Here is a 57479-nt window from a genome sequence, read left to right as displayed (position 1 = left end):
CAGCACGCCGCCGAGCGCCTTCAGCAGGCCAGCGCGCTGCGGCGACTTGCCGCGGTTCACTTCCGCCGCGAGCTCGAACAGCACCGCCACGGCCTCGGGTGTTCCGAAATCGTTGTCCATGGCCGCGCGGAAGCGCGCTGCCGCCGGGTCGGCCCAGTCGATGGCGACGGCCTCCGGCGCGACCTGGTCCAGCGCCGTGTAAAGCCGCCGCAAGGCCCCCCGCGCGTCGTCGAGATGCACGTCGCTGTAGTTCAGGGGGCTGCGGTAGTGCGCGCGAACGATGAAGAAGCGGATCGTCTCGGCGTCGAACTGCTCCAGCACCTCGCGGATGGTGAAGAAGTTGCCGAGCGACTTCGACATCTTCTCGTTGTCGATGTTGACGAAGCCGTTGTGCATCCACACCCTGGCGAGCGGCACGCCGTTGGCGCCTTCGCTCTGGGCGATCTCGTTCTCGTGATGCGGGAACTGCAGGTCGGCACCACCGCCGTGGATGTCGAAGGTGTCGCCAAGCAGCGAGCAGGCCATCGCCGAGCATTCGATGTGCCAGCCGGGCCGCCCGCGCCCATAGTCGCTGTCCCATTGCGCGTCGGCGGGCTCGTCCGGCTTCGCCGCTTTCCACAGGACGAAGTCGAGCGGGTCCTCCTTGCCTTCGAGCACGGCGACGCGCTCGCCCGCATGCAGTTCGTCGAGCGTCTTGCCGGACAGCTTGCCGTACCCCGGGAAACGCCGCACGGCGTAATTCACGTCCCCACCCGCCCGGTAGGCCAGCCCCTTGCCTTCGAGCTTGCGCACGATGTCCAGCATCTGTGGCACGTAGTCCGTGGCGCGCGGTTCGTGCGTGGGTCGCTCGATGCCCAGGGCATCGAAGTCGCGGTGCATCTCGGCGATCATGCGGTCGGTGAGGGAGCGCACAGTCTCGCCGTTTTCGACCGAGCGGCGGATGATCTTGTCCTCGATGTCCGTGATGTTCCGCACGAAGGTCACCGCGAGCCCGTTCGCCTGGAGCCAGCGCTGCACGACGTCGAAGGAGACGTACGCGCGCGCGTGACCGATGTGGCACAAGTCGTAAACGGTGACGCCGCACATGTAAACCCGCGCGTGGCCGGGTTGGAGGGGCGAAAATTCCTCCGTCGCACGCGTGAGCGTGTTGTAGATGCGCAGGCTCATTGGATCTTCGGGAGGCGGCCGCGCGGACTCGCCGCCGCGGCAAAGAAAACTGTCGTGAAGTTGTCGCTATCGTGCGCTTGCCGGCGCCGCCGCCCAGCGGCCCCCGGCTACAATCGGCACGCAGTATATAGCCCCGTCGCGGGGCTTGTCACACGCGTTCGAACAGAGACAGAGGCCTTATGACGCTAGCGCGGAACCGACTTCCGAAAACCCTGGGCCTGGCCGTGCTGGCCGCAGCCCTGCTCGCATCGCCGCTCGTGCGCGCCGACGAATATGGCGACGTGAGCCAGCTGCTGCGATCGGGCAAGCTGCCGGAAGCGCTGGCGAAGGCCGACCAGTACCTCGCCGGCAAGCCCAAGGATCCGCAGATGCGCTTCCTGAAGGGCGTGATCCAGACCGAGTCCGGGCGCACGCCGGACGCCATCGCCACGTTCACGAAGCTGACCGAGGACTACCCCGAACTGCCCGAGCCCTACAACAACCTCGCCGTGCTGCACGCGGGGGCGGGCCAGTTCGACAAGGCGCGGGCCGCGCTCGAAATGGCCATCCGCACCAACCCGAGCTACGCCACCGCCCACGAGAACCTGGGCGACGTCTATGCCAAGCTGGCCAGCCAGGCCTACAGCCGCGCGCTGCAACTGGACTCGGGCAACACGGCGGTGCAGCCCAAGCTGGCACTGATCCGCGAACTCTTCTCGACCACGGCGAAGTCCGGCGTCGCGGCCGCCCGGCCCGCCGGCACGGCGGTTGCCGCCGCTCCCGCGGCAGCCAGGCCACCGGCCACTGCGCCCGCAACCGCCGCGCCGGCGCCGGCCGTTGCCGCGGCGCCGTCGGCGGCGCCTGCCGCAACGCCGTCCGCGGCGGCTGCGCCTTCGGCACCCGCGGCAACTGCCGCCGGCGGTGGCTCCAAAGACGTCGAAGCCGCCGTCCTGGCCTGGGCCGCCGCCTGGTCATCCAAGGACATGGGTGGCTACCTGGGTGCCTACGGCAAGGAATTCGATCCCCCGGGCTCCCAGTCCCGCCGCGACTGGGAGGAAGAACGCCGGGCCCGCATCGTCGGCAAGAACCGCATCGCCGTTCGCGTGAGCGACTTGCAGGTCTCGGTCAACGGCAACCGGGCGGTCGCGCGTTTCAAGCAGGCGTACAGCGCCGACGCGCTGAACGTTTCCAGCCGCAAGACGCTCGAACTCGTGAAGTCGGGCGAGCGCTGGATGATCGTGCGCGAGAGCACCGGCGCCTGAGGGCGCCCCCGCGGGGGCGCGGCAGGCCGCAGTTGAACCTGACCGAGGCAATGTATCCATGTTGAAGGCCGTGCTCGTCCTGGGCTTTGCCGTCGCCGTGCTGGCGGCCGGCCCGGCCCTGGCCGCACCGCGCAAGCACAAGCCGATGCAAGCCGCGCCGAAGCCGGCGCGCGACGGGGAAGCCGAGGCGCGCCTGATCGAGATCTACAAGCTCATCGGGCAGGCCCAGGCCCGGCAGGCGCTCGCCAAGGCCGAAGCGCTGGTGGCCGACCACCCGAACTTCCAGCTCGCCCAGCTGGTCTATGGCGACCTGCTCACGGCCCAGCTGCGGCCGGTGCGCACCTTCGGCGACGTGCCGGATACCGCCGCGCGCAGCAGCGCGCAGCTGCTGAGCGAGCTGCGCGAGGAATCGCTCCTGCGCATGCGCGCGCTGCGCGAGCGGCCGCCCGAAGGCGCCATCCCGGCGCAGTTCGTTCAGCTTTCCGCCAAAAACCGCCATGCCATCGCCATCGACACGTCCCGCGCCCGGCTTTACCTGTTCGAGAACGGGCCGAACGGGCTGAAGCTGCTGGCCGACTACTACATCTCGGTGGGCAAGTCGGGCATCGAGAAGGCGAGCGAGGGCGACCTGCGCACGCCGCTGGGCGTGTATTTCGTCACCAGCAACCTCGACCCGAAATCGCTGCGCGACTTCTATGGCGCGGGCGCGCTGCCCATCAACTACCCGAACCCCTACGACGCTCGGCGCGGCCGCACCGGCAGCGGCATCTGGCTGCACGGCACGCCGCCCAACCAGTTCGCCCGGTCACCCAAGGCCACCGACGGCTGCGTGGTGCTGGCCAACCCTGACCTGCAGCGCATCATCCGCACGGTCGAGGTGCGGACCACGCCGGTGGTCATCGCGCCGTCCCTGCGCTGGGTCACGCCGGACAGCGTGGCGCCCGACAGCCGCCGGTTCGCGGATGTGCTGCAGGCCTGGCGGGCCGCCAAGGCCAGCGGCGACATCAATCGCGTGCTGGGCTTCTACACGCCGGACTTCTCGGTCAACGGCAAGAGCCTCGCCGAATGGACGCCGCTGCTGCAGGTCGAACTGACGCGCGCGCGGGGCCGCGACATCGAACTCAAGGACGTTTCCTACCTGCGCTGGACCGACAGCACGGACACCATGGTGGTAACCTTTGGCGAGGTCACGAATGGCGCCCGCTCGGGCCCCATCAAGCGCCAGTACTGGGTGCGCCAGGGCGCGCAATGGAAGATCTTTTTTGAAGGAGTGATCGGTTGATTCATGCAATGACGCGCCGCGTGGCAATGACGATGACGCTGGCTGCCACGCTGGTGGCCGGCCCCGCACTGGCCCAGGATGCCCCCAAGGTCAAATTCACCACCACCGCCGGCGACATCGTGGTCGAGGTCTACCCCGACAAGGCACCCAAGACGGTCGAGAACTTCCTGCAGTACGTCAAGGACAAGCACTACGACGGCACGGTGTTCCACCGCGTCATCGACAACTTCATGATCCAGGGCGGCGGCTATGAACCGAACTTCAACGAGAAGAAGACCCGCCCGCCCGTGATGCACGAAGGCGCCGCGGCTTTCGGCAAGGGCCTGAAGAACGAAGCGGGCATGCTGGCCATGGCCCGCACCAACAACCCCAACTCGGCCACCGCCCAGTTCTTCATCAACGTGAAGGACAACGCCTTCCTCGACCCCACGCTGCGCCAGGATGGCTACACCGTGTTCGGCAAGGTGGTCGGCGGCATGGACGTCGTCAACAAGATCAAGGCCATGCCCACCGGCGCGGGCGGCCCTTTCCCCAGCGACGTGCCGAAGACGGCCGTGGTGATCACGTCCGCCACGCTGGTGAAGTAACCCTCGCGAAAGAACATTCCATGGCCAACCCCAAAGTCGAACTGCACATCGCCAACTACGGCGTCATCACCCTCGAACTCGACGAGGAGAAGGCGCCGAAGACGGTGGCCAACTTCCTCAGCTACGTGAAGAAGGGCCACTACGACCGCACCATCTTCCACCGCGTCATCCCCGACTTCATGGTCCAGGGCGGCGGCTTCGAGCCCGGCATGAACCAGAAGCCCACCGATGCCCAGATCGAGAACGAAGCCAACAACGGCCTGAAGAACGACAAGTACACCGTCGCCATGGCGCGGACCAGCGCGCCGCACTCCGCGTCTGCGCAGTTCTTCATCAACGTCAAGGACAACGGCTTCCTGAACCACACGTCGCCCACGCCGCAGGGCTGGGGCTACGCGGTGTTCGGCAAGGTCGTCGCCGGCACCGACGTCGTCGATCGCATCAAGGCCGTGCGCACCGGCAACCGCGGCGGCCATGGCGACGTGCCGACCGAAGACGTCATCCTCGAGAAGGCCGTGGTGGTCTGAGGCTCCCCGTGGCGGCGCCCGAAGCGCAGGAATTGCGCGCGCCGCCGGGGTGGCGCCAGGTGGACTTCATTTCCGACCTGCACCTGCAGGCGAGCGAACCCTCGACCTTCGAAGCGTGGTGCCGGTTCATGGCCACCACGCCGGCCGATGCCCTGTTCATCCTGGGCGACCTGTTCGAAGTGTGGGTGGGCGACGATGAATTGCTCGAGCCCGGCTTCGCGGCCGGTTGCGCGGACGTGCTGCGCGCCACGGCCGCGCGCATCCCGGTTTATTTCCTGCACGGCAACCGGGACTTCCTGGTCGGCACCGGCTGGGCGGAAGCCACCGGCGTCACCGTGCTGGAAGACCCGGCGGTGCTCGCATTCGCCGGCGGCCGCTGGCTGCTGACGCATGGCGACGCGCTGTGCCTGGGCGACGTCGACTACCTGCGCTTTCGGGCCGAAGTGCGGCAGCCTGCGTGGCAACGTGCGTTTCTCGCGCTGCCGCTGGGCGAGCGGCGCGTCATCGCGCGCGGCATGCGGGGCCACAGCGAGGAACGCAAGAAGGCCGGCGCCGCCTATGCGGATGTCGATGCCCCGTCCGCGCTCGAATGGATGGACGCGGCAGGCGCCAGCGCCATGGTCCACGGCCATACGCATCGCCCTGGCGAGCACCAGCTCGACGCCAGCCGGCGTCGCATCGTCCTGAGCGACTGGGAGGCCGAGGCGAGTCCGCCACGGCTGGAAGCCTTGCGCGTGCAAAGCGACGGCGCCGTGCGGCGCGTGGCACTCGCCTGATGCGCGGCTGGCTGCGGGCGCGCCGGCCGCCGCGCGAGATTCCCGGTGCCCTCTGGGCGGGCACGCTCGCGGCCTATCCTTTCCTGGCTGCGCGCCCGGCGCACGAACTGCAGGAACTGCGCAGCCTGGCCGCGCGCTTCCTCGCGGACAAGGAATTCCATGGTGCCGACGGCCTCGTCATCACCGACGCCATCGCACTCGCCATCGCGGCGCAGGCGGTGCTGCCGGTGCTGCACCTGGGCCTGGACTGGTATGACGATTTCGTGGGCATCGTCGTCCACCCGGCGGAGGTGGTCGCGCGGCGCACCGACACCGACGACGACGGCGTGGTGCACGACTACGAGGAGGTGCTGGCCGGCGAAGCCATGCACCACGGCCCGATCATGCTGAGCTGGCAGGACGTCGCCGCGGCAGGGGCCTCCGCCGATGCCGGCTACAACGTCGTCATCCACGAATTCGCGCACAAGATCGACATGCGCGACGGCGCGTCCGATGGCTGCCCGCCGCTGCCGTCGCGCGCCGCGCGCGACGCCTGGCTGGCGACGATGGAGGCGCAGTACCAGGCGTTTCGCGAGCAGGTGATCATCGCCGAGCGCTTCAGCGGCCCGGCGCCCTGGCTCGATCCATACGGCGCCACGGCCATCGACGAATTCTTCGCGGTGGCGTGCGAGGCGTATTTCGTCAATCGCGAACGCTTCGGCAAGGAGTTCGCTGTGCTGGTCCCGCTGTTCGACGGTTTCTTCGCACCGGGCCGCTAGGGCCAGCCGGAACGTCTACTTTCTGCTGCAGAATCGGCAGGGTTGCGCAAGGGGGCTTGGCGCAGGGGGGACAAAGTCTTGAAACGAATCGCGATCGCGGTCACGCTGCGCAGCGGCACGCCCGAACGGCGCTGCACGGTCGAACTGGTGGAACTGGATGCGCCGCCGGCCGAGGGTCCGCCGCCGGCGCGCTTCCTCGTCACGGTGCGGCAGAACATGCCAGCCGCCAAGGCGGCCGCAGGCGAGGAAGCGCCGCCTGAACGATGGCATGAGTCTTCCCTCACGGCCGCACCCGTCACGTTCGAACAGGCGGAGCGCCGCGCCCTGGACTTCCTGCGCCGGCGCCTCGCGGCCGGGGAGCGGCTGGCGCAACGCGAAGGCTTCGCCGCCCTGGCCTCCTTCGAGGGCGGCACGCCCGCGGCCGCGGCGCCGCCGCCGCCGGCGGCGGCCGCCGTGCCCGCCGCGGTCCTGCAACTGGTGGCGCGCTTCGAAGCCGCCCGCTGGCGCCTGCTGGATGCCGGGCGGCGTGCCCGCAGCGCCTGGCGGGTTGGCGAATATGCCGACGCCGGGGCGCAGTCGCCCACGCAGCGGCTGCTGCGTGGGCTGGCGCCGCGCCTGGTGGAGCTGCTGGGCACCGGCGACGACCTGCTCGATCACTGCCTGGCCGTCGCGCTGGGCCATCTCGGGGACCCTGGGGCCGCGGAGGCGATGCGCGAGCTCGGAACGCGCGGCCGCACCGCCGCCACGCGCCGGGCCGCAGGCCAGGCCTGGCTGCTGCTGGCGCCGGCGGCCGAGCGCGACGCGCACGTCGCGGTGCTCCGCGCGCGCTGGCCCTCCCATTTCGATGTGGCGATCCTCCCCGGCCAGCCGTTGGACCAGCTCCACGCCTTGCTCAGCGAGCGCGCTGTTCCCTGCGCCGATTTCTTCCTGGATTGGCTCGCAGTCAGCATCGACAGCCCCGCCAGCCGCGCGGCGCTGCTGGCCACCGCGCGCGCCTTGCCGCTGATCCCCGGCAATTTCCAGGCCGTGCGGGCGCTCTACAAGGCGGCCGAGATCCGGCGCGACGCGGAACTGCTGGGCGTCCTTCACGAGCGCTTCGAATCGACCCCGCCTTATTTCTGCAACAGCGGCGACGCTGGCGCGCACGGATTCCTGGATGCGGTGACGCAGAAATGGGTGCGCAGGCCGGTCAAGGACGAACTCGCCCGCCCCACGCCCCGCCTCGCCTATGGCAGCCGCACCCGCGACTACCTGCGCCTGCGCGCCTGGCGCACCGTGCGCCGGCATGCGGCGACCGGGCACCCGTACGCGGCGCGTCTCGCCACCCAGCTGCTGCTCGGGCTCGACGATGCGCGCCTGCCGCCGGCCCACCAGGAGACGCGCTGGCAGATGGTCGATGGCCGGCATCAGGCTGTCCAGCGCCACTACCAGCCGGCCTCCGGTTGGCGGATCGGCGCGAAGCTGCTGCTCGCGCGCCACCCGGCCCTGGGCCAGAGCGAACGCGCCGCCCGCTGGTGGACCACCGCGCCACTCGACACCAGGCACGCCATGGCCAACCGCTGCGACGGCCTGCCGGCGATGTGGGACGCGCACCCCGAGGCACTGCTCACACTCGCCTTGCACAGCCACTGCGCGCTGGTCCACGCCACGCTGGGCCGGGCGCTGCTGGATCACCTGCCCTTCCTGGAACGCCAGGAGCCGGCCGCCTGGACACCGCTGCTGCTCTCGCCCTACGACGCGTCGGCCGCCGTGGGCTACCAATTGGCGCGCTCGCAGGTGGAACAGGCGGCCGATCTCGCGGGGCGCGTTCCCTGGCTGGTGTTGCTCGGGGGCAGCGTCCACGGCCCCGCGCAGGACTACGCCTTCCAGCGGATCGCCAGCGATCCGCTGGGCCACGCGCAGCATGCCGAACTGGTGGTGGCGCTGCTTCTCTCGCCCCACGCGCCGGCCCGGCTGCAGGGCCAGGGCCTGCTGCCGCTCGCGCCGCCCGCCCCCTTGCTCGCCGAACTGCAAGCGGCGCTGGCCGCGGCGGATCCGGAGGCACCCTGGCTGGCCGCGGCCTGTGCCCAGCTCGAAGCGCAGCTGCAAGGGCCACTGGCGACAGCGGCGGGCAGCGTCCCGGTGGAACCGCTGGTGAACCTGCTGGGCCACCCGTCGGTGGCCGTGCTGCGCCTCGCCGTCACCTGGCTGCTGCTGCATCCCCATGGCCTCGCGCTGGTGCCCGCCGCCGATTTCCAGCGGTTGCTGGGCGACGAAGATCCCGAGCGGCGGGCCTCGGGCGTCCGCCTGCTCGCCGCCTTGCCCGACGAAGTCCTGCTGCAGCAGCAGGCGCTGCTGGCCGACCTCGCGGTGCATCCGCATGCGGCCATCCGCGCCGCCGTGGCGCCGGCCTTGCGGCGCATCGCGCAACGGGACGCCGCCTTCGGCCACGCGTTGGCCCAGCGCCTGCACGCGAGCCTGTTCGCCACCGAAAGCGGCGAAGGCCAGCATGACGATGCCCTCGCCTGGCTCTCGCAGGACCTGGCGGATTTCGCACCCCGCGGCGACGCGGCCGCGACCTGGCGCGCGCTGCAGGCGCAAAGCAAAGCCGCCCAGCGCTTCGGCGCCTGGGCGCTCGCGAAGCATGTGCCCGCCGATTTCAGCCTGCGGCAATTGGCCCATCTCGCGCGGCATCCGCAGCTGTCGGTGCGCGAATGGGGCATGGCCGCGATCGACATGCAGCTGGATCCGGCGAGAGTCACGCCCGAACAGGCGGAGCAACTGCTGCCGCTGGCGGACGCGCGTTTCGAAGACGCGCGGGACTACGCCACGCTATGGTTCGCCGAGCGGCTGCGCGACGAGACGCTGACGCCGGAACTGTTGATCGCCTGGGTCGACCACCCGGCCGAATGGGTGCAGGCCATCGGCCGCACGCGGCTCGTGCGCCGCATGCATGCGCCCGAGGCCAGCCTGTGCCTCACGCGGCTCGCGCAGCACCCCGGCACCCAGGTGCAGCTGTTCGTCACGCAATGGCTGCTGGAATTGCCGGCGGAAGAGCCCGCCGCACGCGCCGAACGGCTGCGCGTCCTGCAACCCTATTTCCTGACCGTGCTGAGCCAGGTGCACCGCGGCCGCACGGCCAAGACCCGGATCACCGACTTCCTGCGGTCGCAGACCGGCGCGCCGGAGACGGCCGCCGTCGTCGCCGACATCTTCGCGCGCCAGGTCGTCACCTCGAGCCTGACGGACAAGCCGCAGTACATCGCCGGCCTGCGCGACATCGCGGCGCGGCACCCGCAGATCAGCCTCCCCTTCGTCGAGTGGAAGGTCCCGGAACTGCGCGCGGCCGCCGCCGCGGGCTGACCGGAACACGAGCCAGACATGGAATTCCGCTACAAGTACTACGGCGCGACCACGGTCGATGACAGCGCGCGGGACCAGTCCTTCCGGTTCGCGCCGGACACGCTGCGTCCGCCGACCTATTTCGAAGGCACCTTGCGCAGCGACACCGTCGCCAGCCTGCGCTTTCGCGAAGCGCTTTCCGCGTTGCACGAAGTGGTGGTCAGCGATGCACGCTACCGCGGCCGCGACCCCGAGGCCTACAAGACCTGGCTGGCGGCGAATGAATCCGCGCTGCTCGCCGCCTACATGGCCGGCGTCGGCAAGCTGAAGGCCCAGGCGCAGCAGCTGGCGGACGAACTGAAGGCGCTGCGCGCGAAGAAAAGCGAACTGCTGCAGCCCTTCTACAAGGCCCAGCGCAAGTACTTCGACTGGCTCTACATGGCCAACCGCGACGCCTGGTTCGTGCTGGACCCGGTGATCACCGTGCACCCGCAGCGCCTGCTGTTCGAGGCGTTCAGCCAGGACGAATCGAGCTATTGCGCGGTGAGCGTCGGCCACGAGGTTTTCGAGCGCACCGGCGAGATGGCCTGCGGCACGACCAACATCGACTATTCCGCCAGCCTCCACGAGGAATTCCAGAAGATCCGCGACTACAAGGCCACGCGGTTCACCGTGGATCCCGCGGGGTTCACCGTCGCCACCGGTAACGACCCGGCGTTCCACGAAGAGAAGATCGAGCTGCCCGACAGCTGGGTGCGTGGCTTCCTGCAGGTGTCCAGCGCCATGACGCTGCCCGCCACGGTGGTCGAACTGCATCCCATGGACCTGCACGGCATCTGCGCCACGCTGCGCCAGCACCGCGAACGCGCGGGCCCGCGCTCGCTGCGCTTCGATCTCATACCGGGTCAGCCGGCACGGCTGGTGTTCGAGCCCTGGAACATCGTGCTTGACGCGCGCCGCAGCCGCATCGAGGGCGAACCGCTCACGCAGCCGCTGTCGGTCCGGGTGTGGGGCCGGCGGCGCCTGCTCACCCTGGAACGGCTGATCGCGCTCGCCACGCGGGTGCGCGTGCACCTGCTCGGCTCCGGCATGCCCAGCTTCTGGGTGGTGGAGATGGGCGAGATCAGCGTCACGCTGGGGCTTTCGGGCTGGACGGCCAACGACTGGTCGGGCGCCGGGCGCTTCCATCTGCTGCAGCCGCGCCACGAGGTGAGCGACCCGGTCAAGCAGGCCGTCGCCACCGCGCTGCAGGCGCAGTGGCTGGCAACGCCGCAGGAGCTGGCCGCGCGCACCGGGCTGCCGCCCGCAGACGTGCGCGCCGCGCTCGGCCTGTGGGTGCAGGCGGGCCGCGCGGTGTTCGACCTGCCGGCGCAGCGCTTCGCCTGGCGCGAACTGGCGCGCGAGCCCTTGCCCCTGGCCCAACTGCGTTTCGCCAGCCCCGAGGAGGAGCGCGCCTTGCCGCTCGCCCAGGCCAAGGGCACACGCATCGGGAACCTCGAGCGCGCGGACGGCCGCATCCTGATCACCGGCACGGTACGCGAAGCGAAGGCCGAATACGCGCCGCGCCTCGCGCTGGACGCGGACGAACAACTGCGCGAAGGCGAATGCGGCTGCAACTTCTACCAGCAGAACAAGCTGCGCCTGGGTCCCTGCGCCCACATGCTGGCGTTGCGCATGGTCGCGCAGCCGCGGCTGGATGCCGAACGCCTGCAGGCGCCTGCACAGGAGGCGGCATGATCGTCCGAAGCTCATCCGCAGCGGGTACACTGCGCGCGAGTGCGGTGCGCAGGCTCTTGCAACCCGGGCGATGTTTCGTCGCCCATGCAGCTTGCCTTTCCATGCATCACGGGTGCCGTCTTCACTGTGGCGCACACCCTCCGGTGCGCAATGCCGGTGTGGCTTCCGAAAAGCACATTGGCGCACCGGAGAGCGTGCGCCGTCGAGTGGACAGCCCCCGTGCCACAAGCCCTGCGGGCTCTTCGACGAGAAGCGCACCGCACTCACCTTTCCCTCCCGACCGCCGCCTGGGAGGCGCGCGATGAGCGCCCCGCAACCCACCCGCGCCGAACTGCTCGAGCGCCTGCGCAAGTCCAGCAAGGACGCCGTCATTCTCGAGGAGATGCAGCGCCTGGGCTTCTGGCCCGCGGGCAGCGGCGCCCCCACGGTCGAAGAGGCGATGATCCAGCGCGAAGTCGAACTCGCGAAGGCACTGGAGCAGGTCCGCTCGCAGCTCGGCACGCGCACCGACCCGGAAAGCGCGCTGAAGCAGATGCGCAAGGAGCGCATGGCCGAGGCCCGAGCGCGACGCGAAGCGAACGCGCAGGCGCGCGAGCAGCGCCGCCTCGACAACGCGCTGCGCTGGCACGAGCGCTCGGGGCAGGAGATCGCGTACCTCGGCGACCAGGTGTCCGCCGGGCTTTATCCGGGCCATGCCGCCGTCCGGCCCGAACGCCTCGCCCGCCACGGGCTCCCGCTGTTCGAGACACCGCTGCAGCTGGCCACCGCCATGGGCGTCCCGCTCGCCGAACTGAAGTTCCTCGGCTTCCATCGCGAAGTCGCGCGCACCAGCCACTACCGCCGCTTCCGCCTGCCCAAGAAGACCGGTGGCGAACGGACCATCTCCGCGCCGATGCCCCGCCTGAAGCGCGCGCAGTACTGGGTGCTGGACAACATCCTGGCGCGCGTGCCGGTCCATGCCGCGGCGCACGGCTTCGTGCCCGGCCGCTCCATCACCAGCAACGCGGCGCCGCACTGCGGCCAGGCCGTCGTGATCAACCTGGACCTCAAGGACTTCTTCCCCGGCGTTGCGTTCCCGCGCATCCGCGGCGTCTTCCGCGGGCTGGGTTACGGCGAAGACGTCGCCACCGTGCTGGCCCTCCTGTGCAGCGAGAACCCCGCGGACGAACTGGTGGTGGACGGCGAACTCTTCTTCGTCGGCCGCAAGGGCCGGGACAGGACACTGCCGCAGGGCGCGCCGACCAGCCCGATGCTGACCAATGTTCTTTGCCGCAAGCTGGACCGCCGCCTGCAGGGATTGGCCGGGCGCTTCGGCTTCGCCTACACACGCTACGCGGACGACCTGACCTTCTCGGCGCCCCCCGAGGGCTCGGCATCGGTGGGGCGGTTGCTGCGCCAGGTGCACCACATCCTGCACGACGAGGGCTTCACGCCCCACCCGGACAAGCAGCGGGTGATGCGCTCGGGCGCCCGGCAGGAGGTGACCGGCGTGGTGGTGAACCGGGAGCCCTCGGTCGCGCGGAGCTCGCGGCGCAGGTTGCGCGCGGCATTGCACCGTGCGCAGAAATCAGGGGTGGCCCAGGCCCATTGGGAAGGTGCGCCGGCCAATGCCGGCCAGTTGCAGGGCCATGCGCAGTTCGTGCGCAGCGTGAACGCGCGGCAGGGCGCGCCCCTGGTGGCGCAGGCACGCATGCTGGTACGGTCACCCCACACGCTGGCTGCCGCCGGAAGTGGCGCGGCTTTCCGCCAAAGGGCAGCGGCGGGCCAGGCGCCCATGCGCCCCGGCGACCGGGCCTGGTGGTCGCCTGCCGCCAAGGCGGCGCCTCAGTTGCAACTGACGCAGGAACAGAAGAAGGCGGAACGGGCCGAGCGCCGGGCACGCCGGCGCGACGAGGCGCGGGCCGCTGCGCAGCCGGCACGCGGAGAACGCGCCGCCGGCGCCGGGCCGGGCCCGTTCACGACACCACCGGAGATCCCGATCTCCTGGTGGCGCTTCGGCTTCCAGCTGTTCTTCGTGCTCTGGTTCGCCTCCGCCACCCGCAGCAGCCTCGTCTTCATGGGCGGCGCGGCGTGGTTCGGCTGGTCGCTGGCGCAGCGGCGCCAGGGCTGGCCGCGGTTCCTGCTGGGGATGCTGATCGTGTTCCTGGCGTCCGTCGTCATCCAGGGCTTCTGGCGCCATCGCTATTGACGTAGCAGGGCCTTCACCGCGTTCTGCAGCCGGCGGGCCACGCCGGCGTCGTAGGCCGTCGCGAGGACCTTGCCGACATCCGCGCCCCAGGTTTCGTGCGGCGCCGGATCGTTGCGGCGCGTCAGCAGCTGGAGCTGCAATGCGCGACGCGCGGTGATGTGTTCGGCGGGCGTCGGCACGTCGGCGGCGATTTCCAGCCGCAACAGCGTCTGCGCGGCGTCGCCGGCCGGCGGCTTGGCCAGCGCCTGCAGCCAGCCCGTGCGAACGGCGGGCGTCACGGCCCGGCCCAGTTCCTGCACGCCAGGCACTTCTTCGGCGTTGCGGTGCTCCCAGGCGGCCATCAATTGCGTCAGCGCCTCGCCGTGCGCCTGCGCGGCCAGCTTGCGCAGCGCCAGTTGCGCGTGCTCCAGCGCGTCGCGCTGCGCCCGGAAAGCCGCGTCACCCAGGCGCGGGCCGCGGTCCTCGAAGTCACGCGGCGGCCGGCGGTCGTCCGGTCGGCCGCGGGCATCACCCCGGCCAGGCGGTCCGCGGCGCGGATCGAACTTGCCGGGCCGGGCCGCCGCGGCCGCGTCGGGCCGGCGCGCGCCCGGGCGGTCGTCGCCTGCGCGCATGGCCACGACGGGCTTCGGTGGGGCCTTGGGCGGTGCGGCCGGCGCGGGGGCCGGGCTGGCTTCGCCGGCATCGGCGGCCGCAGCCGGCTCACCCGCTTCGGCTGTTTCAGCACCGGCAACGGCTTCCGCGGGCGCGCCGCCTTCCGCCGCCGGCGCCTTGGCCGGCGCGGCGGACGCGGCGGGGGCCGCCGCCGCCTTGCCGTCGTCGCGCAGCGCCTTGTCCAGCGCCGTCATCGCGGCCCGGATCTTGGCCGAGTCGCCGCTGCGCGTGGCTTCATCCAGCGCGCGCGAGGCATCCAGCACGGTGCGGTCGCGGTCGCTCATCGCCGACGCAGCCTTTTCGCGCTCCTCGGTCTTGCGGTTGAACGCATCGTCGATCGGCTTGCGGAAGCTGTCCCACAGCTTCTGTTCGAACTTGCGGTCCAGCGGTACGGATTGCGCTTCGTGCTGCCAGCGCTGCTGCAGGCTCTTCACGGCATCGATGCGCAGCATGGGCGCCTCGCCCAGCAGGCGGGCCTCTTCGATCATGGCGTGGCGGCGCTCGACGCTCTGCTTCTGCGCGGCATCCAGCGGCGCGGCGGCGAGGCCGATGGCCTCTTTCCACTGCGCCTGCATCTCGGCGAAGGCCTTCTCGCTCAGGTGCCCCGCTTCGCGCCAGCGGTCGCCGAACTGGTGCAGCGCGCGGCTGAAGCCCTTCCAGTCGCCGCCCTGGGGCGCGGGATTCGCTTCGGCCCAGGCCCGCACTTCGGCCAGCAGCGCCAGGCGCGTCGCCTTGTGCTCGGCGGCCTCGCTCTTGACCTTGTCCAGCCATTCCTGCACCACCTTGTAGGCCTCGTTGCAGGCTTCGTCGAAGCGCTTCCACAAGGCGTGGTTGGGCGGACCACCCTGGTCGACCTGCTTCCACTGCTCGCGCAGGTTGCGCAGGGTCTCCTGCATCTTGCGGCCGCCGAAGCGGGGTTTGCGCGGGCCGGCCGCGGCCGCCGGCGCGGCGGGTGCCTGGGCTTCAGCCACGGGCGATTCCGATGCGGATGCTTCCGGCGTGGCGGCCATTCCCGCTTCTTCGGCCGCAGGCGCGGCGGCTTCGGCGACTGGGGCCGGAGCGGCGGCGTCTCCCGCCGTGACCGTTCCGGCGGTGGTTGCCGTCGAGGCCGCATCGCCGTCCGGAGCGGCAACCTCGGCTGTCCCAGCGGCAGTCGCTTCCGCCGCCGGCACGGTGCCGGGCGCGACGCGCGGCTTGCGCGCAGGGCGCGGCGGCTTCGGCGCGGCAGGCTGCTCGAACAGCGCCTCCGCCTGGGCGACCAGCTCCTGGCGCAACTGGTCGGCGCGCCAGCGCTGCCAGCCTTCGAGTTCGGTGGCGGCGCCCAGCGCCGCATGGGCCTGGGCTTCCAGCTTGTCGTCCACCAGGCGCCCGTGGTCCTTCAACGCTCCGCGCAAGGCCGCGGCCGCGCCCGCGCTGGCCTTGCCGTGGCCCTCGCCCACCTCTTGCTCCAGCCGGGCGAGAGCGGCGCGCACCGCTTCGTTGGCGCGGGAACGCAGCTCGGGATCGACCTTGGGCTTGGGCGGCCGCGCAGGTGCGGCATCGGCCGGCCCGCCACGCGCCTGGCGCAGTTCCTCGGCCCACACCGGAACGGGCGGCAGGGCTGCCGCAGGATTTTCGGCGGCGCTCACGGCTTGGGCCAGGGCGCTGCCGAAGGCCTCCCAAACCGCCTGCAACTGGGCGCGCGAAGCCTCCAGCAGCGGCGGGAATTTCGGGTCCACGCTCGCCCAATTGGGGTCGCCCAGGAGTTCCTGCGCCTGGCGCTGCCATTCCGGCACGTCGTTGCCCAGCGACTCGGCGGCCGCCTGCGCATCGCGCCAGGATTTGGTGGACAGGATCTCGATGCGCTGCGCGAGCAGCACGGCGGCTTCGCGCTGGACCTGCACCCGGTGCTGCAGGTCTTCGATGCCCTTGATGCGTTCGGCCAGCTGCGCCTTCACCGAGGCCAGGGGCTCCCGGCTCAGCGGCGCCCCGGCCTTGGCCGCGTCACGCTGCCAGGCCATCGCGTCGGCGATGTTCACCCGCGGCTGCGCCAACAGCGCCGCGGCCTTCTCGGCCCATTCGGCGGCAATCACCTCCTGGCCCTTGGCCCGCTTGATCTCGTCGAGCTTCTCGCGCAGGGCGCGCGCCGCGCCCTTGTCGCGGGTGCTCAGTTCGCGGAACACCTCCAGCATCTGTTCATGGCTCGGATCGGTGGCCAGCCAGTCACGCACGCGCGCGGCGCGCTCGCCGGAGGTCGGCGCGGAAAAGGCGCCGCCGGTCAGGGTGTCCAGCGACTGGGTATCTTGGGTTTTCACGGTGCTCACGGGCAGGAATTCTTCGGATGAACGAAAGCCCCCCAGGCGGGGAGGAATGGAAAGCCCCCTGACGGGGGCAAGGGCGATATTCTCGCCGCGAAAAGTCGCGCGGGTGGAAACAGGGATGCGGGCGGCACAAATGAGAAAGCCCGGACAGGGGGCAAAGCCTCCTGCCGGGCTGACGGCCGACCCCGTGGTCGCTGCCGTCTGGGTTCGCACCACGGAGGTCGATGTCCGCGGTGCGCCGGAAGCAAAGATTGCTTCCAAGTGGGGCCGGGGCTACCACCGAAGTGGCCCTACCGGCTGGCGCCCGGAAACTCCGGGCATGGAGAAGTTAGGTGAGGCCGGCGCCCATTTCAAATCCGACTTTTCAATGATTGGCGCTGACGCGATTGGCGCGGTTGCATTGACACAGGGCGCCAGGAGGCGCTAAAGCCTGACGGCGCCTCCGGTTAGGCAGGCTCGTCCAATCGGCCGGCCGGCGAGCCGACAAACGGCAGAGGCGCGACGGCCCGGCGCGACTCCGCTGGCGCTTGTTGCCGCGCTGGACAGACCCCTTTTTCCGTATCTGGCCCAATGCTGTTCTCGCTTCGACGCTACATCAATGAGAGCAGATGCAACGCTTGTCAGGCTTTTGACTACAAGCGGCAGAGGCCCATTCCGACGGACCAATCGCACACCGGCGTCGTAAATTATCTCCGCCTTATGTAATTTTGGATTCATTTGGTCTGGTTGTTATTCTTGACCTGGTATGAGACGGGCTCCTAGAATCCGCCCGTCTCTGGCAATTGCACTAGGGACAACCCGAACCCGCTGCCGAACCCGGCGAAGTCGAAACGTGGTGATGGTCCCCGCAGGGACCCATGCGGATCGATGGCGTACCAATCCAAACGAGGAGCCCGGAAGTGCCGATGCCGCCAAACGCGGCACGCATGAACGGGCTCCCGCGTAGAAAGGAAGTGCTATGACAGCGCTAGGACAATTGGCCAAGGGCGTGCAGACGTTCGTCTCCGACGTCGCCCAAGGATTCTTCGAAGTCACGCACAACGGCTTCGCCCTCGTGGGGCTGGCCACCGTGTTTGCCGTGCTCACCCTCTTCGCCCGCCCGGACCTGCGCCAGGCCGGCGAGGCGCAGCTCATGGGCTGGCTGCGCGAGCGCCACGTGCAGAACCTGGGCGGTCTGGTGCCGGAACCCGACGCCATCGAGCGCGCGACCGCGCTGAACCCGAAAGACCTGCCCAAGCAGCAGGCCGCCGTCGCTTACTGGCTCAGCAAGAAGTACCGCGTCGCGCCCGAACCCCTGGGCGCGCTGGTGGCGGAGGCCTACGAGATCGGCGCCAAGACCAAGCTCGACCCCACGCTGATCCTGGCGGTGATGGCCGTCGAGTCCGGCTTCAACCCGTTCGCCCAGAGCCCGGTCGGGGCCCAGGGCCTGATGCAGGTCATGACCGGCATCCACAGCGACAAGTATGAGAACTTCGGCGGCAAGCTCGCGGCCTTCGACCCCGTGACCAACCTCCGGGTGGGCGTGAAGGTGCTGCAGGAATGCATCCAGCGCGCCGGCTCGGTGAATGCCGGGCTCCGCTGGTACGTGGGCGCCGCCAACCTGCCGGAGGACGGCGGCTATGCGGACAAGGTCCTGGCCGAACACGCCAGGCTGCAGGCCGTGGCCGCCGGGCGTGCCGTGCCCCTCACATCCCCGGCGCCTTTGCGCACCGTCGTGCCGCCGGCCCCCGCCGCCCCCGCCCTGCCGGCGGAAGAGGCGGCCCCGATGCCGGTGGCTGTCGTTTCCTGAGCTAAACTCCACTTCGTACGCGACTGGCGATAGGTGTCTCCCGCCCCCTGGCGGCCCGGGCACTGACGTGGAACCAAAGCGGAAGCCGCGCGCTTCCGCCCAACCACTGGGAAGCGTACCGCCGCAGCCATCCAGCCGGGGGCCGCAGCGTTCAGCCGTTCGCCTGGGCAGCCTTGCGTGGAACCGTCCCCGGAACCTCTCGCAAGGACCTTTCGTCAAAGGACTGCCGCCATGTACCAACGCAACATCCTCGTCGAGCAAGCCGATCCCGAGCTCTTTGCCGCCATCCAGTCGGAGAACCGCCGCCAGGAAGAGCACATCGAGCTGATCGCGAGCGAGAACTACGCCTCCCCGGCCGTCATGGCCGCCCAGGGCACCCAACTCACCAACAAATATGCCGAGGGCTACCCCGGCAAGCGCTATTACGGCGGCTGCGAATTCGTGGACATCGCCGAAACGCTGGCGCTGGAACGCATCAAGAAGCTGTTCGGCGCGGAAGCCGCCAACGTGCAGGCGCATTCGGGCGCGCAGGCCAACGAAGCCGTGTTCCTGGCCTTCCTGAAGCCCGGCGACACCATCATGGGCATGAGCCTGGCCGAAGGCGGCCACCTGACCCACGGCATGCCGCTGAACATGAGCGGCAAGTGGTTCAACGTGGTGAGCTACGGCCTGGACAAGGACGAAGCCATCGACTACGAGGCCATGGAGCGCAAGGCCCACGAGCACAAGCCCAAGCTGATCATCGCCGGCGCCTCGGCCTATTCCCTGCGAATCGACTTCGAGCGCTTCGCCAAGGTCGCCAAGGACGTCGGCGCCATCTTCATGGTCGACATGGCCCATTACGCCGGGCTGATCGCCGCCGGCGTCTACCCCAACCCGGTGCCGCATGCCGACGTGGTGACATCCACCACCCACAAGAGCCTGCGCGGCCCGCGCGGCGGCTTCATCCTGATGAAGCCCGAGCACGAGAAGGCGATCAACAGCGCCATCTTCCCCGGCCTGCAGGGCGGCCCGCTGATGCACGTGATCGCCGCCAAGGCCGTCGCCTTCAAGGAAGCCCTGGCGCCGGAGTTCAAGATCTACCAGCAGCAGGTGGTGAAGAACGCCCAGGTGGTGGCCGAGACGCTGGTGCAGCGGGGCCTGCGCATCGTGAGCGGCCGCACCGAGAGCCACGTGATGCTGGTCGACCTGCGCGCCAAGGGCATCACCGGCAAGGAAGCCGAGGCCGTGCTGGGCGACGCCCACATGACCATCAACAAGAACGCGATCCCGAACGACCCCGAGAAGCCGATGGTCACCAGCGGCGTTCGCATCGGCACGCCGGCCCTGACCACGCGCGGCTTCAAGGAAGAAGAAGCGCGCATGACCGCGAACCTGGTGGCCGACGTGCTCGACAAGCCGCGCGATGCGGCGAACATCGCCGCGGTGCGCGAGCAGGTCAACGCCCTCACCCGCCGCTTCCCGGTCTACAAGTAATCCATGCGGTGCCCCTTCTGCAGCCACGCCGAGACCCAGGTGGTCGAGACACGCGTGGCGGAGGACGGGGACTTCATCCGCCGCCGCCGCCAGTGCGGCGGCTGCGAGAAGCGCTTCACCACCTACGAGCGCCCGGACGTCAACTTCCCGACCATCGTCAAGAAGGATGGCCGGCGCATCGAGTACGAACGCGCCAAGCTGCTGGCCTCGATGAACCTGGCGCTGCGCAAGCGCCCGGTGAGCACCGAGCAGATCGACGGCGCCGTCGAACGCATCGAGGAGAAGCTGCTGATGCTGGGCGTGCGCGAACTCCCCAGCTCGCGCATCGGGGAGCTCGTCATGCGCGAGCTGAAGAAGCTGGACAAGGTCGCTTATGTGCGCTTCGCCAGCGTCTACCGCAGCTTCGAGGACGTCGACGAGTTCAAGACCGTGGTGGACGAGATCCGGCGCTAGGAGATGCAGTTGGCGAGCGGCTGCACCCGCGCGCGGCCACCGCTCGAGATGACGATCCGCCGGCCGGGCCCGCCGGCATCCCGCTTGTTGCACAGCGTCAGCGTCCCGGCCTGCATGCCGCCCGCCATCGTGCGGTTGCGGCCGTTGCCCATGAAGGTGATGGCCCGCGCGACGCTCGGCGTCCCGGTGAGGACCACGCCGGGGTCCGGCGCCTCGATGCGCTGGATCAGGCGTTCCTCCGGATCGACCACGCTGTTGCCGTTCGGATCGTGGAAGATGATCCAGCCCTGTTCCCAGCCGCCGGCGTCGGCACAGTGGACGCCGTCGGAAGATTTGCACATCGCCACGCGCCCGCCGCGCCGGATCGCCTCGCTGCGCGCCAGGCGCAGGCCGGCCAGGAAGGTGTTGGAGGTCGACGCGAGTTTCGACGAGTTCATGATGGCGGCCATGGAGGGTGCGGCCATGCCCATCATCAATGCGGCGATGGCCAGCGTCACCAGCAGTTCGACCAGGGAGAGCCCGCGGTCGCGGGGGCGCAGGGGGGTGGGGTTGGGTGTGTTCATGCGTGGAAAATTTAGTCCTGCGCACGCCTCTTGAAGAGCCAAATAGAACCGGCGGTTCCGGTGAGAAAGTGATGGAGCGCAACGTGAGCGAGAACACCACCGACGCTTTCATGGGCCGCGCGCTTGGCCTGGCGCGCTTGGCCGTCGGCCTGTCGGAGCCGAACCCGCGCGTGGGCTGCGTGCTGGTCGCGGCGGACGGCGTGACGATCCTCGGGGAGGGCCACACGCAGGTGCGTGGCGGTCCCCATGCTGAAGTGATGGCGCTGCGCGACGCCGCGGCGGCCGGCCGGGCGGTGGCCGGCGCCACGGCGTACGTGACGCTGGAGCCGTGCTCGCACCAGGGCCGCACCGGCCCCTGCTGCGACGCGCTCGCCGCCGCCGGCATCGGCCGGGTGGTGGCGGCGCTGGAAGATCCGAACCCGCTGGTGGCGGGTGCCGGGTTCGCCCGGTTGCGCGCGGCCGGCATTGAAGTCGTCACCGGCCCCGGCGCGGCGGAGTCGCGAGAATTGAACATCGGCTTCTTCAGCCGCATGCAGCGCGGGCGGCCCTGGGTGCGATTGAAGGTCGCCGCCTCCCTCGACGGAACCACCGCGCTGGAGAACGGCGCCAGCAAGTGGATCACCTCGCCGGCCGCCCGGGCCGACGGCCATGCCTGGCGCGCCCGCGCGGGCGCCGTCCTCACCGGCATCGGGACTGTCCTGGAGGACGATCCGCGCCTCGACGTGCGCGAAGTCGCGGCCACCAGGCAGCCGATGCTGGTGGTCGTCGACAGCCGCCTGCAGCTGCCGGTCTCCGCGACGCTGCTACGCGTGCCTGACCGGGCGGTGCTGGTGTACGGCGCGCATGAAGACGCCGGGCGGGCCGGGCCGCTGCGCGACCGGGGCGCCGAGGTCGTCCTGATGCCGGGTCCCAACGGCAAGGTCGATCTGGCCGCATTGCTGCGCGACCTGGCCGCCAGGGAGATCAACGAGCTGCATGTGGAAGCCGGGCACAAGCTGAACGCCTCGCTGCTGCGGGAAGGACTCGTGGACGAAATGCTGCTGTATGTGGCGCCGCTGCTCCTGGGGCCCGGGCGTCCGCTGGCGGACCTGGCGCCGCTGGCCGACCTGCGGCAAGCCCAGGCCTTCGACTTCCAGGAGGCCACGCGCGTGGGCCCGGACTTGCGGCTGCGTGCCAGGCGGCGCCCGGCGCCCGCCTGAGGGCCCGCCGCCGGTCGGCAGAAGTCCGCCATCCGTCCGTTGGGAATTGGCCGGCCCCGACCGGGCACAGATACTCCGCCCATGAAAAGACAGCGTGGTATCACTCTCGTCGAACTGCTCATGACGCTGGCCATCGCCGCGATCCTCCTGTCGCTGGCGGCGCCATCGTTCCGGCGGATGATCCTGGCGAACTCGATGTCGACCGGCGTCAACACCTTCACTTCGGACATGCGGTATGCCCGCAGCGAGGCGGTCCGCCTGGGCGGGCGGGTGATCTTGTGCCGCAGCGACGACCCCGAGAACGCCACGCCCACCTGCGCGGCCAACGCCAGCACCAGCGGCGGCAAGGGTTGGGCGACCGGATGGGTGATCTTCCATGACCGGGACGCATCGAACACCTGGACGGCGGGAGACCCCGTGCTGCGGGTGCAGGCCCCGCTCTCCGGCGTCGACGCCGTGCTCGAGAACGCGGACGCCAACAACTCCACCATGTTCCGCTTCGCGGCCACCGGCCGCCTCATGGAAAGCGCCAACGCGCGCCTGAATTTCGGCGGCAGCAATTACGACGACAAGCTGAAGCGCGTGATCTGCGTGAGCGCCGGTGGGCGCTCCAGGATCGCCGGTGACGGCACCACCAGCTGTGGGACGAACAACGAATGAAAACACCATTCCTTTCGCGCCGCCAGTCCGGCGCCACGCTGCTCGAGGTGCTGGTCACCGTCCTGATCCTGTCCTTCGGCATGCTCGCGCTCGGCGGCATGATGGCGTACGCGATCCAGCTGCCCAAGATGTCGGGCAACCGGGCCACGGCCATGATGCTCGCGGCGAGCCATGTCGAACGCATGCGGGCCAATGTGGCGGGCTTCCGGGCCGGCAACTATTCGCAAGCGGAGAACTACGAGGCGACCGTGGCCCCCGTCGCCGAATGCGCTTTCCCGAATTGCACGGCCTCCGGCCTCGCCAATTACGACAAGTACCAGACCACCGCCGAACTCCGGCGGACCCTGGCGGGCAGCGATTCGCTGGAAAGCGCGGGCTTCCAGGTGACCTGCCCCGGTGGGCCGACGATATGCACGGCCGCTGAGGGTGATCTCTGGGTGCTCTGGCAGGAACCATCGACGTTCGCCGGGCTGGATGGCGCCGCGAACGATGAGTGTCCCACCGGGCTCAGTGCAGTCGTGCAGCCACGGTGCATCCACATCAAGTTCCGCCTGTGAGCCGCCCCATGCAACCTTCCTTCATGAAGCGCCAGCGGGGCCTCTCGCTGATCGAACTCCTGGTGTCCCTCACCATCGGCCTGGTGCTGATGGTCGCGGTGATGTCGGCCTATCTCGGGGCGTCCAGCGCAAGCCGGGTGGCGGAAGCGCAGGGCCGGATGAACGAGGACGCCCAGGCCGCCCTGAACATGCTGACGCAGCAGCTGCGGATGGCCGGCGCCAACCCCCGGCAGCCGAACTACGCGACCGACACGCCGCGCAACCCCGTGTTCGGGCCGGTGGGAGCCGCCACCCCGACGGGCTACGCGATTCGCGGCTGCGACTCGACCTTCACCGACCCCGCGGTGGCGATGACGGCGCTTGCCTGCTCGGGCACCGGCTCGGACGCAGTGGCGGTGGCGTACGAAGCCGATGCGTTCAACACGGTGAGGAGCACCGGGGGCAACCCGACCGATTGCCTCGGCAACGAGGTGCCGACGACCAACGCCGTGGGCGTGAAAATGTGGACCGGCGCGTCCGTGGTTCTCGCGGCCCCCCAGCCGGCGTTCCGCGTCGCCGAAAACAAGTTCTACATCGCCGATTCCGCGGGCGTCCCCTCCCTCTTCTGCAAGGGCAACGCGACCGGCTCGACCGCCCAGGCGCTGGTCGAGAACGTCGAGGAGATGCACATCCGCTACGGCACGCTGAATGACCCGGCCGTCGTGACCGATCTGCGGCTGGGCGGGTACATGACGGCGACCGAGCTGAACAACTGGAGCATGCCCGTGACGACCCCGGCGACGGACGGTCCCACGAAGTGGGCCAAGGTGGTGACGGTGCGCATCTGCATCATCGTGCGCAGCGCCGAGCCCATCGTCTCCGACACCACGTCGCAGCGCTACCACGACTGCAGCGGCAGCAGCACCCCCAACGCCACCAAGACCGATCTTCGCCTGCGGCGCGCGTATTCCACCACCGTGGTCTTGCGCAACCGCGTCAGCTGACGCCGGACCCCACCATGAACCAAAGTCCACCCCGCCCCCCGGCACGACGCCCCACGCCCGCGCGTCAGCGCGGGATTGTCCTGATCGTCGCGATGATCATGCTGGTCGTGATCTCGCTGCTCGCGGCGATGAGCGTGCGCAACGCGACGTCCAGCGAGAAGGTCACGGGCAACGTCCGCTTCACCGAACTCGCCAACCAGTCGGCGGAAATCGCATTGCGCGTCTGCGAGCAGGCGGTCCTCGCCAATGTGCAGTCGGCGACCCCGCTGCCGACGAATGCGGACGGCGTGGCCATGACGATCCAGGGGGTGAGCACCCCACCGCTGTACACGAATACGGCGGTCGTCTGGGACGCCAGTCCCAAACACGCCGCCCTCTACCCGGTGGACTCGACCGATGTGAATTTTTCGGCGACCCTGAAGACGTTCGAACGGCGGCCGGAGTGCCTCGTCGAACGCATGCAGGTCACCAACCTGGCCAATACCGCGGTCAGCTCCACCCGCAGCTACATCATCACCGCGCGCGGCTTCGGCCCCGACGTCCGCAGCGCCACCCCGGGCCGGCCTTCCGGCACCGAAGTGTTCCTCCAATCCATCCTCGAACTCGACTGAGGCACCCTATCATGTGGCAACACAAGCTCAAGCTCTCTCTCGCCGTGGCGGCGATGACCGGGGCGACCTTCGGTCTCCACGCCCAGATGGCGCAGGACCCGCTGCTGTCCCGTTCCGGCACCGTGGAGCCCAACATCCTGTTCATCCTGGACGATTCGGGCTCCATGGCCTCGACGATGATGTACCAGTATGGCTCCGGCACCACCGTGGGTTACCAGGGCGTGCGCGGCCCGAACAACGATGCGGAGTGCAACGACCCGACTGATGCCGGATGCGTCTGGACCCAGCCGCAGACCACGCTCTGGGGCCAGTCCCCCGACGTCAACCTGATGTACTACGATCCCCGCGTGAGATACGCGCTCCAGGTGAACGCCGATGGCTCGCCGAAGGCCGCGGGTGCGTTGAATGCGAGCAACACGTCCTTCAAGGTCTACTTCCACACGGCCAGGCTCACGGCAGGAACCACCGGCATCTTCGGTGTTTTCGACAGAAGCGCCAATACGTTTCCTGGAAGCTCCACTTGCACCGCCACGGTGCAGGCTGGCACGGCGGGCGGCGGTACCGGCGCCACGTTCACTGCCGCGCGGATTGCCGGCGACACATCCAGGGTCCGGATCACGGTCGTCAACCCCGGCAGCAACTATCCCAGCTCGGTCCGGGTCCAGGCCACGTGCGGTACGACGACCAATACCGGCTACACGACCACTGCCGGCCGCGTCAACGGCCGGTGGGACAAGACCTTCACGGCCCTGGAAAGGACCGACTACTTCGAGCCTGGCTTCAGGCCGGACCCAGCCGCCCTGGCCGCCGGCGCCAACCTGGCCCTCCTCTACCCCAACACGGCCAGTGCCACGTCGGTCAGCAATCCGCTCACACCGGCCGTTCAAGGCACATTCCCCAAGTTCGCGGCCCGCACGGACTGCGTACTCTCCACGCAGCACTGCACCTGGACAGAGGAGCGGCAGAACTACGCGAACTGGCAGCTGTACCACTCGAACCGGATCAAGCTGGCCAGGACCGGCATCGGGCTGGCCTTCCAGCCCCTCACCGACAGCTTCCGGCTTGGCTGGGCCAAGCTCAACACGCTGGATGCCGGAGACCTGGACGCCGGCGTGCGCAAGTACACCAGCGGCACCGGCTCGGTCAAGGAACAGTTCTTCACCTGGCTGTATGGCGTGAACTCGGGTTCGAACAATGGCACGCAAAACCGGCTGGCCGTCAACCGGGCCGGCATGTATTTCCAGCGGAAGGACAACGACGGTCCCTGGGGCAACACCCCCGCCGGCACCACCACCAACGCCAGGTCGGTGGCCCAGACCGGCACGACGAACAGCACGACCGGCGCGGCCAACAGTCACGCCTCCTGCCGCCGTGCGTACACCTTCCTGATGACGGACGGCTACTACAACGCGGACAGCTCGCTCAGCATTGGCGACTGGGATTCCACCGCCCTCAACCCGGTCCCGGGTTCAAGCCCCGCCCGCACGTACACACCGGCTCCGCCCTACGCGGACACCAAGAGCGGCGCGGCACGCGCGAACACGTTCGCCGACGTCGCCATGAAATACTGGCTGTCCGACCTCCGGAACGATCTGCCGAACACTGTCCGTGCCACGACGACGGATCCGGATGCGAACTGGCAGCACATGAACTTCTTCGCCATCGGCCTCGGCGTCGAAGGCACGATCCCCGTGACTGATGCGAACCTGCAGAAACTGTCGACCGCCAGCGATCCGCTGGTCTGGCCGAACGCGCCGGCGATGAACTCCGTGACGTCCATCGACGACATGTGGCACGCCACGGTCAACGGCCGGGGCAAGCTGCTGAATGCGAAGACCACGGAGGAACTGGAGCGGGCCGTCACGCAGATCATGACCGAGATCGGTGGGCAGGAAGGCACGCAGGCTGGCGTGGCCATCTCGTCCATCTCCATTTCGCAAGGCACCCGGAAGTACGAGCCCGAATACAACACCGGCAAGTGGACCGGCAACATCACCGCCCACAGCCTGAACAACCTCGGCGCGACGGTCGGCTTGCCGGCCTGGCAAGTGGAGACGTACGACGCAGGCACCAAGACCTGGAGCTCCAAGATTCCCGCGCATGGCAGCCGCAACATCGCCGTCGGCAACAACGTCACGACCGTCGGCGCCGCCCGGGCGGTGGAATTCAAGTACACGCCCATGGGCTCGACCCTGCGCGACCAGATCGGCCTTGCGGCCGACGTGACGCCTCAGCTGATCGATTACCTGCGCGGCGACGCCACGTACGAAGACCGGCCGACGACGCCCACGGCGAACGCGCTGTACAGGGCGCGCGATACCAAGCTCGGCGACATCATCAACTCGACGCCGGTGCTGGTGAAAGATGCTGTGGACCTCAACTACGAGAAGCTGCCCGCCACGGTGACGGGCTACGACAGCTATCGCACCCACGTCACCCTCAAGAAGGCTCGCCCGGAGGGCGTGCTGTTCGTCGGTGCCAACGACGGCATGCTGCACGCGTTCCGGGACGGCACCTATAACGCCGCCGGTACGCAGCTGACGCCGGGCGGCGCGGAAGTGTTCGCGTTCGTGCCCTACGCCGTGCTGCCGAAGCTGATGAACCTGTCCAGCAAGACCTACGTGCACCAATACTACGTGGACGGTCCGATCGCCGAAACCGATGCGTACCTCCCCAGTCGCGGAGGCTGGCGCAACCTGGTGCTGGGCTCCACGGGCGCCGGCGCCGGCGCGGCTTCGGTGCCCGGTGTCGCCCCGGGCGTGGGCACCAGCCCGCGCACGAGTGTTTTCGCCATCGACGTGACGACGATCAACTCGTCCGTCACGAGCCTGGGCACCTCCAGCGTCGCCTGGGAGGTCAGTTCCACCCAGGGCACCGCCTTCGAGAACCTGGGTTACATGCTGCACGACGTCGTCGCCGGCGTCACGGTGAGCGGCGACTGGGTCGCCATCTTCGGCAACGGCTACGAGAGCAAGTCCTGCCGCGCCAGCCTGTTCATCGTGAACCTGGCGACTGGCGCGAAGATGGCGGAACTCACGCCCCCCAACCAGGCCGGCGGATCGCAGGCTTCATGCGCGGCCGGGCAACGCAACGGCTTGGGCGGGGTTCGCATTGTCCGCAATGCCCAACGCCAGATCATCGGTGTCTACGCCGGCGACCTGCTGGGCAACATGTGGAAGTTCAACCTCAGCACGGCCACCAGTGCAGGCTGGGCCGTTGACCTGGGTGGGGCGCCGCTGTTCAAGGCCGGCGCCACGCAGCCGATCACCGCGCCGCCTTCGGTGTATGCGCTGCCCATGCTGGGTTCGACGGAGCCCTCGACCGGCTACATGGTCACTTTCGGCACCGGCAAGTTCTACGAAGTCAGCGACATCACCAACACGGACGCGCAATACATCTACGGCGTCTGGGACAAGCTGCCCTTCAATGCCCCGACGATTCCGGCCGGCTCGGTCCTGACCGACAGCAGCCTGCTGGTCACCCAGACGATCACGAGCACCACATCGGGAGGCAAGACGTTCTTCACGCTGTCGACCAACCCGGTCGCCTACAGCGGCGCCAGCGCCAAGCGGGGCTGGCGGATCCACCTGAACACGGCGGGTCAACGGGTCGTGTACCCGATGGAAAACCTGCTGGGCCGCTTCCTGGTTGCCGACGCCATCTCACCGGCCAACGTGTCGCTGGACCCGTGCGCCAATGCCACCGGCGGAACGGGGTATACCTACCTCATCGACGCGCTCGATGGCGCCGGCCCGGCCGCCCCGGTCCTGGACACCAACCAGGACGGCACCGTGGACGCATCCGATTCGCTCGCGAGCGGGGTGCAGACATCGGCGGATGGCCGCAACATCACCCGGGTGCTGAGCAACGCCAGCGGCAGCGGCGGCAGCGTCAGCAATGAGGGCGCGACCGGCGGCAAGACCTATGGCGACGAAGGCGTGGTCCATGGCGGCGACAGCAGCATCGTCGGCGGCGGCGGCGGCCAGAATGCCGGGGTCGATGTCTCCATCCAGTCGACCACCGACGACGAGAAGCTGGACGTGCGTTGCAGGGCCATCCGGGGTGCCGTCTGCGATCCGCCGACCGTCACTCCCTCCAACCCGGTCCGCCGCCAGTGGCGCCAGCTGTTCCTCCGCTAGGATGCGTTCCGATGCTCCATAGAATGCCCAACACCATGCTTCACACCAGACACGCGCGCTCGGCCGCCGGGGGCTTCACGTTGATCGAGCTGATGATCGTGGTTGCGATCGTCGCGATGCTCGCCGCGGTGGCCCTGCCCTCCTACACCAGCTACGTCGCGCGCGGCCATCGCGCCGAGGCCCGCACGCAGCTGATGCAGGTCGCGCAGTTCATGCAACGTTTTTATTCGGCGAATGACAACTATGCGACGGACCGGGGCGGCAACCCGGTTGCCGGCGCCATCCCGAGCAACCTGAAACAGTCGCCGCCCGACACCACCGCGCTTTACCAGTTGAGCGAGGACACCACGCTTTTCACGGCGACGGGCTACACGCTGAAGATGGTGCCGGTCGCCGGCCGGAAGATGGCGACCGACCCCTGCGGCACCTACACCATCACCTCCGCCGGCATCCGAGGCGTCGAAAACGCCACCAAGAGCCGCGACGATTGCTGGAAGTGAAGCGCCACGGCGCTTGCTGACGACAAGAAGGGTCCTGCGGGACCCTTCTTCCCTTTCCTGCGAAAATGCCGGCATGTTCACCGGCATCATCACGGGCGTGGGGCGCATCGCCGCCATCGACGACCTCGGCAGCTCCTCGCAGCACGGCAAGCGCCTGCGCATCGAGGCGCCCGCCGGCTACCTCGACGACGTCGGCCTGGGCGACAGCATCGCGCTCAACGGAGCCTGCATGACGGTCACCTCATCCGACAGCGGGGCCGGCGTGTTCACCATCGACATTTCCGCCGAATCCCTGGACAAGACGGCCGGACTGGCCGAGCCCGGCCCGGTCAACCTCGAGAAAGCGCTGCGTCCGCAGGACCGGCTGGGCGGCCACCTGGTTTCGGGCCACGTCGACGGGGTCGGCCGCGTGCTCCGGTTGGCCCCGGTCGGCGAGAGCTGGGAACTCGCGATCCTTGCGCCGGCGTCACTCGCCCGGTACCTGGCCTACAAGGGCTCGGTCACCGTCAACGGCGTGAGCCTCACCGTCAACCGAGTGACCGACACCGCCGAAGGCGCGGAGCTCAGCATCAACCTCATTCCCCATACCGTGCAGAACACCGCCTTGCACGCGCTCGCCGCCGGCAGCCGCGTCAACCTGGAGATCGACCTGATCGCCCGCTACGTGGAGCGCATGCTCACGGCCGGCGTGGCGGTCCCCCAGATGGCCGCCGCCGCATGAACGCGCGTCAGCCCACACCCGTGGCCGTGTCTCCGGTGCAGGACATCGTGGCCGACATGCGCTCGGGCCGCATGGTGATCCTGGTGGACGAGGAAGACCGCGAGAATGAAGGCGACCTGGTGCTCGCGGCCGAGCATGTGACGCCGGAAGCCATCAACTTCATGGCGCGCTTCGGCCGCGGCCTGATCTGCCTGACCCTGACGCGCGAGCGTTGCGAGCGCCTGCAGCTGCCGCCCATGGTGGCGCGCAACGGCACGAAGATGGGCACGGCGTTCACGGTGTCCATCGAAGCCGCCGAAGGCGTCACCACGGGCATCTCCGCGGCCGACCGGGCACGCACGGTGCAGGCGGCGGTGGCGCGCGACGCGCGCCCGCAGGACCTGGTGCAGCCCGGCCACATCTTCCCGCTGCAGGCGGTGGACGGCGGCGTGCTGATGCGCGCGGGCCATACCGAAGCGGGCTGCGATCTCGCCGCCATGGCGGGCTGCACGCCCGCCGCCGTGATCTGCGAGATCATGAAGGACGACGGCACCATGGCGCGCCTGCCCGACCTCCAGCTCTTCGCCGCCGAACACGGCCTGAAGATCGGCACCATCGCCGACCTGATCGGCTACCGCAGCCGCAACGAGAGCCTGGTCGAGAAACTCGGCCAGCGTCCCCTGGTCACGGCCTACGGCGAATTCGCGGTGCACGCCTGGCGTGACAAGCCGAGCGCGGGGCTGCATCTCGCGCTGGTCAAGGGCCAGTGGCAGCCACACGAGGTCGTGCCGGTGCGCGTGCACGAACCGCTTTCGGTGCTGGATGCCCTCGAGCTCGCGCGGCCCATGCACTCGTGGAGCCTCGATGCCAGCCTCAAGCACATCGCCGCCGCCGGCCGCGGCGTCGCGGTGCTCCTGAACTGCGGCGAAAGCGCGCAGCAGCTGTTGGAGCAGTTCGAAGGCACGGCCCGCGCGGCCCAGGCGCCTGAGCGCGGCCGCATGGACCTTCGCACCTACGGCATCGGCGCGCAGATCCTGCGCGACTGCGGCGTGCAGCGCATGAATCTCATGGGCACGCCGCGGCGCATGCCCAGCATGACGGGCTACGGCCTGGAGGTCGTGGGCCACATCGGGCCCGGGGCCGAGACCGAATCCCACCCATCCTGAGGAACCCATGTTCGGAGCAGAAAAAGGCAAGGCCGATCGGCTGGACGGCAGCGAGCTGGTCATCGGCATCGTCCAGGCGCGCTTCAACGAAAGCATCACCAACACCCTGGCCGAGTCGTGCAAGGCGGAGCTGGTGGCGCTGGGCGTCGACGCCAAGGAAATCGACCACGTGCTGGTCCCCGGCGCGCTGGAGGTGCCCGTGGCGCTGCAGGCCATGGCCGAAAAAGGCGGCTACGACGCCCTGATCGCCCTGGGCTGCATCATCCGCGGCGAGACCTACCACTTCGAGCTGGTCGCCAACGAGTCGGCCTCCGGCGTGACGCGCGTGTCGCTCGACTACCAGCTGCCCATCGCCAACGCCATCATCACCACGGAAAACATGGAACAGGCCGTCGCCCGCCAGACCGAGAAGGGGCGCGACGCCGCCCGGGTGGCGGTCGAGATGGCCAACCTGCTGGACGAACTTGGATGAAAGCCCACCCCCGACGCGCCTTCGGCGCCTCCCCCTCAAGGGGGCGCACCCAGCGGCCCGGCAAAGCCGGTTCCGCGGGTACCCTGGAATGGCTGCTCGCGCCTCATGGACAACAGAAATGAGTGCCGAAAAGGCCCCCGTCACACGCAAGTCGTCCGCCAAGCCGGCGCGCAGCCGCGCCCGTGAATTCGCGCTGCAGGCCCTCTACCAGCACCTGGTGGGCGGGCAGGACCCGGAGTCCATCGACCAGTTCACGCGCGGCCTCTCCGGCTTCCACAAGGCGGATTCGGTGCACTACGACGCGCTGCTGCATGGCTGCATCAAGGAGGCGGCCGAACTCGACGCGCTGATCGTGCCGCTGCTCGACCGCAAGCTGCAGGAGATCTCCCCGATCGAGCGCGCCGTGATGTGGATCGGTGCCTACGAATTGCGGCACGTGGCTGAAGTGCCCTGGCGCGTGGTGCTCAACGAATGCATCGAGCTCGCCAAGGATTTCGGGGGCACCGACGGCCACAAGTACGTGAACGCGGTGCTCAACGGCATCGCCCCGCAATTGCGCGCGGCCGAGGTCGAAGCCGACCGCGCCAGCGGCAAGGCCCGCGCCTGAGGCCGGCGATGCGGATCGCCCGCCGCGCCGAGCGCATCGAGCCGTTCTACGTGATGGAGGTGGCGAAGGCCGCCTCGCAGCTGGCGCGCGAAGTCGCCGGCACCGACCGGCCCATGATCTTCCTGAACATCGGCGAGCCGGACTTCACCGCGCCGCCGCTGGTGCAGGAAGCCGCGGCGCGTGCCGTGCGCGACGGCGTCACGCAGTACACCCAGGCCACCGGGCTCGACAGCCTGCGCGAACGCATCAGCCAGTGGTATGCCGACCGCTTCGGCGTCCAGGTGCCCGCTCGCCGTATCGTCGTCACCGCCGGCGCGTCGGCCGCCTTGCAGCTCGCCTGCCTGGCCCTCATCGAGGCCGGCGACGAGATGCTGATGCCCGACCCCAGCTATCCGTGCAACCGGCACTTCGTGAGCGCGGCGGAAGGCACGGCGGTGCTGGTGCCGACGACGGCCGCGGAACGGTACCAACTCAGTGCCGACAAGGTGCGCGAACACTGGAACGCCAAGACGCGCGGCGTGCTGCTGGCCTCGCCTTCCAACCCCACCGGCACGTCGATCCACCCGCAGGAACTGCGGCGCATCCACGAGTTCGTGCAAAGCCGGGGCGGCATCACGCTGCTGGACGAGATCTACCTGGGCCTGAGCCACGACGCGGCCTTCGGACAGAGCGGCCTCGCGATCGACGACCAGGTGATCAGCGTCAACAGCTTCTCCAAGTACTTCAACATGACGGGCTGGCGCCTGGGCTGGGTGGTGGTCCCCGACGCGCTGGTTCCGGTGATGGAACGGCTCGCGCAGAACCTGTTCATCTGCCCCAGCACCGTGGCGCAGCACGCCGCCCTGGCCTGCTTCGAGCCGGAGAGCATTGCGGAATACGAGCGGCGGCGGGCCGAGTTCAAGGCGCGCCGCGATTTCTTCATCCCCGCGCTGAACGCCATGGGCCTGAACGTGCCGGTGATGCCCGACGGCGCCTTCTACGCCTGGGCCGATTGCACCGCGGCGGCCGAAAAACTGGGCACGCCGGGCAGCTGGGACTTCGCCTTCGAAGTCATGCGGCTGGCGCACGTGGCCGTGACGCCGGGGCGCGATTTCGGCACGGTGGAAACCAGCCGCTTCGTGCGCTTCTCCACCGCCAATTCGATGGCGCAGTTGCAGGAATCGGCGGCGCGCCTGAAAGCCCTCCTCGCATGATTGGCGCGGCCCAGGGCGTCTTTACCTGGCCCGTCCGCGTTTACTGGGAAGACACGGATGCGGGCGGCATCGTCTTCTACGCCAACTACCTGAAGTTCTTCGAGCGGGCCCGCACCGAGTGGCTGCGCTCGCTGGGCGTGGCCCAGGGCGCGCTGCGCGAGGCGACGGGCGGCATGTTCATCGTGGGGGAAACCTCGGTGCGTTACCTGCGGCCGGCGCGGCTCGATGATGAACTTCTCGTGACGGCCCGGCTCGAATCGGCAGGGCGCGCGTCTATGATCATCGCGCAGTCCGCCTGGCGGGGCGCCGAGGCGTTGTGTGAAGGCACGATCCGCATCGGCTGGGTCGATGCGGCCACCCTGAAGCCCGGCAGAATTCCCGCCAATGTCCTGGAGACCTTGAAGAACCGATGAACCAAGACCTGTCGATCCTGCAATTGGTGCTGGGCGCGAGCTGGGTGGTGCAGTTCGTGATGCTGCTGCTGCTGATCGTTTCCATCACCAGCTGGGCGGCGATCTTCCGCAAGCTCTTCGCGCTGAAGCGCGTGCGCTCGCTGAACGACGAATTCGAGCGCGAGTTCTGGTCGGGCACCAGCCTGAACGACCTGTTCTCCGCCGCCGCGCAGAACGCCAAGATGGCCGGGCCGATGGAACGCATCTTCGCCTCGGGCATGCGTGAATACACCAAGCTGCGCGAACGCCGCATCACCGACGCCGGCACCCTGCTCGACGGCGCCCGGCGCGCCATGCGCGCCAGTTTCCAGCGCGAGCTGGACACGGTGGAAACCAACCTCTCCTTCCTGGCCTCGGTGGGCTCGGTGTCACCCTATGTGGGCCTGTTCGGCACGGTGTGGGGCATCATGCACGCCTTCACCGGACTGGCGAGCCTGCAGTCGGTGACTTTGGCCACTGTGGCACCAGGCATCGCCGAAGCGCTGGTGGCCACCGCGCTGGGGCTGTTCGCGGCGATTCCGGCGGTGGTGGCCTACAACAACTTCGCGCGCGACATCGACCGCGTGGCGATCAAGCTGGAGACCTTCATCGAGGAGTTCTCCAACATCCTGCAGCGCAACCTCGGGGCGCACAGCGCCTCGGGCCACTAGCCGTGCCTTCCGTCGCGCATCGTGGAGGCGGCCGCGGCCGCCGCACGATGAACGAGATCAACATGGTCCCGTTCATCGACGTGATGCTGGTGCTGCTGATCATCTTCATGGTGACGGCGCCGCTCATCACGCCCAGCCTGATCGACCTGCCCAGCGTCGGCAAGGCCGCGAAGCAACCGGACCAGATCATCCAGGTCGTGGTGAACAAGGATGAATCCCTGCAACTGAAGGTGGGCGAGCGGCCGCAGTCGATGCCTCTGAAGGAGATCGCCCCCGCCGTGCTGCGTGCCCAGGCCGGCAAGCCCGCCGGCACCACGGCCGTCGTCATCAGCGCCGACCGCAACGTGAAGTACGAATCGGTGGTGAAGGTCATGGATGCCCTGCAGCGCGCCGGCGTGCAGCGGGTCGGCCTTTCGGTGCAGCTCGCCAAGTAGCCATGGCCACGGCCGACCGCCTCGATTTCACGCCGCCGCCACCGCCGGGCTTCCTGCGCGGCATGGGCCTGGCACTGCTGGCGCACGTGCTGCTGGTCGTCGCCCTCACCTATGGCCTGCGCTGGAACCGCGACGTGCAGCCGGTCTCGGCCGAGGCCGAACTCTGGTCCGCCGTTCCGCAGGAGGCCGCACCCAAGGAAGTCCCGCAGCCGCCGCCGGCTCCGCAACCGCCCATCGTACGCGCGCCGCCGCAGCCGGAGCCGCCGGTTCAGCGTGACGCCCAGATCGCCGTGGAACGAGAGAAGAAGCAGCGCGAAGCCGCGGAGCGCCGCGAGGAAGAGTTGGAGCGCGAACGCGACAAGCGCCGCAAGCTCGAAGCCCAGAAGAAGCAGGAAGAGAAGCAGGAGGCCCTGGAACGCAAGAAGGAGCAACAGGCCAGACTGGCCGCCGAGAAGCGCAAGAAGGAAGAGGAGCTGGCCCGCAAGCAGGAGCAGGACTCGAAGAAGCTCGCGCAGCAGCGCGAGGAGAACCTGCGCCGGATGCAGGGCATGGCCGGCACCGGATCGACCGCCGCCACCGGCAGCGCTGCGCAGTCTTCCGGTCCTTCAGCCAGCTGGGGCGGCCGGGTCCAGGCCCGGGTCCGGCCCAACATCGTGTTCACGGACGACGTCTCGGGCAATCCAAAGGCCGATGTCGAGGTCCGCCTGGCGCCCGATGGCACCATCGTTGGCAAAACGCTCGTCAAATCGAGCGGCGTGAAGGCCTGGGACGAGGCTGTGCTGCGCGCCCTGGACAAGACCGAAACGCTGCCACGCGACGTCGACGGGCGGGTGCCGACCTCGGTGGTGATCGGCTTCCGCCCGAAGGGCTAGCGCTCCGCGTTCAGACGAGCTGTTCGGCCTTCGGCGTCGCCCCGCGCAGGTAGATCAGGCAGCCTTCATCGCTGACGCTGTCGACATCCGGGACCCCCTGCGGCACCCGGTGAAACCCGCCCGGCCCCAGCACCAGCGGCCCGATGCGCAGCACCCCTTCGATCACGACGCATTCCTCGTCCACCGGGTGGCGGTGCGCGGGCAGCACCGCGCCCGGTTCGAAGCGCAGCAGGTACGACATGATGCCGTTGGCCTCGTGCAGCACCTTGCGCCGGATGCCCGGCAGGAAGCCGTGCCAGCCGTCGCTGTCCGCCGGGATGGCCGTGTGGCGGCCGATCGAGTCGTCGGCGATGCGGCGCATCACCCGCGTGCGCACGCGGGCCACCGCGGCCGCGTCAGGTTCGTCCCCGGCGTGCTGTGCCTCGGTCAGCGCGCGCGCGATGTCGGCGGCCAGAAGTGGATCGTGATCAGCCATGTTGGGCGGCCGCGGCAGGCGCGTTCGGGTTCTGCAGTGCTTCGCGCAGCTTCTGCTGCGCCCGGGTCGCGAGCGACTTCACGGTGCCCAGCGGCAAGCCGGTGGCATGGGCGATTTCGGTCTGGGTGAGGTCGCGGTAGTAGGCCAGGCCCAATACCCAGCGCTCCGCCGGGGAGAGCTGGGCCAGCGCCGCGTGCAGCCGGCTGCGCGCCTGCACGCCTTCCAGCAGTTGCTCCGGGCCGGCATCCTGCGCCGCCTGGGCATCGGCCTCGAACGCGGGCGCGCCGGCCAGCCCGCCGTGGCGCAAGGTTTCCTGCCGCAGGCGGTCGAGCGCACGGCTGCGCGCCAGCATCAGCAGCCAGGTCACCGCGCTGCCACGGGCCGGATCGAATTGGCCAGCGCTGCGCCAGGCCTGGAAATAGCTGTCGGAAAGGACGTCCTCGGCATGGGCATCACCCACGATGCGGCGCACCAGCGCCATCGCGCAGCGCACCGTGCCGCTGTAGAACAGCTCGAAGGCGCGAGCGTCGCCGGCCGCTGCGAGCCGCAGCAGGCCCGCCAACTGCTCGTCCCGCGCCTGCCTGGGCGATGGATCGTCGGTGGAGGTCGGATGCATGGCGGGAGCCGCTTTGGCCCGCGCGCGGACGCGGGACGATGCTGGACCATGAAAGGCTAGCACGAACACGGCGGGAGCCGAAGCGGCGGCGGACATGCGGTGAATACGGCCGCCGAGGCGCCTTGGATGCATCCGGTGCGGAGCAACGCGGCCGCAGCTGCCGCTGGGCGCTGCGGCGCTGGGACGACTACCCTTCGTACACGATCTGCGCGAGCCCTTGTTCGGCTTGCGCCATCCAGCTCGCGAGGGCCGCATCGCTCGGGTAGAACTTCGACTGCTCGCCCAGCTGCAGTTCGGCGATGGCCTGCTCGCGCTTCACCAGCAGCCGCACGCTCAGGCCGCGCACCAGCTCGCCCTGGTCGGACAGCTCGCGCTTGGGCGGGAATTCGCGTACCAGCCGCTGGATGTCGGGCGCCTGGCCGTTGACGGCCACCTTCAGGTATTTTCCGAAGCGGCAACGGGCCGTCGCCAGGTCCCAGATCTGGTTGACGTTCAGGCGGAAGCCGCCGGAGAACCGGTCGGGCTGCAGCTTGGCCATGACGACCACCAGCTCGTCGTCCTTCAGCCAGTGGCGATGCGGCGAGAACACACCCTCGTCCGCCGTCGCGTCCATCACGTCGGTCTTGTCGTCGAGCTTGAACAGGGCCAGCTTGCCGCGCTGGCCGTTGATGACGCGCCAGTCACCGACGATCCCGGCCAGCAGGAGCGGCTCGCGCGTGTCCACCAGTTCCTCGAGACGGCGCTTGGCGAAGCGGCGGACCTCGAGTTCGACCTCGTCGAAGAGGTGCCCGGACAGGTAGAAGCCCAGCGCCGTCTTCTCGAAGCCCAGCCGCTCCTTCACGCCCCAGGGCATGGCCTCGACCAGGTCCGGCTCCTGCGTGCTGGCGCCGTGCGTGTCGCCCATGTCGAACAGGCCGCCCTGATTCGCATTGGCCTCGGCGGCATTGGCAAAATCGAATGCACGGTCGATCGAGGCGACGAGGGACGCTCGATTGAGCTGCAGCGAGTCGAAGGCGCCGGCCTTGATCAGCGCCTCGACCGCGCGCTTGTTGATCCGCGTGCGCTCGACGCGGCAGCAGAAGTCGTACAGGCTCTTGAACGGCCCGCCCTCTTGCCGGGCCGCGACGATGGCTTCAATGGCGGATTGCCCCGTGCCCTTCACGGCACCCAGGCCATAGCGCACCACCTTGTCGGAGATCGGCTCGAACCGGTAGTTGCCCCGGTTCACGTCCGGCGCCTCGAACGTGATCCCGAAGTTCTTGCGCGCATCCTCGAACAGCACCTTCAGCTTGTCGGTGTTGTCCATTTCCACGGTCATGTTCGCGCAGAAGAACTCGGCCGTGTAATGCACCTTCAGCCAGCCGGTGTGATACGCCAGCAGCGAATAGGCGGCGGCGTGCGACTTGTTGAAGCCATAGCCCGCGAACTTCTCCATCAGGTCGAAGATCTCGTCGGCCTTCTCCTGCGCGATGCCGTTCTTCGCGGCGCCGGCGCGGAAGATCTCGCGGTGCTGGACCATCTCCTCCAGCTTCTTCTTGCCCATGGCGCGGCGCAGCAGGTCGGCGCCGCCGAGCGAGTAGCCGCCCAGGATCTGGGCCGTCTGCATCACCTGCTCCTGGTAGACCATGATCCCGTAGGTCTCGGACAGCATGTCCGCCACCAGCGGATGCGGATACTCCACCGGCTCGCGCCCGTGCTTGCGCGCGACGAAGCTGGGGATCAGGTCCATCGGGCCCGGGCGGTACAGCGCGTTCAGCGCGATCAGGTCTTCCAGCCGGGTTGGCTTCGCGTCACGCAGCATGCCCTGCATGCCGCGCGATTCGAACTGGAACACCGCCTCGGTCTTGCCATCGGCGAACAGCTTGTACGTGGCGGCGTCGCCCAGCGGGACGTTGTCGAAAGTGAAGCCCTCCTGGCCCGGATGGCGCTCCACGATGAAGTCGCGTGCCAACTCCAGGATGGTGAGCGTGGCCAGGCCCAGGAAGTCGAACTTCACCAGGCCCGCGGCCTCCACGTCATCCTTGTCGTACTGGCTCACCGCGGAATCGCTGCCGGGTTGCTGGTAGAGCGGCGTGAAGTCGGTCAGCTTGCCGGGCGCGATCAACACGCCGCCGGCATGCATGCCGACGTTGCGCGTGAGACCTTCGAGCTTCTGCGCGAGGTCGAGCAGCGTGCGGACCTCGTCCTCCTTCTGGTAGCGCTCGGCCAGCATCGGCTCCTGCTTCAGGGCCTCCGCGATCGTGATGTGCGTGCCGGGCTTGTTCGGGATGAGCTTGCTGATGCCGTCGCAGAAGGTGTAGCTCATGTCGAGCACCCGCCCCACGTCGCGCACGGCCGCGCGCGCGGCCATGGTGCCGAAGGTGGCGATCTGGCTGACCGCCTCGCGCCCGTACTTCTCCTTCACGTACTCGATGACACGGTCGCGGTTGCCCTGGCAGAAGTCGATGTCGAAGTCGGGCATGGACACCCGCTCCGGATTCAGGAAGCGCTCGAACAGCAGCTTGTACTGCAGCGGGTCGAGGTCGGTGATCTTCAGCGCGTACGCCACCAGCGAGCCGGCGCCGGAGCCGCGGCCCGGGCCCACCGGGCAGCCGTTGCTCTTGGCCCAGTTGATGAAGTCGCCGACGATCAGGAAGTAGCCGGGGAAGCCCATCTTCAGGATGGTGCCGATCTCGAACTCGAGGCGCTCCTCGTACGTCGGACGCTGGCGTTCGCGCTCGGCCGCATCCGGATAGAGCTGGACCAGCCGTTCCTTCAGGCCCTCATGCGAGGCGAAGCGGAAGTACTCGTCGGCCGCCATGCCGTTGGGCGTGGGGAAGTTCGGCAGGTGCGGCTTGCCGAGTTCCAGCACGAGGTTGCAGCGCCGTGCGATCTCCTGCGTGTTCGCGATGGCCGACGGCAGGTCGGCGAACAGCGCTTCCATCTGCGCGGAGCTCTTGAAATACTGCTCGCGCGTGAACTTGCGCACACGGCGCTGGTTGCCGAGGATCTCGCCCTCGGAGATGCAGACCCGCGCCTCGTGCGCCTCGTAGTCGTCGGCGCCCGTGAATTGCACGGGATGCGTGGCGACCACCGGCAGGTGCAGGTGCGCCGCCAGTTGCACCGCCGCCGCGACATGCGCTTCGTCGTCGGAGCGCCCGGCCCGTTGCAGCTCGATGTAGAAGCGATGCGGAAACACCGCCGCGAGCTGCAGCGCGGCCTCGGTCGCGCGCGGCTCGTCGCCGTGCATCAGCGCCTGCCCGACGGGCCCGGCCTGCGCGCCGGCCAGCAGGATCAGTCCCGCGCCAAGCTCCTGCAGCCATTCGAGCCGGCACACGGCTTGCGCGCGCACGACGTTGCGCGTCCAGGCGCGGGCCAGCAGTTCGCAAAGGTTGAGGTAGCCCTGGCGGCTCTGCACCAGCAGCACGACCCGCGAGATGGCATTGGCATCCGGGCCCACGCCTTGCAGCATGACCTCGCAGCCGATGAGCGGCTTGACCCCGGCGCCCCGCGCCGCCTTGTAGAACTTGATCGCGCCGTAAAGGTTGTTGAGATCCGAAATGGCCAGCGCAGGCTGGGCGTCGGCCGCGGCGGCCGCCACGATCTCGTCGATGCGGTTGGTGCCGTCGACGACGGAGAACTCGGTGTGCAGGCGCAGGTGAACGAACATCTGATGATTGTAGAAAACGCGCGGGTCTTGACAGGCGGGGGAAAGTAACTTCTGGCCTTTCTAGAATGCCAAGGTGCCGGAAGTCCTCAACATCTCCGCCTACAAGTTCGTCGCATTGCCGGACGCCGCGCAACTGCGTACTCAACTGCTGGAAAGCGCAACGCAAGTGGCCCTGAAGGGAACCATCCTCCTCGCCGAAGAAGGCATCAACCTGTTCCTGGCGGGAACAGAGTCTTCCATCCGCTTCTTCCTCGACGAACTCCGCGAAGACCCACGCTTCGCCGACCTGCGCCCCAAGGAAAGCTGGTCCGATACCGTTCCCTTCCGCCACCTGCGCGTCAAGCGCAAGAACGAGATCATCCGGATGAACCACCCGGCCATCCAGCCCGCCCAGGGGCGGGCACCGGCGGTGGATGCGACCACGCTCAAACGCTGGCTTGATGAGGGACACGACGACGTGGGAAAACCGGTCGTGCTGCTCGACACGCGCAACGCCTTCGAGGTGGACCACGGCACCTTCGACAACGCCATCGACTGGCGCCTGGGCAAATTCAGCGACTTCCCGCAAGCGTTGCAGGACCACCGTGCGGAACTGGAAGGCAGGTGCGTGGTCAGCTTCTGCACGGGCGGCATCCGCTGCGAGAAGGCGGCGCTCGTCATGCGCGAGGCCGGCCTGCAGGACGTCTGGCAGCTCGAAGGCGGCATCCTCCAGTACTTCGAGCAGGCGGGCAGTGCACATTTTCACGGCGAGTGTTTCGTCTTCGACGAACGGCAGGCCCTGGCCGCCGACCTGCGTCCCACGGATGAGCCACGATCCTAGAATCCGCCGATGACATCCACCGATGCCGCTGCCGCGGCCCCGACGCAGCGCCGCGTCGCCGTTCTCTACGCGATCTTCTTCCTCTCCGGCTTCTGCGGCCTGATCTACGAATCGATCTGGTCGCACTACCTCAAGCTGCTGCTGGGCCACGCGTCGTACGCGCAGGCCGTCGTGCTGGTGGTGTTTGTCGGGGGGCTGGCACTCGGGGCCTGGCTGACGGGCCGATTCTCGGAGCGGATCCGCCGCCCCATCCTCGCCTACGCCATCATCGAGGCTGCCGTCGCGGCGCTCGCCTTCTCGTTCCACGGCATCTTCGAGAACGTTTCCGCCTGGGCCGCCAGCGAATTCCTGCCGGCGATGTGCGGGGCCCCCGGCGCCTGTTCCGCCGTCTGGCTGCTGGCAGCCGCCTTGATCCTGCCCGCGTCCATCCTGCTCGGATCCACCTTTCCGCTGATGAGCGCCGGTGTGATGCGCCTGGGGGTGGCGCCTGGCCGTGGCTTGAGCCTGCTCTACTTCCTGAACAGCCTGGGGGCCGCGCTCGGGGTGCTGGGGTCGGGCTTCTTCCTGCTGCCCGCCCTGGGGCTGCCTGGCACGATCCTGCTTGCCGGCGCATTCAACGTGCTCGTCGCACTCGCGGCGTACATCACGGATTCCGTGGGGCGCAAGCCGGCCGCGCCCGCAGTGCCATCGGCGGGACCCGCCGCGCCAGCGGACGCCATCGCCGCCCCGCTGGTCCCCCTGCTCTGCGCAGCAGCCGTCACGGGCCTGTCGTCATTCATCTACGAGGTCGTGTGGATCCGCATGCTCACGCTCGTGATGGGCGCCGCGACGCATTCGTTCGAGCTCATGCTCGCGCCTTTCATCTTCGGCCTGGCGATCGGTGCCTGGTGGATCCGTGACCGCATCGCGACAGCGAAGTCGCCGCTGAAGCTGCTGGCCGGCATCCAGATCGCGATGGGCCTGCTGGCCGTGGCCACCCTGCCGCTCTATGTGGCCTGCTACGACATCATGGCGGCGACGCTGCGCACCGTGGCGCGCACCGAGGAAGGCTACCTGCTGTTCAACCTGGTGAGCGTCGCGATCGCGGCCGCGGTGATGCTCCCCGCCACGATCTGCGCCGGCATGACGCTGCCGCTCATCACCGCCCTCCTGCTGCGCCGGGGACACGGGGAACGCCAGGTCGGGCAGGTGTACGGCGTGAACACGTTCGGCGCGATCGCCGGCGTCCTGGTCGCCGTGCACCTGCTGATCCCGGCGCTGGGGCTGAAGTGGTCTCTCGCCGTCGCCGCCGCCATCGACGTGGTGCTCGGCCTGGTGCTCTGGGGGCTGGCGCTGCGTCATGCCCCGGCCGCACGGCCTCGCGCGGCGTTCGTGTGGCTGGCCGGCGGCGCGGTGGCTTCCCTTGCCGCACTCGTCGCCATGCCCCTGCTGGCCCCGATCGACGCGACGCGCATGGCCTCCGGCGTCTTCCGGCATGGCCAGGCCCGGGTCGACTTCGGCCATCCGATCATCTTCCACCAGGACGGACGCACCGCCACCGTGACGGTCATCGAACGGCCCAACGGCGTGCGCAGCCTGATCACCAACGGCAAGTCCGACGGCGCGACGCATCCCGCTCGCAAGGACACCGGTCCGGACGACCACACCATGGTGCTGCTGGGCGCACTGGGCCCGCTCCATCACCCGCAGGCGCGCACCGCCGCCGTCATCGGGATGGGGACCGGCACCAGCAGCGCCGTGCTGCTGGAAGCGAAAGGCCTCACCCAGGTGGACACGATCGAGATCGAGCCCTTGATGGTGGAGGCGGCGCAACTCTTCCGGCCCCGCAACGCCAAGGTCTTCGACGATCCGCGCAGCCGCATCGTCATCGACGACGCGCGGGCGCATTTCGCCAAGACGCGCGCCAGCTACGACATCGTCGTGTCCGAGCCCTCGAATCCCTGGGTGAGCGGTGTCGCGGGCCTGTTCACCGTGCAGTTCTACCGTCACGTCTCCGCCCACCTGGCGCCTGACGGGCATTTCGTCCAGTGGCTGCACCTGTACGAAGCGAGCCCTGAACTCGTCGCCTCGATCATCCGGGCGTTCGCTGAGGTGTTTCCCGAGTTCCGCGCGTACTCCGCCAACGACATCGACATCGTGCTGGTCGCGCGCAACGACGGCAAGCTGCCTGCTCTGAGCCCCCAGGCCCTGGACAGCGCGGCGGGCCTGCAGCGCGAGCTGCTGCAGCTGGGCATCGTGAACGTGGCGCAGCTCGCCGCGCATGAAAGCGGCCGCTCGAACGCGATCCGGCTGCTGGCCAACTCCTTCGGCGCCCCGCCCAATTCCGACTTCTTCCCCTATGTGGACCACCGGGCCGCCTCGGACCGCTTCCGCGGCCGCAGCGCCAAGATCCTGTTCTCGCTGCGCGATTCGCCGGTGCCGCTGCTGGACTTCGTCGCCGGCGCACCCGGCTACGCGGGCCAGGTGCACTCCGCGACGGTCTACATGCCCCCCAGCGTGCGCAACATGGCGAGCAGCTGGCACGGCCTGCGCTACCTCCGCGGGGAGGCGCTGAAGCCCGAAGAGCTGGCCTATTTCGGCTCCTACGCGCCCGACTACGCGCTGGTGCGCAGCTGGGTGGCGGACTGCCGGTTCCCGGCGGACACCGGCGGCATCTGGGTTTCGCTGGTTCGCGTCGCCTCCGACATGATCCCCGGGCAGACCGCTCAGGCCGCGCAGAGCTTCTGGCAAGGGGCCCTGCGCCGCTGCGGGGCGAAGCTGCAGCCCGCGCAGGCCGTTTGGCTGGAGCTGTTCGCGGCCGTGGCCGGCCGCAATCCCGAAGCGATCCATGGCCCGGCGCGACAAGTCCTGGCCCAGGACAAGCTCCTCGATGGCGAGAGCCGTGCGTATGCGACCCTCGCAGCCGTGTCGGCCAGCTATGCGACCGGCCGGCGGGAAGAAGCCGCGCGCATCTTCGTCGAACAGCGGCAGAAGCTGCCGCCCGCCCGGATGGAGACGGGCCCGATGCGCTACCTGATGATGCTGCTCACGGCCAAGCAGAAGGCGAAGGCTTCGCCCTAGGACATCGGCTCCGCCGGCGTGAACCGCGTGGCCGGCAGCGGGATGAACGACAGGTCGCCCGCGATGCGGCCCATGCGCTGCGCTTCCCAGGCGGCGCTGGCGGCGATGATGCGTTCCTTGCGGCTGGAAACGAAGTTCCACCACAGGTGCCGCGGCCCGTCGAGCGGCGCGCCACCGATCAGCATCACGCGCGCGCCGCGGGGCGCGCGCAAGACGGTGTCCTGCCTGTCCAGCACGGCCATGACGCGCGCCGGCACCGCCACACCGTCCACCTCGACGTCCTGGTCGATGGGATAGATGGCGAGTTCGGGCGCGAGCTCCTGCAGCTCGATCATGCCGCCGGGCAGCAGGCGCAAGTCGAGATACAAGGTCGGCGACAGCGTGCGGACCGGCGATTCCATGCGGAAAGCCTCGCCGACCAGCACGCGGACGATGGCATCGTCGACGCGGCCTTCGGGGATGGCCGCGGAAGGCGTGTGGGCGAATGCGGGGTCGGCCTCTTCGTGCTGCATGGGCAACGCGGTCCACAGCTGCAACCCGTGATTGACGTAGTTCTTGCCCTTCAGGTGCACCGGCTTGCGCTCGGAATGCACGATGCCGCGGCCCGCCGTCATCCAGTTGATGGCGCCCGGCTCGATCAGCTGCTCGGTGCCCAGGCTGTCGCGATGCATCATCGCGCCCTCGAACAGGTAGGTGACGGTGGCCAGGCCGATGTGCGGGTGGGGCCGCACATCGTGGTCCGCCCCCGGCGCCTCGTGGGCGGGCCCGAAGTGGTCGAAGAAGATGAAGGGACCCACGCTGCGCTGCCGGGCGGCCGGCAGCAGCCGGCGCACCAGGAATCCGCCACCAAGGTCCTTCTCGTGTCCGTCGAGTTTTTGCGCCAGGGCCATGCCCGCTAGCTTAACGCTTGAATCGCGCGGTGACCTCTGCCACCCGCTGGCCGAACAGACGAGCGGTCTCCAGGTCACCCGCCGACATGGCGTCGGCGCCCGCGTCCGAAGGCGATTGCGCGATGGCACCGCTATAGGACACCAGGTAATTGACGTCGTCGCGCTTCGCGGCCTTGGCGTTGCTCGGCATCAGGCCCTGGCTCACCCAGATCATGCCGTGCTGCATCGCCAGGGTGAACAGGGTCGTCAGCACGTTGAACTTGTCGCCGTTCATGCCCGCGCTGTTGGTGAAGCCCGCGGCCACCTTGTCCTTCCACTCCTGGGCGAACCAGGGTTTGGACGAGGCGTCGGCGAATTTCTTGAACTGCCAGCTGACGCTGCCCATGTACGTGGGCGAGCCGAAGATGATGCCGTCCGCGGCTTTCAGCTGCTCCCAGCCGCCTTCTGGCAGGTTGCCGTCGGCGTCGATGGCAAGCAGGCGCGCGCCGGCGCCTTCGGCCACGGACTGGGCCAGGCGCTGCGTGTGGCCGTAGCCGGAGTGGTAGACGACGATGATGTTGGACATGGTTTCTCGATTTCCCTGAGGTTTTTGACGGAGATCCGGGGCTCAGCGGCGGCGGCCGTCCAGGCTGAAGGCGCCGGCGCCGAACGCCGCGATCACCAGCAGCCCGCCGACCACGGCGAAGTTCTTGAAGAAGGCCTGCTGCTGCATCATCTGCTGCGCCGCGGGCATGGCCCAGAAGTTGTGGAAGATGGGCGTGATCACCGCGGTGAAGATCGCGAGGCCCAACGCCGCCCAGCGCGTCTGCCAGCCGACGAGCATCAGCAGGCCCAGCCCGAGTTCCGCCGCGATCGCGATCGCGGCGCAGACTTCGGGCAGCGGGACCCCCTTGGAAGCGATGTAGCCGACCACGCCGGCGAACCCGGTGATCTTGGTGAAGCCCCCGGGGATGAACAGCAGCGCGATGAGGGCGCGGCCGATGAGGGCGAACAGGTTCTGGGCCGGGTTGAGTGTTGGCATGAAAGGCTCCTTGTTGTTGATTGGCGGATGAAAAACTCGGTCAGTCGGCTGCGAGGTCGAACACCAGCACTTCGGCGTCCTGCCCGTGCTCCAGGGTCAGCTGCGCTTCCCCCTTCAGCATGGCGGCGTCACCGGCGGCCAAGGCCTTGCCGTTGGCGCTGAGTGCGCCGCGGACCAGGTGCACGTAGGTGGCGCGGGCCGGGTCCAGCGTGAGCGTGGCACGCTCGGCGCCGTCGAAGAGCCCGGCATACATGCGCGCGTCGGCGTGGATCTTCACGGAGGCCTGTGCGGCGTCCGGCGAGGCCACCAGGCGCAGCTGGCCGCGCTTCTCGGCTTCGGCGAAGGTCTTCTGCTCGTACGAAGGCTCGATGCCTGTGACATTGGGCTCGATCCAGATCTGCAGGAAGTGCGTGGTCTGGTCCTGGGCGTGGTTGAACTCGCTGTGCTGCACGCCCCGGCCCGCGCTCATGCGCTGCACGTCGCCGGGCGGGATGCCCTTGATGTTGCCCAGCGTGTCCTTGTGGGCCAGCTCGCCGGAAAGCACGTAGCTGATGATCTCCATGTCGCGATGGCCATGCGTGCCGAAACCCGTGCCCGGCGCAATGCGGTCCTCGTTGATCACCCGCAGGTTGCCGAAGCCCATGTGCTGGGCGTCGTAGTAGCCGGCGAACGAGAAGCTGTGGAAGGACTTGAGCCAGCCATGGTCGGCGAAGCCGCGGTCCTGGGATTTGCGCAAGGTGATCATGATGAATTCCTTTGAATGGTTGCACTTTAGGGCCCGCCCTCATCTCAAGCAGGTGCTGGTTTTTGATGGCATCATTCAAAAAATCCGAACTCAACCATTCCCATGCCCAGTCCCCGCGACGTCCTGACGCCCGATGCCCTGAGCCTGCTGCAGGCGGTGGCGGAGGCTGGCAGCTTTGCCGCCGCCGCGCGCGCACTCGGGCTGGTGCCCAGCGCCGTCACTTACCGCATCCGGCAGATCGAGGACGCCCTGGACGTGCTGCTGTTCGACCGCAGCTCCCGGCAGGCCAAGCTCACGGCCGCCGGCAACGAGCTGCTGTGCGCCAGCCAGCAATTGCTGCAGGACATCGACGCGGTGGCGAACCGGGTGAAGCGCGTGGCGACCGGCTGGGAATCCGAGTTCACGCTCGCGGTGGACTGCGTCGTTTCCAGCTCCACCGTGCTGGAGCTGGCCGAGTCCTTCTACGCCCTGGCCCCCACCACCCGGCTGCGCGTGCGGGAGGAAGCGGTGTCGGGCACCCTGGACGCGCTGGTTTCCGGCCGCGCCGACCTGGCGATCGGCGTCGCCATCGAGCCGGGCACGACGGTCGGCATCCACAGCCAAGTGCTCGGCGACCTGGCTTTCGTCTATGCCGTCGCACCCCACCACCCCCTGGCCAGCCTGCCCGAGCCGCTGACCGACGAGGTGCTGATCAAGCACCGCGCGGTGTCCGTCGCCGACACGGTCCAGCGCGGCGCGGCGGTCACGCTCGGGCTGCTCTCCGGGCAGGACGTGCTGACCTTGCCGACCATGCGGGCCAAGCTGCATGCGCAGTTGCGCGGGCTGGGCGGCGGCTTCCTCCCCGAGCCGCTGGCGCGGCCCTATCTCGAAAGCGGCCGCCTGGTGGCGCGGCAGGTGCAGCGCCCGAGCCGCACCATCCGGCTCAACTATGCGTGGCGCACGGTCGGTAATGCCCAGCCGGGCCGCGCGCAGCAGTGGTGGCTGGGGCAGCTGGAAAGCCAGGCGACGCGCGCCGCCTTGCTGGAGCGGCACCGGGAATCATGATCACGGGTTACCGCGGGCGCTTCGCGCCCTCCCCCACCGGGCCGCTGCATGCGGGCTCGCTCGTCGCTGCCCTGGCGAGCTGGCTGGACGCACGCGCCCACGGCGGCGCGTGGCTGGTGCGCATCGAAGACGTCGACCTCCCGCGCTGCGTGCCTGGCGCCGGCGAGGAAATCCTGCGCCAGCTGGCCGCCTGCGGCCTGGTGCCGGACGAAGCACCCGCCTGGCAGTCGCGGCGCACCGCGTTGTACCAGCAGGCGCTCGATCGCCTGCTGGCGGCTGGCCTGGCCTATCCTTGCGCCTGCTCGCGCAAGGACGTCGAAGCCGCACTGGCCGCCCAGGGAATGGCACGCGCGCGCAACGACGAACTGGTGTATCCCGGAACCTGCCGCGGCGGACTGCGAGGCCGGCCGGCGCGTGCCTGGCGATTCCAGGCGCCTCCCGGCGAAGTCTTTTGGGCCGACCGGCGCCTCGGGCCGCAATCGCAGGACGTGGCGCGCGAAGTCGGGGACTTCGTGCTGCGCCGCGCCGACGGCCTGCATGCCTACCAGCTCGCCGTCGTCGTGGACGATGCCAACCAGGGGATCACGCATGTGGTCCGCGGCGCGGACCTGGCGGACAACACGGCACGGCAGATCCTCTTGCAGCGCGCCCTGGGCCTCAACACGCCGTCCTACCTCCACACGCCGCTGGTGCTGGGCGCGAACGGCGAAAAGCTGTCCAAGCAGAACGGCGCGGCGCCGCTCGCGCTGGGCGATCCATTGCAGGCCCTCACGCAGGCGGGCGAGACCTTGCAACTCGCCGCGCCGGCCGATTCCGTCGCCGATTGGCTGCACGCCGCCGTGCACGCATGGCGTGCCCGCTGGGGCCCCACCTGAGCCTCGCGGACAATACGGGCATGAGTGATCCCGAGAACACGCCTGAGAGCGTGCCGCGCCCCATCCGCAGCTTCGTCCGCCGAGCCGGCCGCACCACCACCGGCCAGGCCCGCGCGCTGCAGGAACTGGCCCCGCGCTTCGTCCTGCCCTACCAGCCGCAGCCCCTGGACCTGGCGCGCACCTTCGGCCGCGAGGCGCCGACCATCCTGGAGATCGGTTTCGGCATGGGCGAGGCCACGGCGCACATCGCGGCCCTGATGCCCGAGCGCAATTTCCTCTGCTGCGAAGTGCATGCCCCGGGCGTGGGCGCGCTCCTGATGCGCCTCGAGGACCGCGGCCTCGCCAATGTGCGCATCGTCGCGCACGACGCGGTGGAGGTCATCGACCACATGCTCGCGCCCGCGTCGCTGGCTGGCGTGCACATCTTCTTCCCGGACCCGTGGCACAAGGCCCGCCACAACAAGCGCCGGCTGGTGCAGCCGCCTTTTGTCGCGAAGCTGCTGCCACGCCTGGCGCCGGGGGCGACCATCCACTGCGCCACGGACTGGGAGCCGTACGCGCAGCAGATGCTGGAGGTGCTGGGCGCGCAGCCTGGCCTGGTGAACACCGCCGAAGGCTTTGCGCCACGTCCGGCCTACCGGCCGCTGACCAAATTCGAAAATCGCGGCCTGAAACTCGGGCACGGCGTCTGGGACGTGGTTTTCCGGCGGATTTGAGCCTGTATGCCGGCCGTGCATAGGTTCATCCCTATGCGGCAGCCTCTTCGGTTGTGGGGGTGTAACCGAAGGAGTATCTTCCATGGCACCGGAATTGCTGAGGTTGGGCATGGCTAGGAGCACACGATGAATGGGACACGCAGAACGGTGCTGGCGACGGCCCTCGCCGCCGGCTTGGGGGCCAGCTGGGTGGGCGGCGCGGCGGCGCAAGCCAAGCCCCGCAAGATGGTCGTGGGGCAGTCCGTGCCCCTGACCGGTGCAGCCGACCAGATCGGCCTGGCCTTCGCCGGCGGCTCCAAGCTCTATTTCGATGCCTTCAATGCGCGCAAGAACAATCCGGGCTGGATGTTCGAGCTGCAGCAGCTCGACGACGGCTACCAGGCCGCCAAGGCCACGGCCAACGCCGTCAAGCTGCTGGCGGACGGGGCCGACGTGCTGTTCGGCTTCGTGGGCACCGCGACCAGCGAAGCCGGCGCCGAAGTGGCCATCAAGGACGGTTCGCTGTTCTTCGCGCCGTTCGCCGCCTCCGACCGCCTGCGCGGCACGGGTCTCACCAACATCTTCCACGTGCGGCCCAGCCTCTCCGACGAAGCCTTCAAGATGGTGCGGCATTGCGCCACGCTGGGCCAGGACCGCATCGCGGTGCTGGCCGAAGACGACGCCATGGGCCGCGCCGGCCTGGCCGCCGTGCAGCAGGCGCTGATCGAGCAGAAGCTGCCGCCCCTCGTCGCCTCCGCCTTCGTCCCGGTGAACAGCGACAAGGTCGACACCGCCGTCGCCACCATTTTCAAGGCACAGCCCCACGCGGTGATCCAGGTTTCGCTGTTCAACTCCACCGCCCACTTCATCCGCAAGATGCGCAAGGCCGGCTTCGTCGGCAGCTTCATGAACTTCTCGGTGGTCGGCATCGACCCGTTGTTCAGCGCGCTCGGCAAGGAAATCGGCGGCGTCGTGGTGTCGCAGGTGGTGCCGTCGCCGCGCAGTTCGGCCACGCCCATCGTCAAGGAATACCTCGCCGCCATCGAAACCTCGGACCAGACGCCTTCGTACGAAGGGCTGGAAGGCTTCATCGCGGCCAAGACCCTGTCGGAGGCGGTGCGGCGCGCCGGCCGCAACTGGGACAAGGCCGGCCTGCAGAAGGCGATGGCCACCATGACCGACTACGACGTGGGCGGCTTCCGCATCAACCTGCGCGCCGGCGTGCGCGATTCCATCCGCGCGATCGATCTGGTGACGATCACGCCGGATGGGAAAGTGGTGCGCTAGCCGCGGCGCGTCAGGCGCGGATTTCGCGCGCGGTGATCTGGTACTTGAAGTCGTCCGGCGCGTACGAGTCGAAGCGGCCCTGCTTGTCCTCGGCCACCGGGTACATCAGGAAGCCCAGCTTGCCCAGGCGCGAACCCGGCAACACCACGTCGTGCGCGGTGTTGAAGCCGACCCAGTTGCCTTCCCAGCCGCCGTAGAGCCCGCGGTACACCGGGGCCACCAGCGGGTGCGTCACCGACTTGATCCACTCCGGCGTTTCCTGGCGCATGACCTTGGCGACGTCCGCGGGGTCCATCGCGACCCAGCCGTGCGCGCGCAGGTAGACCTCGGCGCGGCAATGCTGCGCGCCCTTGAGGCTCGCGGAGTTGCCACCCAGCTCGCGGTACCCGAAAGCCGAGGGCGCCAGCCGCAGGCCGTAGATGTCGCGCGCCGGCACGCCGGCGGAGCGGCAGAGGCCGACGAAGAGCGCGTTGATGTCGGCGCACTTGCCGCCCAGGTCGCCCGTCTCGAGCATGGTCTTGATGTCGCCCTCGCCGCAGCCGCGCACCTTGGGTTCGCGCCAGGCGTTGCCGACGATCCAGTCGTAGATGCGGCGCACCTTGTCGGCGTCCGTGCGGGCATCGCCCACGGCCTGGCGCGCGGTCTCGCGCACGATGCCACCGGTGGGGATCAGCGCCGTGGGCTGCAGCCAGAAGGCGAGCGTGGCGGCGTCTTCCGGCGAAGTGTTGCGCGCCGTCCAGTCGGCGGCGCGGTTGCGCGTCTGCACACGCGTGGTGAGTTCGACGAACGGCTTGGGGTTGGTGGCGTCGAACGCCACTTGCAGCATGCGCGCGCCGGTGGCGCGGTCGGCGCCGCGGCTGGCGCTGCCGTTGCTGGTGAAACTGCTTTCCAGCGAGCGTTGCCACTCCGAGTCGATGGAGGGGATCGGCAGCCAGAGCTGGGTGGCGCCTTGTTGCATGTGGAGGTCGACGCGGGTCGTGACCTCGAAGGTGCGCCAGTCGCCGGGCTGGGGGGCGAAGCGGCGTTCCTGGGCGAAAGCGGGGAGCGAGAAGACGGCGGCCGTGGCGGCGGCGGTCTGGACGAATTGGCGGCGGGTGGACATAGCCCGCGATTATCCAACGCCTATCGCCAGAGACTTTCGACGGCTTTGCCCGCTTCGGCGGTGCTCCAGTCCAGTTCCCCGACGACGCGCCAGCGCGGCTTGCCCTGCGCATCGAATCCGACGGTCGTCGGATAACGCTTCACACCCCAGGCGGCGGCGCCCTCGCCGAGTGGATCGAGCAGCACCGGCATGCTCCAGGCCGAATCGCGCATGTAGCGCTGGATGGTGGCCGGCCGTTCCTTGAAGTTCACGAGCTGCAGCTGGAACTTGTCGCCGTAGAGTTCGGTGAGCTGCTGCAGGAGGGGCATTTCGGCGCGGCAGGGCGGGCACCAGGTCGCCCAGAAATTGACGATGGCGGCACGGCCGGGCGCTGGCACCTTCGTGCTGCGGCCTTCGAGGTCGAGGGCGGAGAAGGCGGGGAAGGCGGCGGACTGGGTGGGTTTGAGCTGTTCGACCTGCGAGGCGACGCTGGCGGACGAAGCCAAGGAAATCCCTGCCAAAGCGAGGAAGTCGCGGCGCGCGAGCCCCCACCCCCGCCCTCCCCCGGAGGGGGAGGGAGGAAGATGCCCCGTCAAACGCGTTCCGCGACCCATGCCTGCACCGATTGCAATGCGCCCGCGAGCTTGCTGGCGTCCGTGCCGCCGGCCATGGCCAGGTCGGCCTTGCCGCCGCCCTTGCCGCCGACCTGCTGCGCGACGAAATTCACCAGGTCGCCGGCTTTCACCTTGCCCATGCTGTCCGCCGTGACGCCGGCGGCCAGCTGCACCTTGGCGCCGTCCACCGCCGCCAGCACGATGGCCGCGGTCTTCAACTTGTCCTTCAGCTTGTCCATGGTGTCGCGCAGGGTCTTGGCGTCGGCGCCTTCCAGGCGGGCGGCGAGCACCTTGACGCCCTTGACGTCGATGGCTTGGGCCACCAGCTCATCGCCTTGCGACGACGCCAGCTTGCCCTTGAGCTGCGCGACTTCCTTTTCCAGCGCGCGCACCTGGTCGAGCACCTGCGCGATGCGCGACTGCACTTCGGTCGGCGCCGCCTTGAGCGAGCCTGCCACGCTGCCGACCGTGGACTCCAGCTGCTGCAGGTAGGACAGCGCGTTGGCGCCCGTCACCGCTTCGATGCGCCGGACACCAGCGGCCACGCCGCCTTCGCTCGTGACCTTGAACAGGCCGATGTCGCCGGTGCGCTGGACGTGCGTACCACCGCACAGTTCGCGGCTGGAGCCGATGTCGAGCACGCGCACGCTGTCGCCGTACTTCTCGCCGAACAGCATGACGGCGCCGGTGGCCTTGGCGGCCTCGATCTCCATCACCCGCGCCTGGGTCTGCTGGTTCGCGAGGATCTCGGCGTTCACGCGCGACTCGATCTCGCGGATCTGTTCGTGCGTGACCGGCGCGTTGTGGGTGAAGTCGAAGCGCGTCTTGTCGGCATCGACCAGCGACCCCTTCTGCTGCACGTGCTCGCCCAGCACTTCGCGCAGGGCCTTGTGCATCAGGTGGGTGACGCTGTGGTTGCGCATCGTGGCCTGGCGCCGCTGCAGGTCGACCGCGGCCTTGACCGTGTCGCCCACCTTCAGCGTGCCCTGCGTCTGCGTGCCGTGGTGGCCGAACACGTCGGCCTTGATCTTCTGCGTGTCTTCCACGCCGAACTGCAACCCTTCGGCCACCAGCAGGCCGCTGTCGCCGACCTGGCCGCCGCTCTCGGCGTAGAACGGCGTGGTGTCCAGCACCACGACGCCCGGCTGGCCCTCTTCGAGCTGCTGCACCGGCGTGCCGTCCTTGTAGATGGCGACGACGCGGGCCAGCTCTTCCAGCTTTTCGTAACCGGTGAAGACGTTGCCACCGCCGGTGTACTCCAGGGCGCGGTCCATCTTGAACTTGCCTGCGGCGCGGCCCGCGTCCTTCTGTTCCTTCATCAGGACGTTGAAGCGCTCCTCGTCCACCGTCACGCCGCGCTCGCGGCAGACGTCGGCCGACAGGTCGAGCGGGAACCCGTAGGTGTCGTGCAGCTTGAACGCCACGTCGCCGGACAGCACCTTGGCGTCACCGGCCAAGGCGGCGTCCAGGATCTCCATGCCGTTCTCGAGCGTTTCGTAGAAGCGCTCCTCCTCGGCTTTCAGCACGTCCATCACCTTCTGCTGCGAAGCCTTGAGGTTCGGATACGCCTCACCCATCAGCTTGACGAGGTCCGGCACGATCTTGTGGAAGAACGCGGTTTTCTTGCCCAGCTTGTAGCCGTGCCGGATGGCGCGGCGGATGATGCGGCGCTGCACGTAGCCACGGCCTTCATTGGACGGGATCACGCCATCGGCCACCAGGAACGAGGTGGCGCGGATGTGGTCGGCGATCACCTTCAGCGAGGGCGTCGAGAGGTCGGCGATGCCGGTCTCGCGGCCCGCCGCGGCGATCAGCGCCGTGAAGATGTCGATCTCGTAGTTGCTGTGCACGTGCTGCAGGATGGCGGCGAGCCGCTCCAGGCCCATGCCGGTGTCGACGCAGGGCGCGGGCAGCTTCTTCACGCTCCCGTCGGGCTGCATGTCGAACTGCATGAACACGTGGTTCCAGATCTCGATGTAGCGGTCGCCGTCGGCTTCGGGCGAGCCGGGCGGGCCGCCGGGGATGTGCGGACCGTGGTCGTAGAAGATCTCCGAGCAGGGGCCGCAGGGGCCGGTGTCGGCCATCATCCAGAAGTTGTCGCTGGCGTACTTGGCGCCCTTGTTGTCGCCGATGCGGACCACGCGGTCGGCGGGCAGTCCGATTTCCTTGGTCCAGATGTCGTAGGCCTCGTCGTCGTCGATGTAGACGGTGGCCCAGAGCTTCTCTTTCGGCAGCTTGTAGACGTCGGTCAGCAGCTCCCAGCCCCACTTGAGCGAGTCGCGCTTGAAGTAGTCGCCGAAGCTCCAGTTGCCCAGCATCTCGAAGAACGTGTGGTGCCGTGCCGTGTAGCCCACGTTCTCCAGGTCGTTGTGCTTGCCGCCGGCGCGCAGGCAGGCCTGCACCGAGGCCGCACGGACGTAGGGCCGCTTGTCCGAGCCGAGGAACACGTCCTTGAACTGCACCATGCCGGAGTTGGTGAACATCAGCGTCGGGTCGTTGCCCGGCACCAGCGGGCTGGAGGCGACGACGGTGTGCGCCTTGTCCTTGAAGAAATCGAGGAAGGTCTGGCGGATGTCGGCGACGGTGAATTGCGGAGCGGTCATTGGGGGCGGGAAAGGCGCGCGCCCCCGGGCGAGGACGCGCTAACTGCTTGATTCGGCTGAGTTTTTGATTATAGGTTCGGGGGCCGCCCAGTGCTGCGCCCGCGCCGGCAGAAGTTCCATCTGCCGCGGCAGCTCAATCCAGCTGCGGCACCTCGCCCGGGAACAGCACCAGCACCCTGGCCTTGCCCGCGTCCGGCACCTGCCTGGCCGCCAGCAGCCAGGTGCGCACGAAGTCGGCGACAGCCTTGCGCCCCGCGTCGGTCGCCAGCTGCTGATAGGCCGCCGTCCTCGCGCGGGCCTCCAGCTCGGGCGACAGGGTACGCAGCAGCCCGGTGACGTTGCGCTGGGCATCCAGGCGCAGCCAGCCCTTGTCGGTGTACACCTCGAGGTCGCGCGTGTCGAAGGCCACCGGCAGCGACGGCTTCACCTGCCCCGCGCGCACCAGCCAGCGGCCACCCTCCAGCGGTTGCAGCGGCCAGGACTTCTCCATGTCGATGTAGTAGCGGTACACCACCCGCAGCTGCAGGTGGGTGTCGGCGGTGGTGCCCGGAATGTCCATGCCGAAGAGCTTGAGCGCATCGGTGCGCTTGAAGCGCTCATAGACCGTCACGCTGGAGACTTCGAGGCGGCCGCCGTTGGTGGTCATCACCACCGGCAGGCCGCCGGCCACCTGGGCCGCGGGCTTGCCGGAGACGAGCGCACCGAGGTCGGTGACGCGCACGAGTCCCCACAGCCCCAGCGCGGCCAGCGCGAATACCGCGGCAACCCCGATCCGCTTGAACCACATGCGCAGCTCCTTGATGCACCAGAATACGCTGAAGGGCGCGTCCCAGGGGCGATTGGAGTGGCAACGTCAGATCGCGCCCACGTAGGACTACCTACCAGGGTGCCCGTTCGACACAGGCCCACACAATGCGCCAATGGCCAGGCGCAACTCTTACTCCGCGTGGACCAGGCTCCTCAAGAGCACCCTGAAGCCGGGCCGGCAGGCCCAGGGCCTGGCCCGCAAGGCGATCGCCGCCAGCAGGCCCAGGATGACGACGCCCGGCGACTGGATCGCTGGCATCACGATGGGCGCGGCGGGCGCGCGGCGTTTCCGCCTCTACCGGCCGCCCGGCGTCACGTCACGCGAAAGATTGCCCCTGCTGGTGATGCTGCACGGCTGCGGCCAGGACGCCGATGCTTTCGCCGCGAGCACGCGCATGAACCGCATCGCCCGCCAGCACCGCTTCCTGGTGCTCTATCCGGAACAGGACCGCATCAGCAACGTGCAGGGCTGCTGGAACTGGTACGAAACGCGCAATGGCCGCGCCCGGGCCGAAGTGGCCCTGATCATGAAAGCCATCGACCAGGCCTGCCTGCTGCACGGCGCCGACCGGGACCGGATCGCGGTGGCGGGGCTGTCCGCCGGCGCCAGCATGGCGGCGCTCGTCGCCACCCATGCACCCGAGCGCTTCAAGGCGGTGGTCATGCATTCCGGCGTTCCGCCGGGCACGGCCTCGTCGACCGCGACCGCCATGCAGGCCATGCGGGGCCGCCGCGGCCCGGCGCCCTTGCCGGCGCCCGCAGACCCCAGTGTGGCGTGGCCTGCTCTCCTGGTCATTCAAGGCGGCCGCGATGGCGTGGTCGCGGCCAGCAACGGGCGGGCGACGGTGCAGCTTTGGGCGGATGCGGCGCAAGCCAAGGCGGGCCGGCCCCGCACGCAGCAGCGCGGCCAGCGGCACCCGATGGTCGTGACGGACTTCTCGCGCGGGCGCCGCATCGTGGCCTCGTTCGTCGACATCGCGGCACTGGGCCATGCGTGGAGCGGTGGCGCAAACGGGATGGCCTACAGCGATTCGCTCGGGCCGGACGCGTCGCGGCTGGCCTGGGCCTTCGCGGCAAAGCAGTTCGCGGCCCGCGCCGCGGACTGACGGCGTGCACCAGTTGGGGGGTTGCCGCGCTCGGGCATGCCTGATTACACTGGCCCCGCTCGCGGCACAGCGAGGAGGAG

49 protein-coding genes (1 of these 49 only partly in view) are annotated in these 57479 nt (G+C 69.0%); 35 read left to right on the top strand and 14 right to left on the bottom strand.

The window, feature by feature from the left end:
* A protein-coding gene (cysS, locus tag FN976_RS20390; RefSeq protein WP_145894907.1) for a cysteine--tRNA ligase crosses the window boundary here: on the bottom strand, positions 1 to 1167 show its 5' portion. Its footprint begins 207 nt before the window's first position; only the first 1167 of its 1374 coding nucleotides appear in the window; it begins with the start codon at positions 1165 to 1167; the stop codon falls past the left edge of the window.
* Between the two features lie 179 nt (positions 1168 to 1346).
* On the opposite strand from cysS, the gene FN976_RS20385 reads away from it, so the two are divergent.
* The 9 genes from FN976_RS20385 to FN976_RS20345 all read left to right on the top strand — a co-directional run bounded on the left by FN976_RS20385 (position 1347) and on the right by FN976_RS20345 (position 13584).
* Positions 1347 to 2408: a tetratricopeptide repeat protein gene (locus FN976_RS20385; protein ID WP_145894906.1), complete on the top strand. Its 1062-nt coding sequence runs from the start codon at positions 1347 to 1349 to the stop codon at positions 2406 to 2408.
* 58 nt (positions 2409 to 2466) lie between these two features.
* Positions 2467 to 3690: a L,D-transpeptidase family protein gene (locus FN976_RS20380; protein WP_145894905.1), complete on the top strand. Its 1224-nt coding sequence runs from the start codon at positions 2467 to 2469 to the stop codon at positions 3688 to 3690.
* Positions 3691 to 3698: 8 nt separating this feature from the next.
* The gene (locus tag FN976_RS20375) at positions 3699 to 4277 is read left to right on the top strand and encodes a peptidylprolyl isomerase (protein ID WP_145894904.1); all 579 of its coding nucleotides are present in this window, start codon (positions 3699 to 3701) and stop codon (positions 4275 to 4277) included.
* Positions 4278 to 4297: 20 nt separating this feature from the next.
* Entirely contained in the window at positions 4298 to 4804 is a 507-nt protein-coding gene (locus FN976_RS20370) for a peptidylprolyl isomerase (protein ID WP_145894903.1), read from the top strand.
* An 8-nt stretch (positions 4805 to 4812) separates the two neighbouring features.
* Complete coding sequence (locus tag FN976_RS20365) at positions 4813 to 5580, top strand: UDP-2,3-diacylglucosamine diphosphatase (RefSeq protein ID WP_145894902.1); 768 nt, start codon at positions 4813 to 4815, stop codon at positions 5578 to 5580.
* Positions 5580 to 6338 carry a M90 family metallopeptidase gene (locus FN976_RS20360; protein WP_145894901.1) on the top strand — a complete coding sequence of 253 codons (759 nt, stop codon included), beginning with the start codon at positions 5580 to 5582 and terminating at the stop codon, positions 6336 to 6338. The genes FN976_RS20365 and FN976_RS20360 overlap by 1 nt, the downstream gene beginning before the upstream one ends.
* 78 nt (positions 6339 to 6416) lie before the next feature.
* Entirely contained in the window at positions 6417 to 9680 is a 3264-nt protein-coding gene (locus FN976_RS20355) for a hypothetical protein (RefSeq protein WP_145894900.1), read from the top strand.
* A gap of 18 nt (positions 9681 to 9698) precedes the next feature.
* Positions 9699 to 11396, top strand: a complete 1698-nt coding sequence (locus FN976_RS20350) for an SWIM zinc finger family protein (RefSeq protein WP_145894899.1) — start codon at positions 9699 to 9701, stop codon at positions 11394 to 11396.
* A 301-nt stretch (positions 11397 to 11697) separates the two neighbouring features.
* The gene (locus tag FN976_RS20345; RefSeq protein WP_145894898.1) at positions 11698 to 13584 is read left to right on the top strand and encodes a reverse transcriptase family protein; all 1887 of its coding nucleotides are present in this window, start codon (positions 11698 to 11700) and stop codon (positions 13582 to 13584) included.
* On the opposite strand, the gene FN976_RS20340 is transcribed toward FN976_RS20345, so the two are convergent.
* Entirely contained in the window at positions 13578 to 16538 is a 2961-nt protein-coding gene (locus tag FN976_RS20340) for a DUF349 domain-containing protein (RefSeq protein ID WP_432417879.1), read from the bottom strand. The genes FN976_RS20345 and FN976_RS20340 overlap by 7 nt on opposite strands.
* Before the next feature lie 955 nt (positions 16539 to 17493).
* Between FN976_RS20340 and FN976_RS20335 the strand changes: the two genes are divergently transcribed.
* The 3 genes from FN976_RS20335 (at position 17494) to nrdR (ending at position 20253) form a co-directional block, all read left to right on the top strand.
* On the top strand, positions 17494 to 18324 hold the full coding sequence (locus tag FN976_RS20335) for a lytic transglycosylase domain-containing protein (protein ID WP_145894897.1): 831 nt from the start codon (positions 17494 to 17496) through the stop codon (positions 18322 to 18324).
* 231 nt (positions 18325 to 18555) lie between these two features.
* Positions 18556 to 19800: a serine hydroxymethyltransferase gene (gene glyA, locus FN976_RS20330; protein ID WP_145894896.1), complete on the top strand. Its 1245-nt coding sequence runs from the start codon at positions 18556 to 18558 to the stop codon at positions 19798 to 19800.
* Between the two features lie 3 nt (positions 19801 to 19803).
* On the top strand, positions 19804 to 20253 hold the full coding sequence (gene nrdR, locus FN976_RS20325; protein ID WP_145894895.1) for a transcriptional regulator NrdR: 450 nt from the start codon (positions 19804 to 19806) through the stop codon (positions 20251 to 20253).
* On the opposite strand, the gene FN976_RS20320 is transcribed toward nrdR, so the two are convergent.
* Positions 20250 to 20816 (bottom strand): GspH/FimT family pseudopilin, encoded by a 567-nt coding sequence (locus FN976_RS20320; RefSeq protein ID WP_145894979.1) that lies wholly within the window; start codon positions 20814 to 20816, stop codon positions 20250 to 20252. The two genes, nrdR and FN976_RS20320, sit on opposite strands and share 4 nt — an antisense overlap.
* A 71-nt stretch (positions 20817 to 20887) precedes the next feature.
* Here FN976_RS20320 and ribD point away from each other — a divergent pair, with 71 nt between their 5' ends.
* From ribD to tolA, 16 genes are all read left to right on the top strand, one after another.
* On the top strand, positions 20888 to 22015 hold the full coding sequence (gene ribD / locus FN976_RS20315; RefSeq protein ID WP_145894894.1) for a bifunctional diaminohydroxyphosphoribosylaminopyrimidine deaminase/5-amino-6-(5-phosphoribosylamino)uracil reductase RibD: 1128 nt from the start codon (positions 20888 to 20890) through the stop codon (positions 22013 to 22015).
* 81 nt (positions 22016 to 22096) lie between these two features.
* Complete coding sequence (locus FN976_RS20310) at positions 22097 to 22675, top strand: GspH/FimT family pseudopilin (protein ID WP_145894893.1); 579 nt, start codon at positions 22097 to 22099, stop codon at positions 22673 to 22675.
* Positions 22672 to 23232, top strand: a complete 561-nt coding sequence (pilV, locus tag FN976_RS20305) for a type IV pilus modification protein PilV (protein ID WP_145894892.1) — start codon at positions 22672 to 22674, stop codon at positions 23230 to 23232. Before FN976_RS20310 ends, pilV begins: the two co-directional genes overlap by 4 nt.
* Positions 23233 to 23240: 8 nt before the next feature.
* Complete coding sequence (locus FN976_RS20300) at positions 23241 to 24215, top strand: PilW family protein (RefSeq protein WP_145894891.1); 975 nt, start codon at positions 23241 to 23243, stop codon at positions 24213 to 24215.
* A 14-nt stretch (positions 24216 to 24229) separates the two neighbouring features.
* Positions 24230 to 24826 (top strand): pilus assembly PilX family protein, encoded by a 597-nt coding sequence (locus tag FN976_RS20295; protein WP_145894890.1) that lies wholly within the window; start codon positions 24230 to 24232, stop codon positions 24824 to 24826.
* A gap of 11 nt (positions 24827 to 24837) precedes the next feature.
* Complete coding sequence (locus FN976_RS20290; protein WP_145894889.1) at positions 24838 to 28965, top strand: pilus assembly protein; 4128 nt, start codon at positions 24838 to 24840, stop codon at positions 28963 to 28965.
* Between the two features lie 35 nt (positions 28966 to 29000).
* A complete protein-coding gene (locus FN976_RS20285) occupies positions 29001 to 29465 on the top strand; it encodes a type IV pilin protein (RefSeq protein WP_186511044.1) in 465 nt (154 codons plus the stop codon).
* Between the two features lie 73 nt (positions 29466 to 29538).
* Positions 29539 to 30186, top strand: coding sequence for a riboflavin synthase (locus tag FN976_RS20280; protein WP_145894888.1), 648 nt, complete (start codon positions 29539 to 29541; stop codon positions 30184 to 30186).
* Entirely contained in the window at positions 30183 to 31331 is a 1149-nt protein-coding gene (gene ribBA / locus FN976_RS20275; RefSeq protein WP_145894887.1) for a bifunctional 3,4-dihydroxy-2-butanone-4-phosphate synthase/GTP cyclohydrolase II, read from the top strand. The genes FN976_RS20280 and ribBA overlap by 4 nt, the downstream gene beginning before the upstream one ends.
* Before the next feature lie 7 nt (positions 31332 to 31338).
* On the top strand, positions 31339 to 31803 hold the full coding sequence (ribH, locus tag FN976_RS20270; protein ID WP_145894886.1) for a 6,7-dimethyl-8-ribityllumazine synthase: 465 nt from the start codon (positions 31339 to 31341) through the stop codon (positions 31801 to 31803).
* 118 nt (positions 31804 to 31921) lie between these two features.
* Positions 31922 to 32410 (top strand): transcription antitermination factor NusB, encoded by a 489-nt coding sequence (nusB, locus tag FN976_RS20265; RefSeq protein ID WP_349291392.1) that lies wholly within the window; start codon positions 31922 to 31924, stop codon positions 32408 to 32410.
* Positions 32411 to 32418: 8 nt separating this feature from the next.
* Positions 32419 to 33603 (top strand): pyridoxal phosphate-dependent aminotransferase, encoded by a 1185-nt coding sequence (locus tag FN976_RS20260; RefSeq protein ID WP_145894884.1) that lies wholly within the window; start codon positions 32419 to 32421, stop codon positions 33601 to 33603.
* A complete protein-coding gene (ybgC, locus tag FN976_RS20255) occupies positions 33600 to 34016 on the top strand; it encodes a tol-pal system-associated acyl-CoA thioesterase (protein WP_145894883.1) in 417 nt (138 codons plus the stop codon). Before FN976_RS20260 ends, ybgC begins: the two co-directional genes overlap by 4 nt.
* Entirely contained in the window at positions 34013 to 34705 is a 693-nt protein-coding gene (gene tolQ / locus FN976_RS20250; RefSeq protein WP_145894882.1) for a protein TolQ, read from the top strand. Before ybgC ends, tolQ begins: the two co-directional genes overlap by 4 nt.
* Before the next feature lie 2 nt (positions 34706 to 34707).
* A complete protein-coding gene (locus FN976_RS20245; RefSeq protein ID WP_145894881.1) occupies positions 34708 to 35139 on the top strand; it encodes an ExbD/TolR family protein in 432 nt (143 codons plus the stop codon).
* Positions 35140 to 35141: 2 nt separating this feature from the next.
* On the top strand, positions 35142 to 36011 hold the full coding sequence (gene tolA / locus FN976_RS20240) for a cell envelope integrity protein TolA (RefSeq protein WP_145894880.1): 870 nt from the start codon (positions 35142 to 35144) through the stop codon (positions 36009 to 36011).
* A gap of 10 nt (positions 36012 to 36021) precedes the next feature.
* Here the strand turns inward: tolA and FN976_RS20235 are convergent, their stop codons facing one another.
* From FN976_RS20235 to dnaE, 3 genes are all read right to left on the bottom strand, one after another.
* A complete protein-coding gene (locus FN976_RS20235) occupies positions 36022 to 36486 on the bottom strand; it encodes a cupin domain-containing protein (protein WP_145894879.1) in 465 nt (154 codons plus the stop codon).
* Positions 36479 to 37102 carry an RNA polymerase sigma factor gene (locus FN976_RS20230; RefSeq protein WP_186511043.1) on the bottom strand — a complete coding sequence of 208 codons (624 nt, stop codon included), beginning with the start codon at positions 37100 to 37102 and terminating at the stop codon, positions 36479 to 36481. The genes FN976_RS20235 and FN976_RS20230 overlap by 8 nt, the downstream gene beginning before the upstream one ends.
* Before the next feature lie 187 nt (positions 37103 to 37289).
* Positions 37290 to 40751, bottom strand: a complete 3462-nt coding sequence (dnaE, locus tag FN976_RS20225) for a DNA polymerase III subunit alpha (RefSeq protein WP_145894877.1) — start codon at positions 40749 to 40751, stop codon at positions 37290 to 37292.
* A gap of 73 nt (positions 40752 to 40824) precedes the next feature.
* Here dnaE and FN976_RS20220 point away from each other — a divergent pair, with 73 nt between their 5' ends.
* Together FN976_RS20220 and FN976_RS20215 are read left to right on the top strand one after the other, a co-directional pair.
* Positions 40825 to 41571: a sulfurtransferase gene (locus FN976_RS20220; protein ID WP_145894876.1), complete on the top strand. Its 747-nt coding sequence runs from the start codon at positions 40825 to 40827 to the stop codon at positions 41569 to 41571.
* Positions 41572 to 41580: 9 nt separating this feature from the next.
* Positions 41581 to 44631 carry a spermine/spermidine synthase domain-containing protein gene (locus FN976_RS20215; protein WP_145894875.1) on the top strand — a complete coding sequence of 1017 codons (3051 nt, stop codon included), beginning with the start codon at positions 41581 to 41583 and terminating at the stop codon, positions 44629 to 44631.
* Here the strand turns inward: FN976_RS20215 and FN976_RS20210 are convergent.
* The 4 genes from FN976_RS20210 to FN976_RS20195 are packed head-to-tail and all read right to left on the bottom strand — an operon-like array spanning position 44628 to position 47287.
* Positions 44628 to 45521: a pirin family protein gene (locus FN976_RS20210; RefSeq protein ID WP_145894874.1), complete on the bottom strand. Its 894-nt coding sequence runs from the start codon at positions 45519 to 45521 to the stop codon at positions 44628 to 44630. The genes FN976_RS20215 and FN976_RS20210 overlap by 4 nt on opposite strands.
* Before the next feature lie 10 nt (positions 45522 to 45531).
* Positions 45532 to 46086, bottom strand: coding sequence for a flavodoxin family protein (locus FN976_RS20205; protein ID WP_145894873.1), 555 nt, complete (start codon positions 46084 to 46086; stop codon positions 45532 to 45534).
* Between the two features lie 42 nt (positions 46087 to 46128).
* Positions 46129 to 46542, bottom strand: coding sequence for a DoxX family protein (locus FN976_RS20200; RefSeq protein ID WP_145894872.1), 414 nt, complete (start codon positions 46540 to 46542; stop codon positions 46129 to 46131).
* A gap of 40 nt (positions 46543 to 46582) precedes the next feature.
* Positions 46583 to 47287, bottom strand: coding sequence for a pirin family protein (locus FN976_RS20195; protein ID WP_145894871.1), 705 nt, complete (start codon positions 47285 to 47287; stop codon positions 46583 to 46585).
* 102 nt (positions 47288 to 47389) lie between these two features.
* Between FN976_RS20195 and FN976_RS20190 the strand changes: the two genes are divergently transcribed.
* From FN976_RS20190 to FN976_RS20175, 4 genes are all read left to right on the top strand, one after another.
* Positions 47390 to 48331: a LysR family transcriptional regulator gene (locus FN976_RS20190; protein ID WP_145894870.1), complete on the top strand. Its 942-nt coding sequence runs from the start codon at positions 47390 to 47392 to the stop codon at positions 48329 to 48331.
* On the top strand, positions 48328 to 49206 hold the full coding sequence (gene gluQRS, locus FN976_RS20185) for a tRNA glutamyl-Q(34) synthetase GluQRS (RefSeq protein WP_145894869.1): 879 nt from the start codon (positions 48328 to 48330) through the stop codon (positions 49204 to 49206). The genes FN976_RS20190 and gluQRS overlap by 4 nt, the downstream gene beginning before the upstream one ends.
* Before the next feature lie 20 nt (positions 49207 to 49226).
* Entirely contained in the window at positions 49227 to 49922 is a 696-nt protein-coding gene (gene trmB, locus FN976_RS20180; RefSeq protein ID WP_255440621.1) for a tRNA (guanosine(46)-N7)-methyltransferase TrmB, read from the top strand.
* Between the two features lie 126 nt (positions 49923 to 50048).
* Positions 50049 to 51188, top strand: a complete 1140-nt coding sequence (locus FN976_RS20175; RefSeq protein WP_145894867.1) for an ABC transporter substrate-binding protein — start codon at positions 50049 to 50051, stop codon at positions 51186 to 51188.
* Between the two features lie 10 nt (positions 51189 to 51198).
* Here FN976_RS20175 and FN976_RS20170 read toward each other — a convergent pair whose 3' ends face one another.
* The 4 genes from FN976_RS20170 to FN976_RS20155 form a co-directional block, all read right to left on the bottom strand.
* The gene (locus FN976_RS20170; RefSeq protein ID WP_145894866.1) at positions 51199 to 52290 is read right to left on the bottom strand and encodes a transglutaminase-like domain-containing protein; all 1092 of its coding nucleotides are present in this window, start codon (positions 52288 to 52290) and stop codon (positions 51199 to 51201) included.
* 20 nt (positions 52291 to 52310) lie between these two features.
* Positions 52311 to 52775 carry a TlpA family protein disulfide reductase gene (locus FN976_RS20165; protein ID WP_186511042.1) on the bottom strand — a complete coding sequence of 155 codons (465 nt, stop codon included), beginning with the start codon at positions 52773 to 52775 and terminating at the stop codon, positions 52311 to 52313.
* A gap of 86 nt (positions 52776 to 52861) precedes the next feature.
* Entirely contained in the window at positions 52862 to 55486 is a 2625-nt protein-coding gene (alaS, locus tag FN976_RS20160) for an alanine--tRNA ligase (protein ID WP_145894864.1), read from the bottom strand.
* A gap of 133 nt (positions 55487 to 55619) precedes the next feature.
* Positions 55620 to 56273, bottom strand: coding sequence for a hypothetical protein (locus FN976_RS20155; RefSeq protein ID WP_145894863.1), 654 nt, complete (start codon positions 56271 to 56273; stop codon positions 55620 to 55622).
* Positions 56274 to 56406: 133 nt separating this feature from the next.
* Here FN976_RS20155 and FN976_RS20150 point away from each other — a divergent pair, with 133 nt between their 5' ends.
* Positions 56407 to 57399 (top strand): extracellular catalytic domain type 1 short-chain-length polyhydroxyalkanoate depolymerase, encoded by a 993-nt coding sequence (locus FN976_RS20150; protein WP_145894862.1) that lies wholly within the window; start codon positions 56407 to 56409, stop codon positions 57397 to 57399.
* The last annotated feature ends 80 nt before the right edge of the window (positions 57400 to 57479 follow it).

The organism is Caenimonas sedimenti, assembly GCF_007833165.1.
In the GTDB taxonomy this organism is placed as follows: Bacteria; Pseudomonadota; Gammaproteobacteria; order Burkholderiales; family Burkholderiaceae_C; genus Ramlibacter; species Ramlibacter sedimenti.
This window is presented reverse-complemented; position numbering and strand designations above follow the sequence as displayed.

Coding starts and splice junctions, on each gene's coding strand:
- FN976_RS20385 (WP_145894906.1), top strand. CDS start 1,347: ATGACGCTAGCGCGGAACCGACTTCCGAAAACCCTGGGCCTGGCCGTG.
- FN976_RS20380 (WP_145894905.1), top strand. CDS start 2,467: ATGTTGAAGGCCGTGCTCGTCCTGGGCTTTGCCGTCGCCGTGCTGGCG.
- FN976_RS20375 (WP_145894904.1), top strand. CDS start 3,699: ATGACGCGCCGCGTGGCAATGACGATGACGCTGGCTGCCACGCTGGTG.
- FN976_RS20370 (WP_145894903.1), top strand. CDS start 4,298: ATGGCCAACCCCAAAGTCGAACTGCACATCGCCAACTACGGCGTCATC.
- FN976_RS20360 (WP_145894901.1), top strand. CDS start 5,580: ATGCGCGGCTGGCTGCGGGCGCGCCGGCCGCCGCGCGAGATTCCCGGT.
- FN976_RS20350 (WP_145894899.1), top strand. CDS start 9,699: ATGGAATTCCGCTACAAGTACTACGGCGCGACCACGGTCGATGACAGC.
- FN976_RS20345 (WP_145894898.1), top strand. CDS start 11,698: ATGAGCGCCCCGCAACCCACCCGCGCCGAACTGCTCGAGCGCCTGCGC.
- FN976_RS20335 (WP_145894897.1), top strand. CDS start 17,494: ATGACAGCGCTAGGACAATTGGCCAAGGGCGTGCAGACGTTCGTCTCC.
- glyA (WP_145894896.1), top strand. CDS start 18,556: ATGTACCAACGCAACATCCTCGTCGAGCAAGCCGATCCCGAGCTCTTT.
- nrdR (WP_145894895.1), top strand. CDS start 19,804: ATGCGGTGCCCCTTCTGCAGCCACGCCGAGACCCAGGTGGTCGAGACA.
- FN976_RS20320 (WP_145894979.1), bottom strand. CDS start 20,816: ATGAACACACCCAACCCCACCCCCCTGCGCCCCCGCGACCGCGGGCTC.
- ribD (WP_145894894.1), top strand. CDS start 20,888: ATGGAGCGCAACGTGAGCGAGAACACCACCGACGCTTTCATGGGCCGC.
- FN976_RS20310 (WP_145894893.1), top strand. CDS start 22,097: ATGAAAAGACAGCGTGGTATCACTCTCGTCGAACTGCTCATGACGCTG.
- pilV (WP_145894892.1), top strand. CDS start 22,672: ATGAAAACACCATTCCTTTCGCGCCGCCAGTCCGGCGCCACGCTGCTC.
- FN976_RS20300 (WP_145894891.1), top strand. CDS start 23,241: ATGCAACCTTCCTTCATGAAGCGCCAGCGGGGCCTCTCGCTGATCGAA.
- FN976_RS20295 (WP_145894890.1), top strand. CDS start 24,230: ATGAACCAAAGTCCACCCCGCCCCCCGGCACGACGCCCCACGCCCGCG.
- FN976_RS20290 (WP_145894889.1), top strand. CDS start 24,838: ATGTGGCAACACAAGCTCAAGCTCTCTCTCGCCGTGGCGGCGATGACC.
- FN976_RS20285 (WP_186511044.1), top strand. CDS start 29,001: ATGCTTCACACCAGACACGCGCGCTCGGCCGCCGGGGGCTTCACGTTG.
- FN976_RS20280 (WP_145894888.1), top strand. CDS start 29,539: ATGTTCACCGGCATCATCACGGGCGTGGGGCGCATCGCCGCCATCGAC.
- ribBA (WP_145894887.1), top strand. CDS start 30,183: ATGAACGCGCGTCAGCCCACACCCGTGGCCGTGTCTCCGGTGCAGGAC.
- ribH (WP_145894886.1), top strand. CDS start 31,339: ATGTTCGGAGCAGAAAAAGGCAAGGCCGATCGGCTGGACGGCAGCGAG.
- nusB (WP_349291392.1), top strand. CDS start 31,922: ATGAGTGCCGAAAAGGCCCCCGTCACACGCAAGTCGTCCGCCAAGCCG.
- FN976_RS20260 (WP_145894884.1), top strand. CDS start 32,419: ATGCGGATCGCCCGCCGCGCCGAGCGCATCGAGCCGTTCTACGTGATG.
- ybgC (WP_145894883.1), top strand. CDS start 33,600: ATGATTGGCGCGGCCCAGGGCGTCTTTACCTGGCCCGTCCGCGTTTAC.
- tolQ (WP_145894882.1), top strand. CDS start 34,013: ATGAACCAAGACCTGTCGATCCTGCAATTGGTGCTGGGCGCGAGCTGG.
- tolA (WP_145894880.1), top strand. CDS start 35,142: ATGGCCACGGCCGACCGCCTCGATTTCACGCCGCCGCCACCGCCGGGC.
- FN976_RS20235 (WP_145894879.1), bottom strand. CDS start 36,486: ATGGCTGATCACGATCCACTTCTGGCCGCCGACATCGCGCGCGCGCTG.
- FN976_RS20230 (WP_186511043.1), bottom strand. CDS start 37,102: ATGCATCCGACCTCCACCGACGATCCATCGCCCAGGCAGGCGCGGGAC.
- dnaE (WP_145894877.1), bottom strand. CDS start 40,751: ATGTTCGTTCACCTGCGCCTGCACACCGAGTTCTCCGTCGTCGACGGC.
- FN976_RS20215 (WP_145894875.1), top strand. CDS start 41,581: ATGACATCCACCGATGCCGCTGCCGCGGCCCCGACGCAGCGCCGCGTC.
- FN976_RS20210 (WP_145894874.1), bottom strand. CDS start 45,521: ATGGCCCTGGCGCAAAAACTCGACGGACACGAGAAGGACCTTGGTGGC.
- FN976_RS20205 (WP_145894873.1), bottom strand. CDS start 46,086: ATGTCCAACATCATCGTCGTCTACCACTCCGGCTACGGCCACACGCAG.
- FN976_RS20200 (WP_145894872.1), bottom strand. CDS start 46,542: ATGCCAACACTCAACCCGGCCCAGAACCTGTTCGCCCTCATCGGCCGC.
- FN976_RS20195 (WP_145894871.1), bottom strand. CDS start 47,287: ATGATCACCTTGCGCAAATCCCAGGACCGCGGCTTCGCCGACCATGGC.
- FN976_RS20190 (WP_145894870.1), top strand. CDS start 47,390: ATGCCCAGTCCCCGCGACGTCCTGACGCCCGATGCCCTGAGCCTGCTG.
- gluQRS (WP_145894869.1), top strand. CDS start 48,328: ATGATCACGGGTTACCGCGGGCGCTTCGCGCCCTCCCCCACCGGGCCG.
- trmB (WP_255440621.1), top strand. CDS start 49,227: ATGAGTGATCCCGAGAACACGCCTGAGAGCGTGCCGCGCCCCATCCGC.
- FN976_RS20175 (WP_145894867.1), top strand. CDS start 50,049: ATGAATGGGACACGCAGAACGGTGCTGGCGACGGCCCTCGCCGCCGGC.
- FN976_RS20170 (WP_145894866.1), bottom strand. CDS start 52,290: ATGTCCACCCGCCGCCAATTCGTCCAGACCGCCGCCGCCACGGCCGCC.
- alaS (WP_145894864.1), bottom strand. CDS start 55,486: ATGACCGCTCCGCAATTCACCGTCGCCGACATCCGCCAGACCTTCCTC.
- FN976_RS20155 (WP_145894863.1), bottom strand. CDS start 56,273: ATGTGGTTCAAGCGGATCGGGGTTGCCGCGGTATTCGCGCTGGCCGCG.
- FN976_RS20150 (WP_145894862.1), top strand. CDS start 56,407: ATGGCCAGGCGCAACTCTTACTCCGCGTGGACCAGGCTCCTCAAGAGC.